At 64.2% G+C, this 56516-nt stretch carries 55 protein-coding genes (2 of these 55 only partly in view); 33 read left to right on the forward strand and 22 right to left on the reverse strand.

The window, feature by feature from the left end; translation table 11 throughout:
* The 3 genes from ASD12_RS12515 to ASD12_RS12525 form a co-directional block, all read left to right on the forward strand.
* Positions 1-224: the end of a heme biosynthesis protein HemY gene (locus ASD12_RS12515; protein ID WP_056585865.1), read on the forward strand. It extends 1378 nt beyond the left edge of the window; 224 of the gene's 1602 nt are visible here — the last part of the coding sequence; its start codon lies off the left edge, out of view; it ends in the stop codon at positions 222-224.
* A gap of 103 nt (positions 225-327) precedes the next feature.
* Positions 328-807, forward strand: coding sequence for a TerB family tellurite resistance protein (locus ASD12_RS12520; RefSeq protein WP_056585869.1), 480 nt, complete (start codon positions 328-330; stop codon positions 805-807).
* A 15-nt stretch (positions 808-822) separates the two neighbouring features.
* Entirely contained in the window at positions 823-1539 is a 717-nt protein-coding gene (locus ASD12_RS12525) for a glutamine amidotransferase (RefSeq protein WP_056585870.1), read from the forward strand.
* 47 nt (positions 1540-1586) lie between these two features.
* Here ASD12_RS12525 and ASD12_RS12530 read toward each other — a convergent pair whose 3' ends face one another.
* The 8 genes from ASD12_RS12530 to ASD12_RS12565 form a co-directional block, all read right to left on the reverse strand.
* On the reverse strand, positions 1587-1895 hold the full coding sequence (locus ASD12_RS12530; RefSeq protein ID WP_056585872.1) for an NIPSNAP family protein: 309 nt from the start codon (positions 1893-1895) through the stop codon (positions 1587-1589).
* Positions 1896-1947: 52 nt separating this feature from the next.
* On the reverse strand, positions 1948-3186 hold the full coding sequence (locus ASD12_RS12535) for an MFS transporter (protein WP_056585874.1): 1239 nt from the start codon (positions 3184-3186) through the stop codon (positions 1948-1950).
* Positions 3187-3347: 161 nt separating this feature from the next.
* Positions 3348-4448, reverse strand: coding sequence for an aminotransferase class I/II-fold pyridoxal phosphate-dependent enzyme (locus ASD12_RS12540; protein ID WP_056585879.1), 1101 nt, complete (start codon positions 4446-4448; stop codon positions 3348-3350).
* A 196-nt stretch (positions 4449-4644) separates the two neighbouring features.
* On the reverse strand, positions 4645-5106 hold the full coding sequence (locus ASD12_RS12545) for a MucR family transcriptional regulator (RefSeq protein WP_056585880.1): 462 nt from the start codon (positions 5104-5106) through the stop codon (positions 4645-4647).
* 215 nt (positions 5107-5321) lie between these two features.
* Positions 5322-6014: an ROK family protein gene (locus ASD12_RS12550; protein WP_056585881.1), complete on the reverse strand. Its 693-nt coding sequence runs from the start codon at positions 6012-6014 to the stop codon at positions 5322-5324.
* 12 nt (positions 6015-6026) lie between these two features.
* A complete protein-coding gene (zwf, locus tag ASD12_RS12555) occupies positions 6027-7403 on the reverse strand; it encodes a glucose-6-phosphate dehydrogenase (protein ID WP_056585882.1) in 1377 nt (458 codons plus the stop codon).
* Positions 7404-7425: 22 nt separating this feature from the next.
* Positions 7426-8439: a phosphogluconate dehydrogenase (NAD(+)-dependent, decarboxylating) gene (gene gnd, locus ASD12_RS12560; protein ID WP_056585884.1), complete on the reverse strand. Its 1014-nt coding sequence runs from the start codon at positions 8437-8439 to the stop codon at positions 7426-7428.
* Between the two features lie 57 nt (positions 8440-8496).
* Positions 8497-10908 carry a glucan 1,4-alpha-glucosidase gene (locus ASD12_RS12565; RefSeq protein ID WP_056585886.1) on the reverse strand — a complete coding sequence of 804 codons (2412 nt, stop codon included), beginning with the start codon at positions 10906-10908 and terminating at the stop codon, positions 8497-8499.
* Positions 10909-11063: 155 nt separating this feature from the next.
* Here ASD12_RS12565 and ASD12_RS12570 point away from each other — a divergent pair, with 155 nt between their 5' ends.
* From ASD12_RS12570 to ASD12_RS12605, 8 genes are all read left to right on the forward strand, one after another.
* Positions 11064-12350, forward strand: a complete 1287-nt coding sequence (locus ASD12_RS12570; protein ID WP_056585888.1) for a histidine kinase — start codon at positions 11064-11066, stop codon at positions 12348-12350.
* A complete protein-coding gene (locus tag ASD12_RS12575) occupies positions 12350-13084 on the forward strand; it encodes a response regulator transcription factor (protein WP_056585891.1) in 735 nt (244 codons plus the stop codon). Before ASD12_RS12570 ends, ASD12_RS12575 begins: the two co-directional genes overlap by 1 nt.
* 163 nt (positions 13085-13247) lie before the next feature.
* A complete protein-coding gene (locus tag ASD12_RS12580) occupies positions 13248-14138 on the forward strand; it encodes an SMP-30/gluconolactonase/LRE family protein (protein WP_056585892.1) in 891 nt (296 codons plus the stop codon).
* A gap of 94 nt (positions 14139-14232) precedes the next feature.
* Positions 14233-15246, forward strand: coding sequence for a substrate-binding domain-containing protein (locus ASD12_RS12585; protein WP_056585894.1), 1014 nt, complete (start codon positions 14233-14235; stop codon positions 15244-15246).
* A gap of 49 nt (positions 15247-15295) precedes the next feature.
* Positions 15296-16765, forward strand: coding sequence for a sugar ABC transporter ATP-binding protein (locus ASD12_RS12590; RefSeq protein WP_056585896.1), 1470 nt, complete (start codon positions 15296-15298; stop codon positions 16763-16765).
* Position 16766: 1 nt separating this feature from the next.
* Positions 16767-17747, forward strand: coding sequence for an ABC transporter permease (locus tag ASD12_RS12595; RefSeq protein WP_056585901.1), 981 nt, complete (start codon positions 16767-16769; stop codon positions 17745-17747).
* A gap of 3 nt (positions 17748-17750) precedes the next feature.
* Positions 17751-18698 carry an ABC transporter permease gene (locus ASD12_RS12600; RefSeq protein ID WP_056585902.1) on the forward strand — a complete coding sequence of 316 codons (948 nt, stop codon included), beginning with the start codon at positions 17751-17753 and terminating at the stop codon, positions 18696-18698.
* Between the two features lie 148 nt (positions 18699-18846).
* Positions 18847-20913, forward strand: a complete 2067-nt coding sequence (locus tag ASD12_RS12605; protein WP_056585903.1) for a 3-hydroxyacyl-CoA dehydrogenase NAD-binding domain-containing protein — start codon at positions 18847-18849, stop codon at positions 20911-20913.
* A 5-nt stretch (positions 20914-20918) separates the two neighbouring features.
* Here ASD12_RS12605 and ASD12_RS12610 read toward each other — a convergent pair whose 3' ends face one another.
* The gene (locus ASD12_RS12610; RefSeq protein ID WP_056585904.1) at positions 20919-21725 is read right to left on the reverse strand and encodes a LuxR C-terminal-related transcriptional regulator; all 807 of its coding nucleotides are present in this window, start codon (positions 21723-21725) and stop codon (positions 20919-20921) included.
* A 115-nt stretch (positions 21726-21840) separates the two neighbouring features.
* On the opposite strand from ASD12_RS12610, the gene ASD12_RS12615 reads away from it, so the two are divergent.
* The 6 genes from ASD12_RS12615 to ASD12_RS12640 all read left to right on the forward strand — a co-directional run bounded on the left by ASD12_RS12615 (position 21841) and on the right by ASD12_RS12640 (position 27716).
* Positions 21841-22977: an ABC transporter ATP-binding protein gene (locus ASD12_RS12615; RefSeq protein ID WP_056585905.1), complete on the forward strand. Its 1137-nt coding sequence runs from the start codon at positions 21841-21843 to the stop codon at positions 22975-22977.
* Entirely contained in the window at positions 22958-24121 is a 1164-nt protein-coding gene (locus tag ASD12_RS12620; protein ID WP_056585906.1) for a spermidine/putrescine ABC transporter substrate-binding protein, read from the forward strand. Before ASD12_RS12615 ends, ASD12_RS12620 begins: the two co-directional genes overlap by 20 nt.
* Positions 24122-24196: 75 nt before the next feature.
* A complete protein-coding gene (locus tag ASD12_RS12625; protein ID WP_056585907.1) occupies positions 24197-25060 on the forward strand; it encodes an ABC transporter permease in 864 nt (287 codons plus the stop codon).
* The gene (locus ASD12_RS12630; protein WP_056585908.1) at positions 25060-25872 is read left to right on the forward strand and encodes an ABC transporter permease; all 813 of its coding nucleotides are present in this window, start codon (positions 25060-25062) and stop codon (positions 25870-25872) included. Before ASD12_RS12625 ends, ASD12_RS12630 begins: the two co-directional genes overlap by 1 nt.
* 10 nt (positions 25873-25882) lie before the next feature.
* Positions 25883-26644 carry a glucose 1-dehydrogenase gene (locus tag ASD12_RS12635; RefSeq protein ID WP_056585910.1) on the forward strand — a complete coding sequence of 254 codons (762 nt, stop codon included), beginning with the start codon at positions 25883-25885 and terminating at the stop codon, positions 26642-26644.
* 283 nt (positions 26645-26927) lie between these two features.
* Positions 26928-27716 (forward strand): hypothetical protein, encoded by a 789-nt coding sequence (locus ASD12_RS12640; RefSeq protein ID WP_056585912.1) that lies wholly within the window; start codon positions 26928-26930, stop codon positions 27714-27716.
* An 83-nt stretch (positions 27717-27799) separates the two neighbouring features.
* Here ASD12_RS12640 and ASD12_RS12645 read toward each other — a convergent pair whose 3' ends face one another.
* A complete protein-coding gene (locus ASD12_RS12645; protein WP_056585916.1) occupies positions 27800-28684 on the reverse strand; it encodes a LysR family transcriptional regulator in 885 nt (294 codons plus the stop codon).
* Positions 28685-28788: 104 nt separating this feature from the next.
* On the opposite strand from ASD12_RS12645, the gene bla reads away from it, so the two are divergent.
* The gene (gene bla / locus ASD12_RS12650) at positions 28789-29682 is read left to right on the forward strand and encodes a class A beta-lactamase (protein ID WP_056585918.1); all 894 of its coding nucleotides are present in this window, start codon (positions 28789-28791) and stop codon (positions 29680-29682) included.
* Positions 29683-29718: 36 nt separating this feature from the next.
* On the opposite strand, the gene ASD12_RS12655 is transcribed toward bla, so the two are convergent.
* The 9 genes from ASD12_RS12655 to ASD12_RS12695 all read right to left on the reverse strand — a co-directional run bounded on the left by ASD12_RS12655 (position 29719) and on the right by ASD12_RS12695 (position 37548).
* A complete protein-coding gene (locus ASD12_RS12655) occupies positions 29719-31227 on the reverse strand; it encodes an aldehyde dehydrogenase family protein (RefSeq protein WP_056585920.1) in 1509 nt (502 codons plus the stop codon).
* A 20-nt stretch (positions 31228-31247) separates the two neighbouring features.
* Positions 31248-31592: a cupin domain-containing protein gene (locus ASD12_RS12660; RefSeq protein WP_056585922.1), complete on the reverse strand. Its 345-nt coding sequence runs from the start codon at positions 31590-31592 to the stop codon at positions 31248-31250.
* Between the two features lie 22 nt (positions 31593-31614).
* A complete protein-coding gene (locus ASD12_RS12665) occupies positions 31615-31956 on the reverse strand; it encodes a cupin domain-containing protein (protein ID WP_056586803.1) in 342 nt (113 codons plus the stop codon).
* A gap of 94 nt (positions 31957-32050) precedes the next feature.
* Positions 32051-32401, reverse strand: a complete 351-nt coding sequence (locus ASD12_RS12670) for a cupin domain-containing protein (protein WP_056585925.1) — start codon at positions 32399-32401, stop codon at positions 32051-32053.
* Positions 32398-33672, reverse strand: coding sequence for a glycosyltransferase (locus ASD12_RS12675; RefSeq protein WP_056585929.1), 1275 nt, complete (start codon positions 33670-33672; stop codon positions 32398-32400). Before ASD12_RS12675 ends, ASD12_RS12670 begins: the two co-directional genes overlap by 4 nt.
* 13 nt (positions 33673-33685) lie before the next feature.
* A complete protein-coding gene (locus ASD12_RS12680; protein WP_056585931.1) occupies positions 33686-34759 on the reverse strand; it encodes an ABC transporter ATP-binding protein in 1074 nt (357 codons plus the stop codon).
* On the reverse strand, positions 34756-35550 hold the full coding sequence (locus ASD12_RS12685; protein WP_056585932.1) for an ABC transporter permease: 795 nt from the start codon (positions 35548-35550) through the stop codon (positions 34756-34758). The genes ASD12_RS12680 and ASD12_RS12685 overlap by 4 nt, the downstream gene beginning before the upstream one ends.
* Positions 35543-36385 (reverse strand): ABC transporter permease, encoded by an 843-nt coding sequence (locus ASD12_RS12690; RefSeq protein WP_056585944.1) that lies wholly within the window; start codon positions 36383-36385, stop codon positions 35543-35545. Before ASD12_RS12690 ends, ASD12_RS12685 begins: the two co-directional genes overlap by 8 nt.
* Before the next feature lie 98 nt (positions 36386-36483).
* Positions 36484-37548, reverse strand: a complete 1065-nt coding sequence (locus tag ASD12_RS12695) for a spermidine/putrescine ABC transporter substrate-binding protein (protein ID WP_056586806.1) — start codon at positions 37546-37548, stop codon at positions 36484-36486.
* 240 nt (positions 37549-37788) lie between these two features.
* On the opposite strand from ASD12_RS12695, the gene ASD12_RS12700 reads away from it, so the two are divergent.
* Genes ASD12_RS12700 through ASD12_RS12715 form a run of 4 tightly spaced genes read left to right on the forward strand, consistent with a single transcriptional unit; the run spans position 37789 to position 42713 of the window.
* Positions 37789-38727 carry a GntR family transcriptional regulator gene (locus tag ASD12_RS12700; protein WP_056586809.1) on the forward strand — a complete coding sequence of 313 codons (939 nt, stop codon included), beginning with the start codon at positions 37789-37791 and terminating at the stop codon, positions 38725-38727.
* A gap of 10 nt (positions 38728-38737) precedes the next feature.
* Positions 38738-40021: a glycosyltransferase gene (locus ASD12_RS12705; RefSeq protein WP_056585950.1), complete on the forward strand. Its 1284-nt coding sequence runs from the start codon at positions 38738-38740 to the stop codon at positions 40019-40021.
* Positions 40022-40026: 5 nt separating this feature from the next.
* The gene (locus ASD12_RS12710; RefSeq protein ID WP_056586812.1) at positions 40027-41409 is read left to right on the forward strand and encodes a glutamine synthetase family protein; all 1383 of its coding nucleotides are present in this window, start codon (positions 40027-40029) and stop codon (positions 41407-41409) included.
* 2 nt (positions 41410-41411) lie between these two features.
* Positions 41412-42713, forward strand: a complete 1302-nt coding sequence (locus ASD12_RS12715) for an FAD-binding oxidoreductase (protein WP_056585953.1) — start codon at positions 41412-41414, stop codon at positions 42711-42713.
* A gap of 13 nt (positions 42714-42726) precedes the next feature.
* Here the strand turns inward: ASD12_RS12715 and ASD12_RS12720 are convergent, their stop codons facing one another.
* Entirely contained in the window at positions 42727-43497 is a 771-nt protein-coding gene (locus ASD12_RS12720) for an IclR family transcriptional regulator C-terminal domain-containing protein (RefSeq protein ID WP_056585956.1), read from the reverse strand.
* Positions 43498-43618: 121 nt separating this feature from the next.
* Here ASD12_RS12720 and ASD12_RS12725 point away from each other — a divergent pair, with 121 nt between their 5' ends.
* The 7 genes from ASD12_RS12725 (at position 43619) to ASD12_RS12755 (ending at position 51438) form a co-directional block, all read left to right on the forward strand.
* On the forward strand, positions 43619-44476 hold the full coding sequence (locus ASD12_RS12725; RefSeq protein WP_056585960.1) for a CoA transferase subunit A: 858 nt from the start codon (positions 43619-43621) through the stop codon (positions 44474-44476).
* The gene (locus tag ASD12_RS12730) at positions 44473-45270 is read left to right on the forward strand and encodes a CoA-transferase subunit beta (protein ID WP_056585962.1); all 798 of its coding nucleotides are present in this window, start codon (positions 44473-44475) and stop codon (positions 45268-45270) included. Before ASD12_RS12725 ends, ASD12_RS12730 begins: the two co-directional genes overlap by 4 nt.
* 1 nt (position 45271) lies before the next feature.
* Positions 45272-46477, forward strand: a complete 1206-nt coding sequence (gene pcaF / locus ASD12_RS12735) for a 3-oxoadipyl-CoA thiolase (protein WP_056585965.1) — start codon at positions 45272-45274, stop codon at positions 46475-46477.
* Positions 46478-46630: 153 nt separating this feature from the next.
* Entirely contained in the window at positions 46631-47662 is a 1032-nt protein-coding gene (locus tag ASD12_RS12740; RefSeq protein ID WP_056585968.1) for a BMP family protein, read from the forward strand.
* A gap of 268 nt (positions 47663-47930) precedes the next feature.
* Positions 47931-49442, forward strand: a complete 1512-nt coding sequence (locus ASD12_RS12745; protein ID WP_056586813.1) for an ABC transporter ATP-binding protein — start codon at positions 47931-47933, stop codon at positions 49440-49442.
* Positions 49442-50497, forward strand: a complete 1056-nt coding sequence (locus tag ASD12_RS12750) for an ABC transporter permease (RefSeq protein ID WP_056585971.1) — start codon at positions 49442-49444, stop codon at positions 50495-50497. Before ASD12_RS12745 ends, ASD12_RS12750 begins: the two co-directional genes overlap by 1 nt.
* Positions 50494-51438: an ABC transporter permease gene (locus ASD12_RS12755; RefSeq protein WP_056585974.1), complete on the forward strand. Its 945-nt coding sequence runs from the start codon at positions 50494-50496 to the stop codon at positions 51436-51438. The genes ASD12_RS12750 and ASD12_RS12755 overlap by 4 nt, the downstream gene beginning before the upstream one ends.
* A gap of 99 nt (positions 51439-51537) precedes the next feature.
* On the opposite strand, the gene ASD12_RS12760 is transcribed toward ASD12_RS12755, so the two are convergent.
* A complete protein-coding gene (locus ASD12_RS12760) occupies positions 51538-52305 on the reverse strand; it encodes an SDR family oxidoreductase (protein WP_056585975.1) in 768 nt (255 codons plus the stop codon).
* A 143-nt stretch (positions 52306-52448) separates the two neighbouring features.
* Between ASD12_RS12760 and ASD12_RS34595 the strand changes: the two genes are divergently transcribed.
* Positions 52449-52751, forward strand: coding sequence for a hypothetical protein (locus tag ASD12_RS34595; protein ID WP_162252244.1), 303 nt, complete (start codon positions 52449-52451; stop codon positions 52749-52751).
* A 110-nt stretch (positions 52752-52861) separates the two neighbouring features.
* Entirely contained in the window at positions 52862-53803 is a 942-nt protein-coding gene (locus ASD12_RS12765) for an LLM class flavin-dependent oxidoreductase (protein ID WP_056585978.1), read from the forward strand.
* A gap of 6 nt (positions 53804-53809) precedes the next feature.
* Here ASD12_RS12765 and ASD12_RS12770 read toward each other — a convergent pair whose 3' ends face one another.
* Positions 53810-54496, reverse strand: a complete 687-nt coding sequence (locus ASD12_RS12770) for an isochorismatase family cysteine hydrolase (protein WP_056585981.1) — start codon at positions 54494-54496, stop codon at positions 53810-53812.
* 316 nt (positions 54497-54812) lie between these two features.
* On the opposite strand from ASD12_RS12770, the gene ASD12_RS12775 reads away from it, so the two are divergent.
* Positions 54813-55604 carry an ATP-binding cassette domain-containing protein gene (locus ASD12_RS12775; RefSeq protein ID WP_056586816.1) on the forward strand — a complete coding sequence of 264 codons (792 nt, stop codon included), beginning with the start codon at positions 54813-54815 and terminating at the stop codon, positions 55602-55604.
* 65 nt (positions 55605-55669) lie between these two features.
* A protein-coding gene (gene exbB, locus ASD12_RS12780) for a tonB-system energizer ExbB (RefSeq protein WP_056585986.1) crosses the window boundary here: on the forward strand, positions 55670-56516 show its 5' portion. The gene runs 65 nt beyond the window's last position; only the first 847 of its 912 coding nucleotides appear in the window; it begins with the start codon at positions 55670-55672; its stop codon lies beyond the right edge, outside the window.

The raw sequence follows: 56516 nt of genomic DNA on the forward strand, positions 1-56516 counted from the left end.
CGGCCGAGGTGATCGATGACGCCGGTCAGGGCGAGGCGGCGGGCAAGGACGCCGAGAGCCATGAGAATCATGTCAGGCCGATCACAGCGGCGACCTTCGCCGCGGTGCCGACCGATGCCGAGGCCGTCGAGCCGGCCGAGGAGCTCGCGCGGCTGCCGGACGATCCCGGCGTCGATCCGGACGAGGAAGCGGAAAAATCGCCGCGCCGGTTCCGGCTGTTTTGAACCATGCCGGCCGTCAGGCCCCCTCTGACTCAAGGAAATAGAGCATGATGTCGTCCGAAAACCGCTTCACACTTTTCGCCATCATGCTCTGAGGTATGGACTTATGTTTGAACGCGTTCTGTCGTTTCTCAGGGATTTGCCGGCCGCCGCCGGCACGCATGCCAGCACGGACGATCCGCGCATCGCGGCCTCGGCGCTTCTCTACCATGTGATGAATGCCGATGGCGTCCGCCAGGATGTCGAGTGGGAGCGGTTCAAGGCGGTGCTGGGGGAGAGCTACTCGATCAGCGGCGCCGAACTCGAAGCGCTCGCCGCCGCAGGCGAGCGGGCCGACAATGAGGCGATCGATCTCTATGCCTTCACCAGTGTCTTGAAGCGCCATCTCGATGCCGATGCGCGCAAGGCCTTCATCGGCCTGATGTGGGAGATCGTCTATGCCGATGGCGAACTGCACGAGCTGGAGGACAACACCGTCTGGCGCGTCGCCGAACTGATCGGCGTCGAACGCCGCGACCGCGTCGAGGCGCGCCGCAAGGCGGCGGCGCGCGCGCCCGGCGCCACCGGAATATCGAGCGACGAATAGGATTTTCGCCTGCCCATGCCGCGCCAAACGAGTTCGAAGCCAAAAATCCTGATCGTGCTGCATCAGGAGAATTCGAGCCCCGGACGCGTCGGCCACATGCTGCTGGAAGAAGGTTTCGATCTCGACATCCGCCGGCCGCCGCTGGGCGACACCTTGCCGGAGACACTGGACGGCCACGCCGGCACGGTGGTGTTCGGCGGGCCGATGAGCGCCAATGACGAGGACGAGTTCGTCCGCCGCGAGACCAGCTGGCTGGAGATCCCGCTCAAGGAGAACCGGCCGTTACTCGGCATCTGCCTTGGCGCGCAGATGCTGGTCAACCATCTCGGCGGCAAGGTCGAGGGTCATGGCGAAGGGCTGGTCGAGATCGGCTGGTACAAGCTGAAGCCGACCGAAGCCGGCAGGCAACTGATGCACTGGCCTGAGATGGTCTATCAGTTCCACCGCGAGGGTTTTTCGCTGCCCAGGGACGCAACGCTGCTGGCGACGGCCGAGACCTATCCCAACCAGGCCTTCCGCTATGGCGACAATGCCTGGGGCATCCAGTTCCATGGCGAGCTGACCAGGGCGATGATGCAGCGCTGGGTGGTGCGCGGCGCGCATCGTTTCGAGTTGCCGGGCGCGCAACCCGGCCGCGATCATCTCGGCGGCCGGCTGATCTGGGACATGCATCTCAAGCGCTGGCTGGACGAGTTCCTGCGGATGATTTTCGGCAAGCCGGCGGCGCGATAACTCTATCTCTTTGTTTTTTCAGAATTCCGGACGGAAACGTTTCGCACTTAGGTTTCGAGCACCGGCCGCAGGAAGCTGCGCTCATAGCTGAGAATGCTCCGATTGCGCTTTTCCATTTCAAACACATCTTGGCATTCCGGGTCGGCAGCCATGCGCTTGCGATAGTCGTCGTAGTCGGCGAGGCTCGGGAAGCTGAACATGGCATAAGCGATATTGTTCGCTCCTTCACTCGGAAGGAAATAGCCATGATGGTTTCCGCCGAGGCGATTGACCAGACCGATCCAGCGACGGCCATATTCTTCGAACTCGGCAAGCTTGTACGGGTCAATGACATATTTCAGGTAACAAGTGATCATGGGAATTCCTGTGATAGGGGTGATGTAGCTTGCTGACCGCAGCGAAAAAACGTCAGTTTCGCCCGTTGAGATGCCGCACCCTGCGCAACTGCGGAAACAGGTAGGCCCATAGCCCAGCGACCGCGATGGCGCCAACGCCGCCAATCACCACCGCCGGCACGGTGCCGATCAGCGCCGCCATGGTGCCGGCGCGGAATTCGCCGACTTCATTGGAGGCGCCGACGAAAACCTGGTTGACGGCGTTGACACGGCCACGCACCTCGTCCGGCGTCCACAACTGGATCAGGGTCTCCCTGATGTAAACACTGAACATGTCGGTGGCGCCGAGGAGCGCCAATGCCACGATCGACAGCCAGGTGACGGTAGACAGGCCAAACAATACGGTGCAGGCGCCGAATGCCGCGACGAAGCCGAGCATAATCTTGCCGGCATTGTCGCGAAGCGGGTGCCCGGCCAGCCATACCGCAACGCAGATGGCGCCGATGCCGGGCGCCGAGCGCAGCAGGCCGAGGCCCCAGGGGCCGAGTTCCAGAATATCGCGCGCATAGACTGGCAGCAGCGCCGAGGCGCCGGACAGGAGCACGGCGAAGAGGTCGAGCGAGATGGCGCCCAGTACGATCTTCTCGCTCCAGATGTTGCGGAAGCCGGCAAACAGCGTTTCCATCGTCGGCTTGTCGGTTGCGCTCTGCTGGGCAGGCTTTGGAATGGTGAAGATCAGCAGGCCAGCCACCAGCATCAGCACAGAGGCGACGGCGTATGCAGCCTCCGGTGAAACGCCGTAGAGCAGGCCGCCGGCGACCGGGCCAACGATGGTCGCCGTCTGCCAGGCGGACGAGTTCCAGGCAATCGCATTGCCGAAATCCTCTGGCGGTACCAGATTGGCGAACAGCGATGACGAGGCCGGTCCGTAAAAGGCGCGCGCCATGCCGAACAGCGCCAGAACGACGAAGATCGGCAGCGGACTGACCAGGCCGCGCAGCGTGAAGTAGAGCAGAACGAGCGTGCAGCCTGCCTCGACCACCGTTGCCAGTGCCATGATCAGGCGGCGGCCGAATCGGTCGGCGACGACGCCGGTGACCAGGACCAAGAGCAGCGACGGCAGGAACTGGACGATACCGACAATGCCGAGATCGAAGGGATCGCGCGTCAGATCATAGATCTGCCAGCCGACGGCGACGGACACGATCATGGTGGCGAAGGTGGTGAGGAAACGCGCCGACCAGTAACTGAGGAAGGCTTTGTGCCGGAAGGCGGCGTAACGCTGCTCCGGCGAAGTTTGTACTGATGTCATGGAGAGAGGCCCCGTTGCGATGGCATTGGTCGGCGGGGCACTTCCCGGATGGGCGCTGGTCCGACCAATGGAACGTCTAACAAAGTTCGCGGCGGGATGTGCGTTAAAATCAGTGCTGGATCAAGGAATTTTCGGCCTGCTCCATCGACCGTACGGGGAAGTTACTGCCGCAGCGCGGCGGAGATAGCGTCGAGGCCGCCGCTCAACTCGGCTTCGGTCGGCCAGCCAAAGCCGACGCGGAAGAAGCGCTTTTCCATTTCGAACCAGTGGCCGGGCCCGACATAGGTGCCGTGGTTTTCCAGCAGGTTCACATAGAACCGGTTGAGGTCGAAGCCGGGATCGACGTTCAGGCGGGGGAAGCCGACGACGCCCCCTTCGGGCCGAACCCAGTCGACCAGTGGCTCGCGATCGATCCAGGACTGGACGATGTCGCGACGCCTCGCCATTTCGGGCAGCAACGTCGTCAGGAAGGCGTCCCGGCGCTCAAGCATGCCGCGCGCGATGCCTTCGTCGATGACGCTGCCGCAAATGCCGATCTGCTCCTTGGCGGCGAGGAATGTCTCCTGAAGCGCGGTATCCCTGGTGATTAGCCAGCCGATGCGGATGCCGGGAATGCCGAAGGCTTTCGATAGCGACGAGACACTGATGGCCTTCCTGCTCAGCGAGGCCGCCGACGGCAGCCGCCTGCCATAGGAAAGATCACGATAGGTCTCGTCGACCAGCAGATGGCAGTTCCTGCTTTCCGCGAGCGCCACCAGCGCATCGAGTTCGGCCCGGCTCATCATCGTGCCGGTCGGGTTGTGCGGGCAGGTGACGCTGATCAGCTTCGTGTTCGGCTGTATCGCCGCCTTGACGCGTTCGACATCGATGGCGAAGCCATCCTCGAAGGCTAGGTCGACGAAGCTGATGGCGCAGCCGATCGCCCTTGGGGTTTCGATGTTGGTGGCGTAGTTGGGCCTGATGACGACGAGATGGTCGTTCGCCGACAAGAGCGAGGTCGAGATGATGAACAGCGCGCCGGCGGCACCGGCCGTGACCAGGACATCTTCTGATGAAACGCCGGAGTCCTGCGCGGATATCAGCGCGCGCAAATCCTTGTCGCCGCGATGCTCGCCATAGAAAAGCGTGAGATCAGGCAGTGACAGGCCGATGTCGGAGAGCTTCTGGTCGGCGATCGAACTTTCGGAAAGATTGTAGCGGATACGGTCGTAGCCGTACTCTTCCGGCGCCTCTTTCTCGATCACCATCCTGGTGTAGTTCATGGCTTCCCCCCAAAGACCTTGTCCGACCCATCCAAGCCATAAAAACATGAAGCCTGCCAAGGCGGATTCGCCGGCAGGCTTCAATCAATCTATTGGCTCAAGGCCGAATTGGGTCTTCGCTTCAGGCAGGTCGTTGTCCCAAAACCGCTGCGCACCCTTGGGTCAAGCCCGAGGGCATGCTTTTGGGCGACATGCCTCAGGCTGAAACCTTGGCCTTCCTGCCCTTGACAGGTGCCTTCACGGGGGCGGCCTTGCGGCCGAGACCGATCGACTTCGCCAGCAGCGAGCGCGAGGCCGCGTAGTTGGGGGCGACCATCGGATAGTCCGACGGCAAGCCCCACTTGGCGCGATAGGCGTCCGGCGTCAGGCCGAAATGCACGCCGAGGTGACGCTTCAGCGATTTGAACTTCTTGCCGTCCTCGAGGCAGATGATGAAATCGGGCGTCACCGACTTCTTGGGATTGACTGCGGGGACCAGGGGGGCAGCTACCGGGACCACCGGCTTGCCGAGCCCGCTTATCGAGGTGCTGACGCTGGCGATGAGGTCGGCCAGGCCGGAGGCGGGCAAGCGGTTCTTTTCGACATAAGCGGACACGATGTGAGCGGTCAGCTCGAGCAGGTCGATGTCTTTACGGGCGCTGTTGCTATCGTCGGTCACTCTATTTCTCCGTCTAAAGCGAATGACCTGAAAATCGGATTCGATTCCCGGAAAGGATCATGCGCGAAATCAAAATGCTACGGCACCCTTTGTGCATCCAAGGGACGAGCGGCGTTGTTGTGGCGCGGAATTCCTAGTCGGCAAATCTGCGTAATGCAATGACTTGATGTCACTTCACACGTTATTTTGACCAACTATATTAAACAATAACAATATCAGACTATCAGCGCCTTGTCGCGCCACAAACGAAATCCGCCTTCGAAGGCGCGCGTGTTGTCGCCGCGCCTGGAGTCGGCGGGCAATTCATCGAGCTTGTCGACATTGCCGCCGCCAATGACGACATAGTCAGGCTGCAGTGCGGCGCGAAGCCGGTCGACGACGTCGAAGACATGTTTGCGCCATTTCTTCTTGCCGCGTTTTTCGAGGCCGCGCTCGCCGACATAGTCCTCGAAGCTCTTGCCCTTCTTGTAGGGCAGGTGCGCAAGTTCCATCGGCTGGGCGATGTTGTCGGCAATCATCGCCGCACCGAGACCGGTGCCGAGCCCTAGGAACAGCATGCGCCCGCCCTCATAGCTGCCGATGGCCTGCATCAGTGCATCGTTGACCACCTTTACCGGTTTGCCGAACGCACCAGCGAAATCAAATCCAGCCCAGCCCTTGCCGAGATTGGCGGGATCGGTCAGCGGCCTGTTGTGATTGACCGGGCCGGGGTAGCCCATCGAGACGACATCGTAGGACAGGCCCTCGGCGAGCTCCTTCACCGCATCGATCATCTGCTGCGGTGTCAGGCGAGGTCCGGAGTCGGCCCGGCGCTCCTCGCCGCCAGCGCTGGTGAGGATCTTGACGTGCGTGCCGCCGATGTCGATCGCCAGCACGATCTTCTCAGGTCCCGATGCGGGTTGTTTCACCGTGTCACCCTCTCATTTCACCGGATCAATCCAGCCGTTGGGCGGCCCGAACCCGGCCATGACGTCCGCCGGTCCCCATGTTCCCGGCTCGTAGAGGTGCGGCGGCGTGGTGTCGCCGAGTACCGGGCCGACGATGCGCCAGGCCAGTTCGCTGGCGTCCTGGCGGGTGAACAGCTGACCGTTACCGTTCATGGCATCACCGATCAGCCGCTCATAGGGCGGCATGTCGCCCTTGCTGTTGTCGAGCGCCGTCAGTTCAACCTGCTCGCCGATCATGTCATCGCCCGGCGCCTTGCGCTGGGCGCCGATGGCGATCACCACCTGTGGGTCGATACGGAAGCGGACGTAGTTCTGGTCGGCGGGCTTGATCGGGTCGAAAACGTCGAGCGGCGGCCGCTTCAGCCGCACCACCACCTCGGTGACATGCACCGGCATGTTCTTGCCGGCGCGAATGAAGAACGGCACGTCCTGCCAGCGCCAGGTGTCGACGAAGAAACGCACCGCCGCGAAGGTCTCGACCGGCGAGTTGGGCGCCACGCCCGGCTCGGCGAGATAGCCGGTGAACTGGCCGCGCACGACATCGTCCTTTGTCAGCGTCCTGATCGCGCGCAGCACCTGCACCTTCTCATCGATCAGATCGTCGGCGGAACGGCCGATAGGCGGCTCCATGGCAAGAAGCAACAGGATATTGAGCAGATGGTTCTCGATGACGTCCCTGATGCAGCCGACATCGTCATAGAAGCGGCCACGTCCCTCGACGCCGAAATCCTCGGCCATGGTGATCTGCACGCTCTCGACGAAGTTGCGGTTCCAGATCGGCTCGAGGAAGGAATTGGCGAAGCGGAAATAGAGCAGGTTCTGGATCGCTTCCTTGCCGAGATAGTGGTCGATGCGGAAGATCGACTGTTCGTCGAACACCAGGTGCAGAACCCGATTCAGCCAGCGCGCCGATTGCAGATCGTGACCGAAGGGCTTTTCCACCATCAATCGCGCGCCATGCGCCGTGCCCGATTGCTCCAGGCCCTGGACGACGGTCTCGAACATGGTCGGCGGCACCGCCATGTAGTGCAGCGGCCGCTGCGCCGTGCCGAGCGCGCTTTTCAGTTTCTCGAATGTCGCTCCATCGCGGTAGTCGCCGCTGACATAGCGCAGCAGCGATGCGAACTTGGCGAACACCTTTTCGTCGATCTTGCCGAGCGCATTGACGATGCCATCGTGTGCGCGCGCCTGCAATTGCTTGAGGTCCCAGGCGTCGAAAGCGACGCCGATCACCGGTTCGGTGAGCGTGCCCTTGGCGACCATCTGGTAAAGCGCTGGAAATATCTTCTTGTGGGCGAGGTCGCCGGTCGCTCCGAAGAGCACCAGCGTGTCGGACCGTTCCGGGCTCATCAGCGTGTCTCCCCTATCGCCGTCACTTGCTTGCCTTCGGCTTCTCGACATGGCCGCCGAAGGCATAGCGCATGGCGGACAACAGCTTGTCGGCGAATTCGGATTCGCCTTGCGAGGAGAAGCGGTCGAACAGCGCCGAGGACAAAACCGGTGCCGGCACGCCAGTGTCGATCGCCGCCTTCAGCGTCCAGCGGCCCTCGCCGGAATCCGAGACGCGGCCACCGAAATTCGCCAGGCCCGGGTCGCCTTTCAATGCGCCGGCCGTCAGGTCGAGCAGCCAGGAGCCGATGACGCTGCCATGCCGCCAGACCTCGGCCACCTGGGGAAGGTCGATATCGAACTGGTAGTATTGCGGGTTTTCCAGCGGGCTGGTCTCGGCGTCCGCCGTCCGTTGCCGCTTGCCGGCATTGGCCGATTTCAGGATGTTCATGCCTTCGGCATAGGCGGCCATGACGCCATATTCGATGCCGTTGTGCACCATCTTGACGAAGTGGCCGGCGCCGCTCGGTCCGCAATGCAGATAGCCAAAGGGCGCGGTCCCGGCATCCTTGGACGGATTGGAGCCGGCGTCGGCGCCCGGCGCAAGCATGGCGAAGACCGAATCGAGGTGTTGCACCGCCACATCGGGACCGCCGATCATCAGGCAGTAACCACGCTCGAGGCCCCAGACACCGCCGCTGGTGCCGACATCGACAAGATGGATACCCTTACCAGCCAGTTTCGCGGCCTGGTCGACGGCGTCGTGATAGTAGGAATTGCCTCCGTCGATGACGATGTCGCCGGGCTCCATCAGGGCCGCCACCTGATCGATGATCTTGCCGGTGATGGCCGCCGGCAGCATCAGCCACACACAACGTGGCTTGGCGAGCTTGCCGACGAATTCTTCCATTGAAGTCGCCCCTAGCGCGCCGTCAGTCACCAGAGCCGCGACACTGGCGGGATTGATGTCGTAGACAACGCATTCGTGGCCGTCGCGCATCAGGCGCCGGACCATGTTGGCGCCCATCCGGCCCAGTCCCATCATTCCGATCTGCATGGTTTCGTCCCTGTTTCCTGAAAGATTTACGGGGTTTGTCGAGAAAGGATGTGCTGGCTATCCTTGGTCGCCTGACATGACGGAGAAGTCGACATTCTCCCAATCGCCGGTTGCGGGCCAGAAAAAAGTGAATCTCAGCGTGCTTCCCCTGGGCAGGCCAGCGACGGGCAGGTCGGCAAGATGGATGCCGAAAGCGTTCTCTGCCGTCTCGCTGTCATGGGCGGTCGTCCAGTTGTCGGTGCTCCAATGGACTGTAGCCCGGTCCAACAATTCGATACGCAGCATCTTGCCCGCCAGCATCGTGCGGATCTTGTTGTTGAACCGCCATGTCCTGAACGGCGATACGGTCTTGTCCTCGATATAGCGCTTGACGCCCTGAGGCGGCATGTCGAAGACCGCGCCGTCGCGCAGCGAGCGCAACAGCTTGATATGCTCCGAATGCGCCCAGACCAGCGGCATGGCGCTGCCCGAGGGTCTGCCATGCAGCAATTCGCGCTCCGGCATATCAGCGCCGTCCCAGACTTGCTCCGGCAACAGGCCGCCTGGCCCAGCGGACCTTTCAAGCGTCGCCAGCAGGCTGGTCGCCTCGTCCTTGCGCCCTGCCGCCAGCTCATAATGGGCGCGTTCGCCGGCCAGCAATGGCCACGGACGGCCCTGGCCGGTTCCATCGAAGGGAGCGCCGTCTTCGTGCTCGCCATAGCCGTCGCCATTGTAGCGATACCAGAGCGGCCCTTGCGGCAGCTCGCAACGCAATTGCGCGTCGATGATCTTGACCGTGTCGACGATGCGCGGATCATCGGCCGCCCGCAGGCCGAAGCGCACCAGCGCCAGCGCATCCGGGCTGACGATTGCCTCGGCGGGCCGGTCGCTATCGCCGGGCGGCCGGTTCTTGATCGGAACATAGCCGTCCTTCGGCGAACCCGCCTCGGCGCTGTCGGGGGGCGCGATGCGCACGTAGTAGCCTTCAACGCCTACCTGCCTGCAGATCGCCGTGCCGGTGACGTAGGTCCAGCGCTCGGCCTGGTCGTTCCAGCCATCGGCGGTCTCGCGCAGATAGGTCGCAGCGTCTTGCCTGCCACAGGCGTCGAGCAGATCGGCCGCGGCAAGCAGTGCGGCGATCTCGACGGCGAGCGTGAACGGGCTGTAGCCGGCATCCTCTTCCCAGCGGTCTTCGCCGGTGACCGGGCCCTTGCGCACGACATAGCCGGCGGCGCGCTCGATCATCTGCAGGAAGGCCGCGAGTCTGGCGCGCGGCAAATGGCCGGCACGGTGCAAAGCATCGGCCAGCAGCAGCGGGAAGGCGCATTCATCCATCTGGATGCCAGGCCAATAGGCCGATCCGTCGAGCCAGGCGTTTTGCGGCCAATGGCCATCCGGCTGCTGGATGGAGCCGAGATAGTCGAGGATTTGCAGCGCCGAGGCGGCATCGCCGGCAGCGAGAAAGCCGCCAGCCGTTTCGACCAGATCGCGCGGCCAAACCAGATGGTAGCCGCCGAGGTCGTCGTCACCCTTGTCGAAGCCCCATGGGATGGACAGGCTGGCGACCGCCGCGCCCGGTATGGTGATCGACCGGTGCGTCGCCAGAACCGCGGTCGAGACACGATAGAAGTTGATCCCGGATACGCCATCCCGGTCCAGCGGCAGCAGGCCCTTTTGCCATCTGCGCCAGTTCTGGAGGTAGGATTTCGCGGCGGGTTCAAAACCTCGTTTCAGGCTGGCGAAGGCATTTTCAGCCGCCTCGTCGGGCGTTGCGCCAAACCCCAGCGCGAGCAAGGCCTTGGTCTTTGCGGCGGAAAGACCGATCTCGCCGGTCAGCGCGACATTGCCGTCCTCGGCCCGCTGGCAAGCGGGATCGAGCTGGCCGGTGTTGTGCAGTTGCTGCCAGCCGTCGGAGACGCCGACATAGCCGGCCGAGCCGCTCCGCCAGGGCAGCGACGAGGCCAGCGCCAGGCAGGTGCCGCGCCCCGAGGCAAACAGCACGGGCTTTCCCCTGTGGTCGCCGACCCAGGCGGTGTTGCCCATGCCGGCATTGACCAGATGCGGCGCCAGAAGCGCATGGACGCGGTAGTCGCCGGGCGCACCCTTGAGCGGCGTGAAGGTGATTTCCTGCAGCAGTGTGGGGCGGGCCGGGTCGGCAACGATGCGCTTTTCGATCCGCCAGGCGCCGTCGGCGGCGGTGTTGACCAGCCTGTAGGCGGGTACGCCGTCCTCGAATGGTTCGATGATGTGCGCGGCATCGCGCTTCTCTTCCGAGAAATAACCGCCGGGGCCGGTGACGATCAGGCCGAGGTCGCGCGTGCACGCGCTGTCGACGCGCGGGTAGTAGATTTCGTTGAGGATGCCGTGGCTGATCGTGAACCAGATCTGGCCGGCCGGCGAAAGCGACGTTCCGACGCCGCTCTTGGCGCTTGACGTCCAGCGCGCCGGAATTCCCGGGGCGCCCGGAGCAACGGTTGGCGTCACTGGCATTCTTTTTCGGTCTCCTGGCCCCCTCCCTAGACCAGGACGCGAACCCTTTACAATCATTGCACCGCAAGTTGATCGGCCACGCCAATAGCGCTGTCGTTGACAGCGGCGCCGGCATGCGTCCACTATTTCCAGGCACGGGAGGATCGTGAAAGCCAATGCCGGAAGTGTCCCTGGTCCTGATCGACCGGCTGCTTGCGATCTCGCGGGCGCTTGCCGGCCATATCGATCCCGGCACGGCGTTCCGCGCGACAGCCATCGAGATCGGCTCGCTCATTCCGCACGACCACATGGATCTGGCGGTGCTGTCGCATGATGGGCGCCGGCACGCCTGTTATGAAGCCGGCTTCCACACCAGCTGGAGCGAGCTTGCCGAGCATCCGCTGCCAACCGAAGTCAGCCCGATCCGCTCGGTGCTGTGGGGCGAAGTGCCCTATCTGCTCGCCGACGACGCGTTGAGCGACGAGCGCTTCCATTTCGCCACCGCCATCGATGGGCCGATCTTCGCCGCCCGACTGCGCAGCCGCATCGTCGTGCCGCTCAGGGCGCGCGGCGGCATCATCGGCGCGCTTAATATCAGCCGACACGAGGTTGACTGCTACACGCTTGCCGATGTCGCGGTCGCCCAGCAATGCGCCGATCTCATCGCGCCCTACATCTTCGCGCTGATCCAGACCGAGGAGGCACGGCGCGCCATGCTGGCCGAGAGCGAGGCGCGCAACCGCGTCGAACTGCTGCGGGTTGGCGCCTCGCAATTGACCGAAGGCATGGAGCGCGAACGCCGGCGCATGGCCATGGACCTGCACGACCAGACGCTTGCCGACCTCGCCCGCATCGCGCGCCAGCTTTCGGCCTTGCGCGGCCAGGGCGTGGCGCGGGCGGCGCAGCTTGCCGATCTCGAGCAGGAGGTCGCCGGCTGTCTCACGGAACTGCGCCACATCGTCGACGATATGCGGCCGAGCGTGCTCGAACTGTTCGGCCTGCGCGATGCGGTCGAGGCGCATCTCAACCGCAGCGTCGCCAGAGCCAAGCCGCCGATCGCCGTGCGCATCGCCGACACCAGCGACGGCGGCGCCGACAGCTTGGCCGAGCCCGTGCGCACCGCGCTCTATAGGATCGTGCAGGAGGCGATCAACAATGCCGTTCGCCACGCCACGCCGCGCCGCATCGACGTGCTGCTGGCGTCGACCGCGAGCGTGCTGCGGGTGGTCGTCACCGATGACGGCCAGGGCTGCGGCGCTGTCGATCCGGCCGCCCATGGCGGCATTGGCCATATGCACACGCGGGCCGCCCTCATCGGGGCGCGGCTGCGCATCGGGCAGGTCGGCCGCAAGAGCGGCGGCACCCGTGTCGTCGTCGAGATCGACCGCCAATCGTCGCCGGAACTGCCGGCTGCGGCGGCTGCAACAATGCCCGGCGAGCTCGCCGTGTCGGAGGCCATGTGATGCTAGTGATGATCGCCGAGAATGACGGACTGCACCGCACCTTCGCACGGCGGACGGTGGAGCAATTGTGGCCCGGCGACGTCGAGGTGATCGAAGCGAGTGACGGCGAGGACGCCATCAACCTGGCGGCCGAACGCGAGCCGCCGCATGTCGTGCTCGACCTGCAGATGCCGAAGGCGACCGGGATCGAGGTCGCCAGGGCAATCTGGAACCGCCGTGCCGGCACGCACATCCTGTTCTGGTCGAATTTCGCCGATGAGGCCTATGTGCGCGGCGTGGCGCGCATCGTGCCGCCCGGCTCGGTCTACGGCTATGTGCTCAAATCGGCGACAGAGGAAGGCATGCGGTCCGCCTTGCGCGGCGTTTTCCGCGAAGGCCATTGCATTATCGACCGCGAGATACGCGGCATCCAGCACCGCGTGCAGGACAAGTTCGAGGGCATCACCGACGGCGAGTATGAAAGCCTGATCGACATCGCGCTCGGCCTGACCGACCGGGCGATAGCGGCACGCCGCGGCCTGTCGATCCGGGGCGCGCAGAGCCGCATCAAGCATGTCTATGACAAGCTCGGCATCGTTCCGGCGGAGGAAGGTGCCGGCGATGCTTCGGTGTTCAACTCGCGGACGCGGGCGATCTATCTCGCCATGGCGCGCGGCCTGATCAACATCGACGCGCTGCGCCGAGAGCAGGACCGGCTCGATGCCTGGCTGGCCCAGGTGCCGCCGGGCCACTGATTGCAGCCGTTTGCGACTGTGCAAACGCACAGTCGGCCTTGCGCTTTGACCCGTATCGCCACGCCGGCGCCGCAACTACGCTCTACCCCAACAACAAGATCTATACCGGGGAAGCGTTCATGCCATTCGTCACCATGCGGATTCGCGCCGCCGGGAGCCTGTGATGTCGGTGCCGGCGCGCGCCCGCCATTCCGGCCTGGACGACGTCGTCGGCGATGCGACGATCGAAAGGCTGGCGAGCGGCTTCGGCTTCCTCGAAGGGCCGGTCTGGCACCCCTACGAGAAATGGCTGGTCTTCTCCGACATTCCGGAAAGCCGCATGTATCGCCGCAGTGCCGAGGGCGAGATCGAGCTGTTCCGCGAGCCGAGCCATAAGGCCAATGGCAACACACTGGACCGCCACGGGCGGCTGGTCACCTGCGAGCACGCGACGAGCCGGGTTACCCGCGCCGAGCCCAATGGCAGCGTGACGGTGCTTGCCACGCATCATCAGGGCAAGCAGCTCAACAGCCCGAACGATATCGTCGTTGCCACCGGCGGATCGATCTACTTCAGCGATCCCGGCTATGGCCGGGTGGAATTCTATGGCGTGCCACGCCCTCAGGAACTGCCGTTCCAGGGCGTCTACCGCATCGATGGCGACGGCACCCGGCTGACATTGCTGGCCGACGATTTCGTGCAGCCGAACGGACTCTGCTTTTCGCTGGACGAATCGCGGCTGTTCGTCAATGACACCGAACGCGGACACATCAGGGTGTTCGGCGTCGAAGCGAATGGCGACCTCAACGGTGGGGCGGTGTGGGCCGTGACCGAGGGCGATGGGCCGGGCGCACCCGACGGCATGAAGATCGACAGCCGCGGCAATGTCTATTGTACCGGCCCGGGCGGCATACACGTCTTCGACGCCTCGGGCGCCATTCTCGGCGTCATCCGGACGCCCGAAGATTGCGCGAATTTCACCTTCGGCGACGACGACCTGCAGAGCCTCTACATCACGGCGTCGACGTCATTGTACCGGCTCCGGGTGCGCGTGCCGGGATTGAGACTGTTTTGAGCCCACGACGATCCGTGCTCAAATCAGATTGGGAGTGAGGCCGGGGTCAAAGCCGGCGGGAAATGCAGCAGTCAACATCTGGGAGGATTACGACATGAAGAAACTGTTCGTCTTGGGCGCCCTGGCGGCGATGCTCGCCTCTGGCACGGCACTCGCCGACACCAGTGGCAAGAAGATAGCCTTCTCCAACAACTATGCCGGCAATTCCTGGCGGCAGGCGATGCTCGACAGCTATGGCGCCGTCACCAAGAAGGCAGTCGCCGACAAGGTGGTCGGCGCGGCCGATATCTTCACCACCGCCGACAAGGAAGTGCCGACGCAGGCAGCGCAGGTGCAGAACCTGATTCTGCAGGGTTATGACGCCATCGTCATCAACGCTGCCTCGCCCGATGCGCTCAACGGCGCCATCAAGCAGGCCTGCGATGCCGGCATCGTCGTCGTCTCTTTCGATGGCGTCGTCACCGAACCTTGCGCCTACCGCGTCGTGGTCGACTACAAGGACATGGGCAAGCAGGAAGTGGAACAGATGGCCAAGTTCCAGCCCAAGGGCGGCAATCTACTGGAAATCCGTGGCCTTGCCGGCACGTCGATCGACGATGCCATCCATGCCGGCATCCTCGAGGGCGTGGCCGCCCATCCCGAGTTCAAGATCGTCGGTTCGGTGACCGGCGACTGGGACCAGACGACGGCACAGAAGGCAGTGGCGACCATTCTGCCGTCGCTGCCGGATGTCGTCGGCATCGTCGACCAGGGCGGTGACGGCTATGGCGCCGCACAGGCTTTCGCCGCTGCCGGCAAGCCGCGCCCGACCATCATCATGGGCAACCGCCAGGACGAGTTGCAGTGGTGGAAGGAACAGAAGGAAAAGGACGGCTACCAGACATGGTCGGCCTCGATCGCGCCCGGCGTGTCGTCGCTCGCTTTCTGGGTGGCGCAGCAGGTGCTCGACGGCCGCACCGACATTCCGCACGACCTGCTGGTGCCGTATCTGGCCTTCACCCAGGACAATTTCGAGGCCGAGCTGCCTAAGATCGTCAAGGGCGGTGTCGCCAGCCACGAATACACGCAGGCAGATGCCATCGCGGCCATCAAAGCCAACATCAAGTGAGTGTCGCGACAGCGTTGCCATCCGTATCGCCGAGCGGATATCGTTGAGCATGCCTGAAGGGAACGCTGACATCATCAGACTGAACGGCGCCGAAAAGCATTTCGGCGCCGTTCGCGCACTGGGCGGCGTCGATTTTCACGTCGGGCCCGGCGAGTGCGTCGGCCTCGTCGGCCACAATGGCGCCGGCAAGTCGACGCTCATGCACATGGTGGCGGGCACCTCGACGCCCGACAGCGGGCAGATCGGTGTGCATGGCAAAGTCGAGGACAAGTACTCGGTGTCGCGGGCGCAGCAGCTCGGCATACGCTGCGTGTTCCAGGAACTGTCGCTGTGTCCCAATCTCAGTGTTGCCGAGAACACACGCATCAACCATGCTTCGCTGCGTGGGCTCGGCTGGCGGCGCAAGGCGGCCGAGCTGATCGCCGCCAAGCTCGACGAGATCTTTCCAGGCCACAGCATTTCGGCGTCCGACATTGTCGGTGACCTGTCCATCGGTCGGCGCCAGATGGTGGAAGTGGCGCGCGCCTTCACCGTCATCCAGGATCGGCTCGACCTCGTCATCCTCGACGAGCCGACATCGTCGCTCGACGCGCACACGGCCGGCCAGCTGCTGGCCTTCGTGCGCCGCTTCGTTGCCGGCGGCAAAAGCTGCATCCTGATCTCGCATGTGCTGGGCGAGGTGCTGCGGAACGCCGACCGCATCGTGGTGATGCGCGACGGCAAGGTGGTTGTCACCGACGCGGCTGATGCTTTCGATCGCGACCGGCTGGTGACGGCAATGGGAGGAGCGGAAGCGCGCCAGAAGATCGCCGCTGAAGTCGCTGCCGCCAAGCCCGGCGCCAGTCCGCTGCGGGTCCGGGCGCGGCCCACAGCGCAAAAGGACGGAACCGACCTCGTCGCCTGCGCCGGCGAGATCATCGGCCTTGCCGGGCTGGCGGGACATGGCCAGACTGATCTGCTGCTGGCGATCTTCGCTGCGGCGTCGCGCGCCCGGACCGGCATCGAGGTGACGGCACCGGTGGCGCTGGTGGCGGGCGACCGCCAGTCGGACGGCATCTTCCCGCAATGGTCGATCGCGCAGAATATCGGCATCCGCTCGCTGGCCCGCTTGCGCAACGGGCTGTTGATCTCGCCGCAGCGCGAGGCCGAGCTTGCCCAGTTCTGGCAAAAGAAGATCGGCATCCGCACGCCGGACATGAACAACAACATCTTTTCGCTATCGGGGGGCAACCAGCAGAAGGCACTGTTTGCCCGCGCACTCGGCTCGGACGCGCAGATCGTGCTGATGGACGACCCGATGCGCGGCGTCGATATCGGCACCAAGCTGGAGGTCTACGACCTCGTGCGCGAGGAGGCCGGCCGCGGCCGCACCTTCCTCTGGTACACCACGGAAACCGAAGAGCTCGACAATTGCGACCACATCTATGTCTTCAAGAATGGCCGCATCGTCGCCAATCTGCGCCGCGACGAGTTGACCGAAGAGAAGATCATCCAGTCCTCCTTCGGCGACGCGGCCTGATATGACAGCCGCCAGCCTCGACACTACCGCCAAGACTTCCGCCGAGCGCGGCGCACTGGCCCGCGCGCGGTTGCTGCGCGGGCTGCTGCCGGCGCTGTCGCTGGCGCTGGTGTTGCTCGCCATCGCCTGGCTCAATCCGCGCGCCATCAGCTATTTCGGCTTCAGCCTGATGCTCAACCTGGCGATCCCGATCGCACTGGCGACGATCGCGCAGATGTTTGTTATTGCCGGTAATGAGCTCGACCTCTCGATCGGCACTTTCGTCGGCTTCGTCGGCTGCGTCACCGCGACCTGGCTGAAGGATGCGCCGCTCATCGGTGTCGTCATCCTGCTCGGGTCGATCGGTGTCTATGCGCTGCTCGGGGCGCTGATCCATCTGCGCAACCTGCCTTCCATCGTGGTGACGCTGGGCATGAGCTTCGTCTGGCAGGGGCTGGCCATTCTCGTCCTGCCCAAACCCGGCGGCAAAGCGCCGGACTGGCTGCTTGGGCTGATGGCGTTCAAGCCGCCCTTCATTCCGTTCCCGATCATCGCGGCGCTGCTGATCGGCCTCATCGTTCATTTCGGGCTGATGCGCACCTCCTACGGCGTGATCCTGCGCGGCTCGGGCGGCAATCCGGCGGCACTCGGCCGCGCCGGCTGGTCGCTGCTCAAGACCAAGATCGTGCTGTTCGCGCTCGCCGGCCTGTTCGGCGTGCTGTCCGGCATGGCGCTGATCGGCATCACCACTTCGGCCGATGCCAATATCGGCAATGGCTACACGCTGCTGGCGATCGCCGGCGTCATCCTCGGCGGCGGTGAGTTCGTCGGTGGGCGGGTGTCGCCGATCGGGGCGGTGATCGGCGCCCTGACATTGGCGCTGGCCGCCTCGCCGCTGCTCACCTTCATGCACATCCCGCCCGACTGGCAGGTGGCCGCCAACGGAGCCATCCTCATCATCGTGCTGGCGGCGCGGGTGCTGATCAGCCGCAAGGAGAGGTGAGCGATGACATCGGTGAAGTCGCTGCTGACCAAACCCTGGATCTGGTCGTTCCTCGGCGCGCTGCTGGTGTGGTTGGCGACGATCGCCTTCACCGGCGGTTATGGCGCCGGCGGCATGGTGACCGCCGCGCTGTCGCTGGCGGTGTTCACGGTCATCGTCGGTGTCGGCCAGATGTTCGTCATTACGCTCGGCCCGGGCAATGTCGATCTGTCGCTGCCGGCCAATATCGGCCTTGCCAGCGCCGTCGCCATGAAGGTGATGGACGGCAACGATTCCATGATCGTGGTCGGGCTGCTGGCTGCGCTCGCCTGTGGCGCGGCGGTCGGCGCCGCCAACTACCTGCTGATCTGGGCGCTGCGCATTCCGCCGATCATCGCCACTTTGTCGGCCAGCTTCATCATCCAGTCGATCGACATCAGCTACGGCCGCGGGCTGCAGATCAAGCCGCCGCCCGGCTTCGCCGATTTCGCCAACTGGCAGATCCTGGGCATTCCGGTGCTGGCGATCCTCACGGTGCTGTTCACCATCGGAGCGGCCATCGCGCTGCAGCGCATGATCTATGGCCGCTCGGTGCTGGCGATCGGCCAGAACATTCGCGCGGCGTGGCTTGCCGGTGTCAATGTCGGCCGCATCCGCTTCCTCACCTATACGCTGTCCGGCGCGCTCGGCGGCATCGACGGCGCGCTGCTCGCCGGCTATTTCCGCGGCGCCAATGTCGATATCGGCAATGAATATCTGCTCGCCTCGATCGCCGTCGTCGTCATCGGCGGCACCTCGGTGGCCGGCGGCAAGGCCAACGTGCCCGGCGTCTGGGGCGCGGCGCTGTTCCTGGTGCTGCTTTTGACCATGCTCAACACATTCGGCGTCAGCGCCGGCGTGCGATTGCTGCTCACGGGGTTGATCATTGTCGGGGTGATCACGGCGGCGGGCGGACAGAAGGCGCTGCGCTAGCCTCCACCTTCGTTATACCGGCCAGCGCCAGGCACTTTTAGGGCCTGTAATCGTTGTGCCAGGCCGGCATCCGGTTCCCATCCGCGTCATGGCGCTGTAAATCCGGTTCCCGCGGCCACGGCCGTGCACCATCGCTGGGAGGTTTTGCGTGTCCGATTTTGTGAAGATCAGCCGCGACGGCGACGTCGCCATCGTCACCATCGACAATCCGCCCGTCAACGCGCTGAGCTTCCAAGTTCGCGAACCGCTGATGCAGGCGCTCACCTCCATGCGCGACGAACCATCGGTCGCGGCCATCGTCATTGCTTGCGCCGGCCGGACCTTTGTTGCCGGGGCCGACATCACCGAGTTCGGCAAGCCGATGCAGCAGCCGGAGCTGCGCGCCATCTTGGCGACGCTGGAAACCATCGCCAAGCCAACGGTGGCCGCCATCCACGGCACCGCGCTCGGTGGCGGCCTGGAATTGACGCTCGGTTGCCATTTCCGCGTCGCCGACCCCGGCGCCAAGCTCGGCCTGCCTGAAGTGAAGCTGGGCCTGCTGCCGGGCGGCGGTGGCACGGTGCGGCTGCCGCGCCTGGTCGGCGCGCTGAAGGCCTTGAAGATGATCGTCTCCGGTACGCCGATCGGTGCGGTTGAGGCGCATGAAGCGGGCCTCGTCGACGCTGTCTTCGAAGGCGATCTGACCACCCATGCGGTGAACTTTGCCAGGGAAATAGCCCGCAAGGGTGGGCCGTTCACGCCGGTGCGCGACCGCGACGACCGGCTTGGGGAAACCGACCTCGCGGCTTTAGACGCCGAGGCAGCGGACCTCGCCAGGAAGGCGCGCGGCCTCGAAGCGCCGATCGCTTGTGCGCAATCGGTGCGCAATGCCATCACGCTGCCCTTCGATGAGGCGCTGGCGGCGGAACGCGCGCTGTTCGTGAAGCTCGTTGCCAGCGACCAGTCGCGGGCGCAGCGGCATTTGTTCTTCGCCGAACGTGAGGCGGCAAAGATTCCCGGAAAAGACATCGTCAAGCGCAGGATCGCGCGTGTCGGCGTCATCGGCGCCGGCGCGATGGGCGGCGGCATCGCCATGGCTTTCGCCAATGGCGGCTATCCCGTGACCTTGCTGGAAACCAGCCATGAGGCATTGCAGCGCGGGCTGGCGACCATCGACAAGAACTATGCCGTTTCCGTCGCACGCGGCTCCTTGACCGAAGACGCAAGGCGGCAGCGCTTCGCACAATTCAAGGGCTCCACCGACTATGCCGATCTCACCGATTGCGACCTGATCGTCGAGGCGGTGTTCGAGGATATGGCGGTCAAGAAGGAGGTTTTTGGCAAGCTCGGAGCGGTGGCCAAGCCGGGTGCGATCCTGGCCACCAACACCTCCTATCTCGACATCAACGAAATCGCCGCCTCGACCTCGCGGCCGCAGGATGTGCTCGGCCTGCATTTCTTCTCGCCGGCCAATGTCATGAAGCTGCTGGAGATCGTGCGGGCCGACAAGACTGCGCCCGATGCGCTGGCGACTGTCGTCGATATGGCGCGACGGATCGGCAAGGTGGCCGTCGTCGTCGGCGTGTGCCATGGCTTCGTAGGCAACCGCATGCTGGCGGCGCGTGGCTCGGAATCCGAAGCGCTGTTGCTGGAGGGTGCGACACCCAGCCAGATCGACAAGGCATTCACTGATTTCGGCTGGCCGATGGGGCCGTTCCAGATGGGCGATCTCGCCGGCCTCGACATTGGCTGGCGCAACCGCAAGGCACGCGGCCTCACGGCCGTGATCGCCGACACGCTGTGCGAACAAGGACGTTTCGGTCAGAAGACCGGCAGAGGTTTCTATCTCTACGAGGCTGGCGCGCGCACACCAGTGCCGGATCCCGAGGTTGAAGTGCTGATCCGCGACAAGGCTGCCGAGAAGGGAATCGCGCCGCGCGCGATCAGCGCGGAAGAAATCATAGAGCGCACGCTCTATCCCCTGATCAACGAGGGCGCCAAGATTCTGGAGCAAGGGATCGCCGCCCGTGCCTCGGACATCGATGTCGTCTGGGTCAACGGCTACGGCTTTCCCATCGGCAAGGGCGGGCCGATGTTCTGGGCTGGCTTCGAAGGGGCGGCCAGGATCATCGAGCGGCTCGACCACTGGCATCAGCGGACGGGCAAGGATGTGTTCGAGCCGGCACCGTTGCTGAAGCGGATGGCCGAGACCGGGTCGTGGGGGGCCGGCGGTTAGGAGACTTACCGGATCCGCGCATCGATGATCTCGACGAAGCGCGCGAACAGACCGGCCTGCGACTTGATCTTGAGCTTGCGGTAGATGTTGCGGCGATGAACCTTCACGGTGCCCGGCACGATGCGCATGGCCCTGGCGATCGATTCGGTGGAGTGTCCCTGCAGCACCAGGTCGACGACATGCTTTTCGCGCGGCGTCAGCGACAGGCTCTGCCAGATATGGGCACGGTCGAATTCGTTGACCGGCGCTATCGTCTCGTCCTGCTTCAATTCTGCTGGTTCGTCGGCCGGAAGGGCAGGCCAACGCAATCTGGCGAAGTTGATCACCGTCGGAGCCATATCGCGCAGCAGCCTGGCATCGGCAGTGCCGAACGGGCCGGAAGCGCGCAGCCGCATCAGCGACAGCACCAGCGCATCCTTGCCCGGCAGCGGCACGAAGAAGCCAACCTCCTCGGCCAGTCTTGTCTGGCTGTAGTAGGAACGAAAATACTCGCTGGCGTAGAAGCGGTCCGGCGCCAGTTCGCGCATGCGCCAGAACCCTTCCTTGCGCTCGACCGCCGCGTGGTGAAACGGGTCGAGCAGATAAGGGCCCTCCTGGTAGAGCGCAACGAAGACGTGGCTTTCGGCCGGCGAGAAGGTCTCGAACAGCAACGGTGGGCGCGAGGCGCCGCGATAGCCGAAGACCACGCAGTGATCGAAACTGACATGGAGCCGCAGCCAATCGACCAGCGCCTTGCCGAAGAGGTCGCCGCTCGTCTCCCGCGTCGCCGCGACGAGCGTGGCGAGCTGGCTGTATTCGTCGCTGCGGGACAATCCATACCCCCTTAAATGAGAAAATAGGTCAGATATACCACCTGCGAGGTATATACCAGCCGGCATTGGCTCTGGTAGCATCCCGGAATTGCCTTGTTGCTGGAGCCCGCAGCCTTTGACCGCAGTGCCCGACATCGAGTTTCGCGGCGTCACCAAGCGCTATGGCAGCGTGACGGCTGTGAGCGGCATCGATCTTGCTGTCCCACCATCCGCCTTTGTTGCCCTGCTTGGACCATCCGGCTGCGGCAAGACGACCTGCCTGCGCATGATCGGTGGCTTCGAACAGCCGAGCGAAGGCCACGTGTTCATTCGCGGCCAGGACATGGCCGGCACGCCGCCCTACCGGCGGCCGGTCAACATGGTGTTCCAGCAATATGCGCTGTTCCCGCATCTCGATGTCGAGGACAACGTCGCCTACGGGCTGCGCCAGGCGCGGCCAAGGCTGTCGTCGCGCGAGATCGCCTCAAGGGCGGGCGAGGCGCTCGAAATGGTGCGGCTCGCCGGCTATGGCCGCCGCAAAATCCACGAACTGTCGGGCGGCCAGCAGCAGCGTGTCGCGCTCGCCCGCGCCCTGGTCAACAAGCCGGCGGTGCTGTTGCTCGACGAACCGCTGGCGGCGCTCGACAAGAAGCTGCGCACCGACATGCAGATCGAGCTGCAGAACCTGCAGCGCGAGATCGGCATCACTTTCGTGCTGGTCACCCACGACCAGGAGGAAGCGCTGTCGATGAGCGATTTCGTCTGCGTCATGAATGGCGGCCGTATCGTCCAGCTTGGACAGCCGAGCGAGATCTATGACGAGCCGGCCGACCTGTTTGTCGCCGATTTCGTCGGCAAGACCAATCTCTTGAGCGGCACCGTCGCCGGGCATTCGGGCGATCTGGTGGAGATAGCTCTAGCGGACGGCACCGTGATTGCGGCGCGCAAGCGGACCGCCTTGCAGCAAGGCGAGACCGTTTCGGTCAGCCTTCGCCCCGAATCGCTCAGTCTCGGCGCGCCGACGAGCGGTCCCTTCAAGGGCATCGTTCGCAACCGGATTTTCCTGGGCTCGACGGCGGAATATGCGATCGAGGTCCAGGGCATCGGAACATTGCTGGCCAAGGCCGATCATCTGATCGGCCAAGGCAATCTCTTCAAGCCGGGTGAACCCGTCGCCATCGGCTTCGCCACTGGGACGCCGCTGGCGTTTCCGGAAACCAAGAACAACGGGACCAACCAGAGGGTAGATAAACATGTCGAAATCATATCGTGACGGACTGCCGATAAGCCCCGAGAGTTTTGTCGACCAGCTGATGCGCCTCAAGCGCGGCTCGATCGGCCGCCGCGATTTCCTTGGCCTCACCGGCCTTGGCATTGCCACGGCGGTGATGGCGCGCGAGATCGGCATCATGCCGACGCCGGCCTTTGCCGCGGAAAGTCTTGGCGATCGGATGTCGATCGCCACCTGGCCGAACTATCATGATCCCCAGACCTTCGAGAACTTCAAGAAGGACACGGGCGTTGCCGTCGAGGTCAATGTGTTCGGCTCGAACGAGGAGATGCTGGCCAAGCTGCAGGCCGGTGCCTCGGGCTGGAGCCTTTTCGTGCCGACCAACTACACGATCTCGACCTACAAGAAGCTCGGCATCATCGAGCCGCTGGAGATGGCGAAGCTGCCGAACTTCGACGGCTCGCAGGAGGATCCACGCTTCACTGGGGAAGGCACGATCGACGGCACAATCTATGCGGTGCCGAAGAACTGGGGCACCACCGGCTTTGCCGTCAACACCAAGAAGCTGACCAAGCCGATGACCAGCTGGAAGGAGTTCTGGGACACCGCCATGGCGGAAGGCGACAGCCGCACCATGGTGCACGACTACCAGCTGACCACGATCGGCAATGCGCTGAAATATTTCGGCTACTCGTTCAACTCGCTCAAGCCGGACGAACTCGCCAAGGCGGAGGAACTACTGTTGAAGGTCAAGCCGCATCTGTTCGCGGTCTCATCCGACTATCAGCCGGGAATGCGCGCCGGCGACGCCTGGATGACCATGTGTTGGACAAACGATGGTGCGCAGCTGCATCGCGACATTCCCGAGATCGCCTATGTGCTGGGCAAGGAAGGCGGCGAGATCTGGACCGACTTCTACGCCATCCCGAAGGACGCGCCGAACAAGCCGGCCGGCTACGCCCTGCTCAACTATTTGATGAATCCGCAGGTCGCGGTGAAGGAGCATTTGGCGAATGGTGCGCCCTCGACCGACGCGCGGGTCAACAAGCTGCTGCCGAAGGAGGTGCTCGACAATCCGATCCTCTATCCGGCGGCGGACCTCTTGACGCCGCTGGAATTCGGCGCGGCGGCGACGCTGACAGACCCCGGCCGTGCCGAGTTGATGGCGCGCTTCAAGTCGGCCTGAGCCGCGCGGCCTCAAATTCGACGCAGACAACTTGACCGGCGGGTTCATACCCGCCGGCACCGGGGCAATCTCTCCATGCACGGCAGCCGTCTTCGCAAGACTCTTCTGACCGCCATGCTGCTCGGTCCGGCGACCGCGTGGCTGGTGGTGTTTCTGGTGCTGCCATTCATAGCCATCGCCGTGTTCAGCGTCGGCGAACGGGCGCCGGAAGGCGGCTATCAGGCCGCTTTCACGTTCGCGCAGTACGCTAACCTTCCGGCGCGGGCGACCGCCTTCTGGAACACGATGGTGCTGGCGCCGGTGGGAGCGCTTGCCTGTCTGCTCGTCGCTTATCCGGTCGCCTACTACCTCGCCTTGCAAGCGCCGCAGCGCTGGCGGCTGATCCTGCTTGCGCTGGTCGTCATCCCGTTCTGGACCAGCCTTCTGATGCGGACCTATGCCTGGATGTATGTGCTGGGCGGGCGCGGCATCCCGGCCCTGCTGGCCTATATCGGCTTCGAGGATGTCAGGCTGATCAACACGCCGGGCGCCGTCCTGCTCGGCATCGTCTACGGCTATCTGCCGCTGATGATCCTACCGATCTATGTCAGCCTCGAGCGGCTCGACCGCCGGCTGCTGGAGGCCTCGGCCGATCTCGGCGCGACGCCGATTTCGACTTTCCTCGGCGTGACCTTGAAACTGTCGCTGCCGGGCGTGATGACCGGCTTCTCGCTGGTGATGATCCTCCTGCTTGGCGAATATCTGATCCCGACGCTGCTCGGCGGCGGCAAGGTGTTCTTCATCGGCAACGCGCTGGTCGACCTGTTCCTGCAGTCGCGCAACTGGCCATTCGGATCGGCCATCGCGATCACGTTGGTGCTGGTCTCGGTGGTGGTGCTGATTGCCGCCAACCGCATCTCGACCCGGGTTTCGGGTGCGCGCCGGGTGGACCTGATCTGATGCGCGCCTTCGTCATTGCGGTATTCGCGTTCCTCTATCTGCCGATCGCGCTGGTGGTGCTGTTCTCCTTCAACGCCGGCCACCATGCGAGCGAGTTCACCGGCTTTTCGGTGCAATGGTACGGCAAGGCGCTGGCGAACCCATTCCTGGTCGAAGCGCTGAAGAACAGCCTGTTGATCGCCACCACCAGCGCTCTGCTGGCGGCACTGTGCGGCACGGCAGCCGCACTCGGCCTGGCGCGCGTCAGCGTCAGAACCCGCGCGGTTTTCGATGCCCTTCTGGGGGCTGCGATCGTCGTTCCGGGTGTCGTCATCGGCATTTCGACGCTGGTCGCGCTCGTCCAGCTCTTTGGCGTCGTCAATCCGTTTCTCGCCTCGATCTGGCCTGACGACCAGCCGCCGCGCCTTGCGCTCGGCTATGGTTCGATCATCGCGGCGCACGGGCTGTTTTCGATGGCGCTAGTGACGATGATCGTCGGGACGCGGCTCGGCAGTCTCGACCGCAATCTGGTCGAGGCGTCGAGCGATCTCTACGCCACGCCGCTGACGACGTTCCGCAGCATCGTCCTGCCGCAAATCCTGCCGGCGGTCGTTGCCGGCTTCCTGCTCGCCTTCACCTTCTCCTTCGACGATTTCATCATCGCCTTCTTCGTCGCCGGTGCGCAGACGACGCTGCCGATCTATGTCTTTGCGTCGATCCGGCGTGGTGTGACGCCGGAAATCAACGCCATCGCGACGATCGTCCTCGTCGCCTCCGTGCTGCTTGTGGTGCTCGCCCAATGGCAATTGCGCCAACGCAAACCGTCAAACTGAAAGTCGCATCATGATCCTCAAAGACCGCATCGCCGTGGTGACAGGCGCCGGCTCCGGCATCGGCCGCGCCGGCGCCATGATCATGGCCAGGGAAGGCGCGGTGGTCGTCATCGCCGACAGGGATCAGGCCACTGGCGAAGCAACGGCTTCGGACATCCGGGCAGTGGGCGGGCAGGCCGAGGCGATCGCCACCGATGTCGCTGATGACGCGGCCGTCGAGCAACTCATTGCCGGCACGCTCGACAGGCATGGGCGCATCGACATCCTGCACAATCACGCCGGTATCCAGGTCGGCGGCACGCTGACCGAAGTGGGGGTCGACGGCATGGATGCCTCGTGGCGGGTCAATGTGCGGGCGCAGTTCCTGGCGGCCAGGATAGTCATGCCATCGATGGTCGCACAAGGCGGCGGCGTCATCCTCAACACCGCCTCCAATTCGGGCGTGTTCTACGACCGCGAGATGATCGCCTACGCAACCTCCAAACATGCGGTGGTGGCGATGACGCGGCAGATGTCGCTCGACTATGCCGGGCACAATGTCCGCGTCAACGCACTCTGCCCAGGCTGGGTCGACACGCCGTTCAACGAACCGTTCATCGCCCAGATGGGTGGACGCGAGGCGATCGAAAACTATGTCCGCACCAAAATCCCGATGGGGCGCTGGGCCCGTGCCGAAGAGATCGCCGAAGCAATACTGTTCCTCGTCTCCGACCGCTCATCCTTCATGACCGGCCAGGCGCTGGTGATCGATGGGGGCGAAAGCATCGGCTGAGGCAGCGCCGGCCTTCGAGGCCTTTCCGATACACTATTCTACGGCCGTCAACATGCCGCCGGTCTGCAGGTAGGACCATGGTCTGGCCGGCATGGGACTTCAGTGCCATGGCCGTCCAAGGGCGTTGATTTGTATTTGATATCAGATGGTTATGGCCCTGCTGGTTGCCAGCTCGCGTATTGAGACGGCATTTGTCTAAAGTTTACTCTGTACAATTAGCGATTTCTCATACGACGGTCGCCTAGCGGTCGGGCGAGGGTGGCTGTTCACCGAGGAGGTTACCATGACGAACCGAAAAACTCTGTTCGCGGCGCTTGCCGCATTGGCGCTTCTGGCGTCTCCGGCGCTCGCCGGAGCCGGCGGCAACGGGCACGGTGGTGGCAACGGGCACGGCAACGGCGGTGGCAACGGGCACGGCAACGGCGGTGGCAATGCTGGCGGCAATGGCCATGGCGGCAATGGCAATGGCAAGAGCGGCGCTTCGCACGGCAAGTCGTCGTCGGCTCGGGGGCAGGTGGCAAAGGCCAAAGCGGACGACACCACGGTCGACACGACCACAAAGGTCTCGGCCGTGCCCAAGGAGAAGAACATCCACGCCAAGCTCGGCCGGCTGAACTCGCTGCAGCGCAACATCAACGCTTACATGAACTCGAAGAGCAAGAAGTTCGCTGCCATACAGGCATTCGTGACGCAGTCCGCCAAAGCCAAGGTTGCCCAGGCCGCCGCTGAGGCAGCCGCGGATAAGCTGGATGCGCTGAATTCTCAGTTGACCGCGCTGACGTCGCTGACGCCCGATCAGATTGCGGCCATGACGCCCGAAGATCAGGCGGCCTTGCCTGGGAAGATAACGGATCTGCAGGCCGAAATCACTGCCCAGGAGGCAGAGGTCGCCGCCGCCAACGAGGCGGCTGCCGCGGCAGCGGAGGGCACCGATGACGCATCGCTCGACGCGGCGCTGACGGACATGGCCAACAAGCCCGTCGACGCCGAGGTCACGGCCTGGGCCCAGGGCGTCCTTGCCGGCAAGATCGACCAGACGGCGGCCGCGATGGAAGCAGAAACGACGCCGTAGCGAATCGCTGTCGAAACGGCAGTAGCTAATCAAAGAAAGATGCCGCCGGGTCTTGCCCGGCGGCATCGCTTTACCAGCCGTGGTCAGGCTGGCTTCGTAGGAGCGGCCGTCTCAGCCTTCAGCCAATCGGCAAAGATCGTCATCGCGTGCGAGTTCTGCCGCCGGCGCCGCGCTGAGAGCCAGTACTTGCCGACATCGGCCGTGCAGCCGAAAGGCTGGACCAATTCAGCGGAGCGGAGCTCGCGGCTGAACATCGAAACCGGCAGCAGCGCCACGCCGGCACCCTGGACCGCGGCGTTGGCCATGGTGACGGACGAGTCGAAGACGATGCCCTTGATGGGTGGGCAATGGCGTCCCGCCGCCTCGAACCAGCGCAACCATTCGTCTTCCCGGTAAGAGCATAGCAGCGTTTCACGCGCGAGATCCGAGGGATCGCGCAGACGCGCCGCGATGTCGGCGGCGCAGGCCGGCGAGAAGGAGCCAGGCATCAGCGGCGTGTTGTCGGTTCCCTGCCAGGAACCGTCGCCGAAGCGGATGGCAAAGTCGAGGCCGTCGGCGGCGAGATTGACCCGGTTGTTGTTGGTCGAGATGCGCAGTTCGATATCCGGATAGGCCTGGTGGAACAGCCGCAATCTGGGGATCAGCCACCCCGAGGCGAAGGTGCCGACGACACCGACGGTGACGATGTCGTGGAAGCGGCCGCCCTCGAAGCGGTCGAGCGTGACGCCGATCCTGTTGAAGGCGTCGCTCAGCACCGGCAGCAAGGCCTCGCCTTCCTCGCTCAAGGCGAGCCCGTGCGGCAGCCGGCGAAAGAGCCGGACGCCAAGCAGCTCTTCAAGGCCCTTGACCTGATGGCTGACGGCCGCCTGGGTGACGCGCAGTTCGAGCCCGGCGCCGGTGAAGCTGAGGTGCCGCGCGGCGGCCTCGAAGGCGCGCAAGCCGTTCAGCGGGAGGTGCGATCGCTTCATTGGTCGAGCCCTAGTTTTTCTCGTGGCGGGGGCGATGTTTACTCGTTTGCGGCGGCGTCGGATCCGGTCCAGTTCTGCGGCGCGGGGCAACAGAGAGTGTGGACATGACAAGCAGACGCAGTTTCATCAGTGGTCTCGCGGTGGTTCTGACGGCCCCCGTCACCCTTGGCGCGATCGCGAAGGCGGCAACGAGCCCGACAAAATTTGATGGGGTCTTGCCGAAAATAAGGCGGATCGAGGCGAAAAGCGGCGGCCGGCTTGGCGTGGCCTGCCAGATCGCCGGAACGAGCGCGCAATTCGGCTATCGCGAAAACGAGCTGTTTCCAATGTGCAGCACCTTCAAGACGCTGGCGGCGGCGCTCATCCTGCATCGCGTCGACGGCGGCATCGAGCAGCTCGAGCGCAGCATCAAGATCCCGCACAACGCCGTCATCGCCAACTCGCCGACGACCAGGAAGTTTGCCGGCGGCGAGATGACGGTGGCGCAGCTTTGCGAGGCAGCCGTTACGGTCAGCGACAATGGCGCGGCCAATCTGCTGCTGGAGTCCTTTGGCGGACCGCCGCAGCTGACGGCCTATCTGCGTTCGATCGGCGACAGTGTGAGCAGGCTGGACAGGATCGAGCCGGAGCTGAACGAGTCTTTGCCGGGCGACGAGCGCGACACGACCTCGCCGCTGGCCATGGTTGAGGACTACGGGCGTCTCGCTCTAGGCAACAGCCTGTCGGACAAGAGCCGGGCGCAGCTCGTCGATTGGCTGGTGGCCAACAAGACCGGCGATGAGCGCATCCGGGCTGGACTGCCGAAGGGCTGGAGGTGCGGCGACAAGACTGGCACCGGTGACCGTGGCAGCACCAATGACGCGGCGGTCATCTGGCCGGCTTCCGGCAATCCGATCTTGATGTCGGTCTACCTGACCGGCACGAAACAGGGTCTGGCCAAACGCAACGCGGTGATTGCCTCCGTCTCGCGCGTTCTGGTCGAAGCGATCGAAGCGTAAGTTCATATCAAGCGGCGCGGCTCGCCGCGCTGCTTCTCATACGTGCTTGCGGCCGCCGGTCTCGCGGAACCAGCTGTCGGGGTAGGGGTACCACCATTCCTGGATCGCTGGTTTGTGGTCGATGATCACCATCTTCGAGCGGCGGAAGGCATCGAGTCCCTGGCGGCCAAGTTCGCGGCCGAGGCCTGATGCCTTCCAGCCGCCGAAGGGCAGCGCGTCATTGTCGATCAGCGGGTTGTTGACCCAGACCATGCCGGCCTCCAGCCGTTCCGCTGCCTCGTGCGCCTCGGCCAGATCGGTGGTGAAGACGGAGGCGCCGAGCCCGAACGGGCTGTCATTGGCAAGCCGGATCGCCTCGTCGAAATCCTTGACCCGGCCGATGGCGGCGACCGGTCCAAAGCATTCTTCGCGTACGATCGCCATGTCTGATGTGACGCCGGTCAGGATGGTCGGCTCGTAGAACCAGCCGGTGTTGTGTGCCGGCGGGATGCGGCCGCCGGTGACCGCCTTGGCGCCATGCGCAATGGCATCATCGACCAGCCGCATGACCTTGGCCCGTGCCGCCTCGCTGACCAGCGGCCCGATCTCGGTCTTGTCCATGCCGTTGCCGATGCGCAGCGCCCGCGTCCTTTCGGCGAACAGCTCGACGAAGCGGTCGTGCACGGCATCGACCACGAAGAAGCGCTCGGCCGAGGTGCAGACCTGGCCGGTAAGGTGGAAGGCGGCGGTGACGCTACCGGCCGCCGCGATCTCCAGCGGGGCGTGTTCGCTGATGATCAGCGGGTCGCTGCCGCCGGCCTCGATGACGCACGGTTTCATGCGTTCGGCGCAGGCCACGGCAACCGCCTTGCCGGCGGCGACCGAGCCGGTGAAGGCAACCGCGTGAGTGCGGTCGGACGCGATCAGCGCCTGCGCTGTCGCCGCGCCGCCGGGCAGGCAGGAAACCAGGCCCTCCGGCAGCGAGCGGAACACGGTCATGTAGTCCAGCGTCGACAGCGTCGTCGCCTCGGCCGGCTTGATGATGCAGGCATTGCCGGCGGCGAGCGAGGCGGCAACCGTCCAGCACATCAGCAGGATCGGGAAGTTGTAGGGCATGATGTGGACAGAGACGCCGTAGGGTTCGTAACGGGCGTACTGGAACGAACCGGCCTGCGTCGTGCCGGCGATCTTGCCGGCATCGTCGCGCGCCATCTCGGCATAGTAGCGGAAAATAGGCGCGCAATTGGCGATCTCGCCGATCGCTTCGGGATAGGGCTTGCCCATCTCGCGCACCATCAGCTCGGCGCAGCGGGTGAAGTCGGCTGCCTCGATGGCGTTGGCGACGGCATGCAGGTGTTTTGCCCGGCTCTTGGCGTCGAGTTTTTTCCAGGCGGCCTGCGCCTTGGTCGCGGCGGTGAGCACGGCGTCGATCTCGCCGTCGCTGGCTGCGGCGATGGCGCCGACCGTTTCCAGAGTCGCGGGATCGTTCACCGGTTTGTTCGCGCCAGTCATCGGCCGGTAATCCGGGTTGACGAAGAAAGCCGGCCGGTCGGGGGAGAAATCCATGGGCATCCTCTCGGATCCGCTCAGCGGATCATGTAGACCTTCTTGATGGTCTCATGGACGGTGCAGACACCCTTCCAGTCCTGCGGAAAGAAGGCTGCCGTGTCCGGCTCGATCTCGATGACCTCGCCGGATTCATGCACATAGGTGCAGCGCCCTTCGAGGAAGTGGCAGAACTCGTCGCGGGTGACATGGCAGTGCCATTTGCCGGGTGTGCACACCCACAGGCCACATTCGGAACGGCCCTCCGGCCCCTTGTGCAGCAGCTTCCCCGAGGTGTGGGATTCGCCCTCGATCATCGTCGGGATGACGCCCCAGTCGACGAGGTCGGTAATAGTGAGCGGAGATTGCATGATGGGTGTGGTCATATCGATTTCCTTGAAATGGGGCTCACCGGCGCATGAAGGCCTTGGTCAGCGTTTGCGTGATGATGGAGATGCCGGTCCAGCCGGCGGGGAAGAACACCAGCGTGCCGGCCTCGACCGGAATCTGCTCGCCGTCGTCATGGATATAGCTGCCGCGTCCCGACAGGAAGTGGCAGAACTCGTCGGCGGCGAAGGTGACCTTGCGCGTGCCCGGCGTGCACGACCACAGGCCGCATTCACCCGATCCGTCCAGATTTTGCGATAGGACCTTGCCCGAGGCGCGCGGCGAACCGGCGAGCGTGTTGGTGCCCGCGCCCCAATCCTCCAGTTCCACGCTCGAGGCCTTCGGCCAGTGCGGTGTCGGCATGTCGTCAAGCTCCATACCTTGCTTGAGCATGATCTCTGGACAAACGGAAACCGTTTGTCCGAGAAAACGGTTCCCACTTTTCGGGATCATGCTTTCAGGCCAGCATGTAGACGTTGCGCATGGTCTCATGCACCGTGCATTCGCCCGTCCAGCCGGCGGGGAACATGACTACCGTCCCAGCGGAGACTTCTATCACTTCGCCGACATCCGACCGGTAGGTCGCGCGGCCGGTGACGAAATGGCACAATTCATCGCGCGGGATGCTCAGGCGCCAGCGGCCTGGCGTGCAGACCCAGATGCCGGATTCCGGCTGGTTGTTTGGACCCTTATGCACGAGTTTGCCGGTGGAGTGCGAAGCACCCTCCAGCGCATCCGGCTGGGCACCCCAGTCGACGAGATCGGTGCGAGTGGTGGCCTGGTGGAGATGAGGTGCGGAGGAGGTCACAGCAGCGCCTCCAGCAACCCGGCCGCCTTCTCAGGCCCATTCTGCGCGTGCATCTGCGCCGATGTCTTCGCCAGCTTGGCCTTCATCTTCGGGTCGGTCAGGCAGGCTTCGATCTTTGCGATTAGCTCGGCATCGGTCCAGTCGTAGCGCGGCATGCCGAAGCCGTGGCCGGTTTCCTCGACGCGGGTGGCGTTGTCGTGGCCGTCCCAGACATAGGGCATGATGATGGCCGGCTTGCCGAAATAGAGGCACTCGGTGAACGAGTTGTTGCCGCCATGGTGGATCACCGCGTCGACCTGCGGGATGACCGAGGGCTGCGGGAACCAGCCATCGACGATCACGTTGCCGGGCACGTCCGTATACTGGTCCTTGTAGCCGCCGACATTGACCAGCGCCCGGTAGCGCGTCTTGCCGAGCGTCGCGATGATGCGCTTCAGCAGCTCGACATCGCCGGCGCCGAGGCTGCCGAAGGAGACATAGAGCAGCGGCCCGTCATTATTCCTGGCGAAGGTCGGCACCGTGTAGGGCCTTTCCTGCCGCACGCAGCCTTCAAGATACTGGAATTTCGCCGGATCGAGCGGATGGCGGCGCTTGAACTTTGCCGCTTCGGGGTAGAGCAGCAGGTTCAAATAGGGCGAGGCCTCGAAGAACTGACCGATCGGATAAGGCGCCTCGTCGTTGGCGGTCAGGAAGGCGTTGAAGTCGTCATGGATCGGCTTGATGACGGCGTTGAAGTGGTCTCGGTAGCGCTGGTGTCCGGCATGATCGTTCTCGCCGCAGCCCGACAGATGCGGCGGGATGTCCTCATCCTCGATCTCGTTTTCCGAGCAGGAAATGACGCGCACCCATGGCTTGCCGAACTGCTTGATGGCGGGGAACAGGATGACGTTGTCGACGCAGATGACATCCGGCTTGATGGCTGAGAGAACGCGCGGCAGATCCTTCTGCGCCCACTTTGCGCTATCGACGATCGCCGTCCAGCAATCCTTCACGTAATTGTCGACCTGATCGTAGGGCGATTTGCGGAAGTTCGGGATGTGGCCGTTGATGAAATCTTCCCAGAACTTAGCCATCTGCTCGGGTGGCATCGGCTCGGACAGGTTTACCGGATGAGCCTCGAAGCCGTAGCCCTTGTAGACATCGACGAAGCCTGGATCGGACAGGAAAACGGCCTTGTGGCCACGCGCCTCGACCGCCTGGGCGATGCCGACGGAATTGAGCGCCGGCCCGTAGGCCGCTTCGGGAAAAAACGCGATCGTCTTCTGCGCCATCAAGCTTCTCCTGTCATTCTGCGAAAATTCTGACATCGGCGGCATCCCAGCCGAGTTCGACCTGGTCGCCCGACGAAACCGGCCGGCGGTCGGCGGCGTCGGCGGTGACACGCACAAGGAACGGTTTTGGCGACAGGGGCGTGCGGACATGCAGTTGCAGGTCGAGCCCCTGATAGGCCAGCGCTTCGACCGTGCCGGCGGTGCGGTTCGTGGTTTCCACTGATGGAAACAGCCGGATGCGCTCAGGCCGAACCGAGGCGACAGCGGACGCACCGGTCGTGAGTGTGGCGGGGACCTTGCCCGATATCCGAGCGCCATTGGCGGCCACCACGCCATCGGCGCCGGCCTTGCCCGGTACAAAATTCATCACGCCGATGAAGTCGGCGACGAAGCGGTCGGCGGGGTGCTCGTAGATCGCGTGCGGGGTGTCGCATTGCAGCAGTCTGCCATCCTTGAGCACCGCCATGCGGTCGGCCATGACGAGCGATTCCTCCTGGTCATGGGTGACGATGACAAAGGTGATGCCGACCTCGTGCTGCAGGCGCTTCAATTCCAGCTGCATGGCACCGCGCAGCTTCTTGTCGAGCGCGCCAAGCGGCTCGTCGAGCAGCAGCAGCCGGGGCCGCTTGACCAGCGCCCGGGCGAGCGCGACGCGCTGCTTCTGGCCGCCCGACAATTGCTCCGGTTTGCGGTCGGCGAAGGCGACGAGTTCGGTGGTTGCCAGGATGGCGTCGACGCGGGAGCGGATTTCTGACGCCGGCAAACGTTCCATCTCAAGGCCGTAGGACACGTTGGCCCTGACGCTCATATGCGGGAACAGCGCGTAGGACTGGAACATCAGATTGACCGGCCGCTTGTTGGGCGGGATCCTGGCGATGTCGCGGCCGTCGAGCAGGATGCGCCCGTCATTGGGCGTCTCGAAGCCGGCCAGCATGCGCAGCAGCGTGGTCTTGCCGCAGCCCGATGGGCCGAGCAGCGCGAAGAACTCGTTCTCTCTGATATCGAGCGAGACGCCGTCGACAGCCCTCACCCAGCCGAAATTCTTAGACACCTTGTCGATGGCCAGCAGCGTGCGCGGTTCGCTCATTGGCCGATGATTCCCCTGTTAAGCCGCTGCGACAGGGTCAGCGCGGTGATCGAGACCGCCATGACGATGGTCGCCAGCGCGTTGATCTCCGGCGTGATGCCGAAGCGGATCATGGCGTAGATCTGCATCGGCAGCGTCGTCGAGGCGCGCCCGGCGCCGGCGGTGAAGAAAGCGATGATGAATTCGTCGACCGAGAGCGTGAAGGCAAGCAGTGCGCCGGCGATCACCGCAGGCGCGATGACCGGCAATGTCACCCGCCTGAAGGTGGTGATGGCCGACGCGCCGAGATCGGCCGATGCCTCGACAATCGACCAGTCGAAACTCTTCAACCGCGCGCGCACCACCGAGCAGACGAAGGCGAGGTTGAAGACGACATGGGCGAGGATGATGGTGTGCAGCCCCATGGTCAGGTTGAGCATGGAGAAGAAACTCAGCAGCGCGATGGCCAACACGATGTCGGGGATGATCATCGGCGCGAAGATCAGCGCTTCGAGGCCCTTGCCATATTGCCGGCGCATCTCGACGCCGATCGCCAGCAGCGTGCCGAGCAGCGTGGCGATTGCGGTCGAGACCAGCGCCACGATCAGCGTGTTGAGCGCGGCGGAGAGAATGGCGCTGTTCGAGGCCAGCGAGGCATACCATTTCAGCGAGAAGCCCGACCACGCCGTCGGCAGCCCGCCTTCGTTGAAGGAGAGCGCCACCAGAACGGCGATCGGGATGTAGAGGAAAGCGAAGACCAGGCTGAGCACGACCCAGAGCGTGTGGCGCGTCGCGGGGGAGCGCTCAGCCATCGGTGTCTCCGCCGGATTGCACGGTGTGGCCCGAGGCGCGATTGGCGGCCAGCGCCTGTGCCATCAGCACAAGAAGCATGATGGCGATCAGCGCCATGGCGAGTGCCGCCCCGAAAGGCCAGTCATTGGCGGTCAGGAACTGGTCGTAGACGAGGTTGCCGATCATCTGGAAGCGGCCGCCGCCAAGCAGCGCCGGCGTGACGAAATTGCCGATCGACAGCACGAAGACAAACACCGCGCCGGCGGCAATGCCCGGCACTGTCAGCGGCAGGATGACACGGCGGAATGTGGTGGTGGCCGAGGCGCCGAGGTCACGCGAGGCCTCGGCCAGTTCCGGGTTGAGGCGCGACAGTGGCGCGTAGCAGGCGAGGATGACGAAGGGCAGATAGTTGTAGACGAGGCCGGCGATGACGGCGCCTTCCGTGTAGAGCATCGATGGCGGTTCGCCGGTATAGCCGAACCAGCGCAAGAGCTGCGTGATCAGGCCCTCACGGTTGAGCAGCACGATCCAGGCATAAGTGCGGATCAGATAGTTGGACCAGAACGGCAGCACCGCGAAGAACAGGAACACCGGCTGCCACCGACGCGGTGCGGCCGCAATCGCATAGGCGGCCGCATAGCCGATCACCACAGCGATCAGCGTTGCCGTGCCGGCAATGCGCGCCGAGTTGAGGAAAATGCCGGCATAGAGCGGGTCGAAGACCAGCCCGAAATTCTCCAGCGTGAAACTGTAGTCGATGCCACCATAGATGCCGCGCCGGAAGAAGGCGAGCGCCAGCACCAGTGCGCACGGCACCACCATCAGCGCAGTCAGCCAGACCAGCGCCGGGGCCATCAGCAAGAGGGAACGAAGTCGGGTCTGGGACAATTTTCGGGTACCGCTCAGGGCCGGCGGCAGAAACGCCGCCGGCCGTGATCTCAGGTTGACGCCGCCTACTGCGCGGCCTTGATCTCGCTGACGATCTTCGAATAGTCGCGCTGGGCATCACCGACGTCGCGCAGCTGTTCGAACTTGACGAGATCGGCCACCGGCATCGCCATGTTGGGGAATTTTGCCAGGAAGTCGGCCGGCAGGCTTTCCATGGCCGGCTTGTTCGGCACCTTGTAGTCGATGTTCTGCGCTGCCCAGGCGTGGTTCTTGGCGTCGAGCATGAAGTTGATGAACTGGAAGGCGGCGTCCTTGTTGGCGGAGGCCTTCATCACAACCATCGTGTCGACCCACAGGTCGGAGCCTTCCTTGGGAATGACGTACTTGATCTCGGGCTTTTCGGCGATGCCGTAATTGCACCAGCCGTCCCATGCCTGCACCATCAGCGCCTCACCGGACACCAGCTTGGAATAGAAGGTGGTGTCGTCATAGGCGAGCAGGGTTTTCTTGGCCGAGATCAGCAGGTCCTTGACCTCGGCCATCTTGACCGGGTCGGTTTCGTTGACCGAATAGCCCTTGTCGAGCTGGCCGGCGGCCAGCAGCCAGCGGTCGGTCGCCAGCATGGTGGTCTTGCCCTTCAATTCGTCGGAAGGAGCAAGCAGGTCGCTCCAGCTGGTCGGCGCCACCTTGACCAGGTCCGAGCGGTAGCAAAGACCTGTCGTGCCCCAGGTGTAGGGCACGGAGAAGGCATTGCCGACATCGTGCGGCAGCTTGGTCGCCTCGGGATAGAGATTGGCGAGGTTCGGGATCTTGGCGTGGTCGATCGTCTCGGTCAGGCCGAGCTTGTTCAGCACCTCGGCGAAGGGCGAGGAAACAAAGACCACGTCATAGCCCTTGCCGCCGGCGGCGATGAGCTTGCCCATGATCTCTTCATTGGTGGCGTGCACCACCACTTCGCCCGAAACGCCGGTCGCGGTCTTGAAGGCGGCCATCGCGTCTGATGCCATGTAGCCGTCCCAGTTGGAAATGACGAGATCGGCAGCCAGCGCCGGCGCGGACAGTGCCAAGGCCAGGCCAAGTGCGATCGAAGATGTTTTCAGCGCACGGCGCCGCAGGCTGGTAGCGGTCATGACAGACTCCCATTCCGGTTGATCGTCGAATTTCATTCGCCGGACCAACGCTTGCGACCCGTGTCGCTGCCTCGATCCTGTTCCCTCGGTCTTTTTGTCGCCGATTGTCCTGACAGTACTATTGCAGAAAAAAGTACGTCAATCCATAATTTGTCAAGCGACCGTGGAATCTGGCCGATTGCGTCCGTGCTGGCGATCGGTCAAATCAATGCGGTCATGTCGTTTTCCACGAGACCAGTCATGCAAGCCGCACCCCGACGACCCCGCACCAACCATCTCGATCTGGCGCAGCGCATCCTGGACGTGGCGCGGCAGCGCGGTTTTGAGCCCGGTGCACGCTTGCCTGAGCAGCAGATCGCCTCGCTGTGCAATGTTTCTCGCACGCCGGTACGGGCGGCACTCGGCCTGCTCGCGGAGCGGGGCGTCGTGCGCTGGGAGGCGGATTCCGGGTATCACCTGGCGATCGACCTCACGGCGCAGGCTTCGATCGCCACTGAATTGCCCGCTACCGAGGAGGACGAGCTGGCCGAGGCGATCCTGCGTGATCGATCTGCCCGGCGGCTGGACCAGACGGTGACCGTCGCGGGGCTGATGCGGCGCTACAGTGCTGAGCGCAAGACGGTACTAAAAGCGCTCAATAAACTGACCGAGGAGAATCTGCTGGACCGTGCGCCTGGCCAGTCCTGGTTGTTTCGGCGCACGCCCGACGATCCGGAGGCGCAAGGCGACAGCTATGAGTTCCGCTTGCTGCTGGAGCCCGCGGCCATCCTGACGCCGGGCTTCCGGCTGGGCGGCGCACGGGCGGCGACGTTGCGCCAGGGTATGGAAGCGCTGGTGGCGCTGCCTGACGCCGCATTCGACACCCGCGAGTTCCAAAGGCTGGACATTGATTTTCACGGCATGCTCGCCGAGGGCTGCGCCAACCGCTTCGTAGCCGACGCGCTGGCCGATCACCTCAGGCTGCGCCGATTGCCCGGCATCTATGCCGGCGTCAACGTCTTCCGGTTGCGGCAATCGCTGCGCGAGCACCTGAATATACTCGACCATCTTGAAAGCCGGCAGTATGAGGTGGCGGCCGATCTGCTTCGCATCCACCTGCGGCTCTCCCGCAACCAGCGACCGCAAGCGGCCAGTCGGGGGGCTCCCGCCCTGTTCGGCATGATCAGCCGGCCGGATTGACGAGGATTAATTGACGCGTAAAGCCAGCCCGACCATCGCGCTGTTCCCCGAAGCCAGTTTCGGCGCGGCGTTGAATTGCGTCGGCATCGCGCAGGCATTGCGTGCCAAGGGAGCCCGGCCTGTCTTCATCTGTCATGCCGGCTTCTCCGGCGTCTTTGCCGACTATGGTTTCCAGGAATACCAGCTGCCGACCGACGAGCCGCTGAGCGACAGCGAACGGCAGAGCTATTGGCAGGCCTTCGTGCGCCGCCATCTACCGCATTTCAGGCTGAGCCCGATCGACCAGCTGGAAACCTATGTCGCGCCGACCTGGCAAGCGATTGTCGACACCGCGGTCAATGCCGAGGCGCCGCTGCGCCAATTGCTGGCTCGGCTGAAGCCGGACGCGGTGGTGCTCGACAATGTCATCATGTTCCCGGCGATCGCCGCCGCCGGCTGCCCTTGGGTGCGCGTCGTCTCCTGCGCCGAGACCGAGCTGCCGGACGCGCAGGTGCCGCCCTATCTGTCGGGCCTTGGCGTGGATGACCCGCAACGCGCCGCGTTCGAGGCCCGCTATCTCACGGCCTCGGCACCGGCGCATGACCGCTTCAACCGCTTTCGGATGGATGCCGGCCTGGCGCCGCTGCCGAAGGGCCTGTTCCTGGAGACGTCAGCCGACCTTAATCTGCTGCTGACGCCTTCGATCGTGCGCCGCAAGCGCGCCGAACCGCTCGACCCGGACCGCTTCGTCTATCTCGAAGGCTGCGTGCGTTCGGAAGGGCCGTTCGAGGTGCCTGTTTTTCCGCGCAATGGCGGGCCGCTGGTCTATGTCAGCTTCGGCAGCCTGGGCGCCATGGATGTCGGCCTGATCGAGCGGATGCTGGCGGTGTTCGACAGGCTTCCGGCGCGGTTCATCGTCAACGCCGGCGGCCTGCGCGACGCCTACCGCGCGGTGCCCGACAACGTCTACCTCGACGCATGGTTTCCGCAGCCTTCGGTGGTGGCGAAATCCGACCTGTTCATCCATCACGGCGGCAACAACAGCTTTTGTGAAGCGCTGCGCTTCGGCGTGCCGTCGCTGATCATGCCGTATTGCTGGGATGGACACGACAATGCGCGCCGCGCCGTGGAGACCGGCGTCGGTGACCATATCGGCCGTGACGCCTGGACCGAAGGAGTATTGGAGAAAGCCATTCTCGGCCTGCTGGCCGACGAAGCCATGCGCGCCCGCCTCAGGGACAATGCAATCCAAATGGCGCTGAAACCCGGAACGGATGTGGCCGCGCAAGCCATACTCTCTCTGATACGGACATGAACGAAATGCCTGACAAAATCACGACGAACACCTCGCTCTCCAGCAGCAACGATCCCAGGAGCTGGCTGGCCCAGCACGGCATCAACGAGGTCGAGTGCCTGGTGCCCGACATGAACGGCGTGCTGCGCGGCAAGGCCTTGCCGACGGCCAAGTTCATCAAGGCGCTGGAAGACCGCGCGCTCTATCTGCCGAGCAGCGCTTTCCTGGTCAGTATCGACGGCCGTTATTCCGGCTCGGTCGACGAGGGTTTTGCCTATTCGGACCCGGACATGCGCATGGTGCCCGACGTTTCGGCGCTCTGCCTGGCGCCTGGCGCTGCTGCTGACAAGGCCTATGTCTTTGCCGATGCCTTCCATACGGACGACCGGCCATGGATGGCCTCGCCGCGCCATGTCCTGCGCGCCGTGCTCGATCTCTACGCCAAGCGCGGCTGGCGAGCGGTGGTGGCGCCCGAGGTGGAGTTCTATCTGACCGCGCCCAATCCCGATCCGGACCAGCCGCTGACCGCGCCGGTCGGCGCCAATGGCCGAGCCGAGACCGTGCAGCATCCCTATGACATGGCCGCGCTCGAGGAGTTCGAGCCGGTGATCCGCCGCATCTATGACTACGCGGCGGCGGCCGGATTGCCGCTCGATACGCTGATCCACGAATCGGGCACGGCGCAGCTGGAGATCAATTTCCTGCATGGCGACGCGCTGCCGCTGGCCGACAAGGTGCTGCTGTTCAAGCGGCTGACGCGCCAGGCTGCGCAGCAAAGCGGCATGCATGCCACCTTCATGGCCAAACCGATCGCCGCCCAGGCGGGAAGCTCGATGCATCTGCACATGTCGGTCATCGACGAGGCGGGCAAGACGCTGTTTGCCGGCAGCGACGATGCCGACACCGAGATGTTCGGCCATTTCATCGGCGGCCTGCAAAAGTATGTCCCCGAAATAATGCCGCTGTTTGCGCCGAACGTGAACTCGTTCCGCCGCATAAGGCCGAACCACAGTGCGCCGGCCAACATCGAGTGGTCGCACGACAACCGTTCCTGCGGCCTGCGCGTGCCGGCCGGTGGCCGCGCCGCTCGGCGGGTGGAGAACCGGCTTCCGGGTGCGGATTCCAATCCTTACCTGGCGATCGCCGGCTCGCTTCTCGCCGGCTATCTCGGCGTCGAACAGAGGCTGGCTCGGTCGCCGGAAGCCTCGGGCAACGCCTACAAGATCAAGAGCACGCTGCCGAAAACCATGGAGGAGGCGCTCGATCGCTTCGAGGCTTGCGACCCGGTGCGGGAACTGCTCGGCGAGGATTTCTTCCAGACCTATCTGCGCGTCAAGAGCGTCGAGCTCGACCTGTTCCAGGGTGTGGTGACGAGCTGGGAACGCGACCACCTGCTGCTGAAGGTGTGATCATGGCTTCCAGTTCTACGGGTTTCAATTCGGGCCTCGACATCGGCAAATCCTATTATGTCGCCACCGCCAATCCGGCGCCGGACCATCCGTCGCTCGTCGGCGATGTCGAAGCCGATCTGGTGGTGGTCGGAGGCGGCTGCACGGGGTTGTCCGCCGCCCTTCACGCTGCAGAGCGTGGGTTGAAGGTGGTGCTGCTCGAAGGTGGCAAGATCGGCTGGGGTGCTTCGGGCCGCAATGGCGGCCAGATGATTCCCGGCCTGCGCAAGGGCGCCAAGGGCCTGGTCAAGCTCTACGGTCCCGAACGGGCAAAGGCGCTGTTCGATCTCGCCTTCGAGGCACGCGGGCTGGTGCTCGACATCATCGAGCGCCACGCCATCGATTGCGATCTCAGGCTGACCGGCCATCTGGTCGGCGCGGTCAACGGCTCCGACCTCAGAGACCTCGAGGAAGAGGCCGAGTGCCTGGCCGCGGTGATGAAGTTCCCGCATGCCGAAATCCTGTCGGCAGCGGAAGCCCGCGGCAAGGTCGACACGCCCTATCATGGGGCGATGTACGAGCCGCTCGGCGGCCACATGCACCCGCTCAACTACACGCTCGGCCTCGCCCGCGCCGCGGCTGCTGCCGGCGTCACCATCCATGAGAATTCGGTCGCCGTGCGGCTGGAACGCGAGCCTTCGATCCACGTCTCGACATCAAAGGGTTCGGTCCGGGCAAAACATGTCGTGCTGGCCGGCGATGCACTGCTCAATGGGCTGGAACCGCGCGTCAACAGCCGCATCATGCCGGTCGGCAACTACATCGTCGCCACCGAGCCGCTGGAGGGCAAACGCAACGTCATTCCGGCCAATGTCGCGGTGTCCGACACCCGCTTCGTCGTCAACTATTACCGCATGTCGGCGGATGGGCGGCTGCTGTTCGGCGGCGGCGAGCGCTACACGCCGTCACCGCCGGCCGACATTGCCGGCTTCGTGCGGCCGCACATGGAAGCCACCTTTCCGCAGCTGCAGGGCTGCCGTATCGATCATGCCTGGGGCGGGCTGGTGTCGGTGACGACGTCGCGGCTGCCGCATGTCGGGCACTATGGCGAGGTCTATTTCGCGCATGGCTATTCCGGCAAGGGCGTCATCCTGTCGACGCTGTCTGGCAAGCTCCTGGCCGAAGCGATCACGGGTGACGCCACGCGGCTCGACCTGTTCTCGACGCTGACTCCGATGCCGTTCCCGGGCGGCACGGCGCTGCGCGGCCCGCTCTATGTGCTCGGCATGCTTTGGTACGCGATGCGCGACCGCATCAAGCATTGATGACGAAGGGTGGTTAGACGACGAAGAAATCCTCGATGCGCTGCCTGGCGCCAAGCAGCGCGGGCAGGATTTCCCGCTCCATCTCCGCGACGGAGAAGCGGGCGGACTGGGTCGAGACGTTGATCGCCGCGACCGTGCGTTCTGCCCGGTCGCGGATCGGCACGGCGATCGAGCGCAGGCCGAGTTCCAGTTCCTCGTCGACGATGGCAAAGCCGTCGGCCTTCGCCTTGCCGATGGCACCGGCCAGCAGTCTGATGTCGGTGATCGTCTTCGGCGTCCGCCTCTCGAAGGTCGCCTGGCCGAGGAATGCGTCCAATTCCTGAGGCGCCAGGCCGGCAAGCAGGATACGCCCCATCGAGGTGCAATAGGCCGGCAGCCCGGTGCCGACATCGAGCGACACGCTGAGGATGCGGCGGCCGGGAATACGGGCGACATAGACGACATCCTCGCCAGACAGGATCGCTGCCGAGCAGGCCTCGTTCAGTTGCGTTGCCACCGCGCGCATGATGGGGGCGGCGAAGGTCCATAGCGAGGCGCCACCGAGCCAGGTGCGGGCGAGCGTCAGCAGGCGTGGCGACAGCGAAAACACGCGACCAGCCTGTGTCGCATAGCCGGTGGCGACAAGCGTCAGCAGAAAACGGCGGGCGCCGGCGCGGGTCAGGCCCGCCGCCTCGGCCATTTCGGTCAGCGTCATCCCCGAGGGGTGCCGGGCTAGGATCTCCATGACGGCAAGGCCGCGCTCCAGCGAGCCGACGTGATCACGGGAGGGGGCCTCTTCGTCCATCTTGTCTCCACGGAACGGCATCGGCGTCGGGATTGACTCCACGCTCTCGCTCAGCGTAGAAAGTATCGCATGCGAAACACATGTTCGCAATACGAACTTTATCGAATCCGGAGCCGATGCGATGGTCAAGTTCCTGCCGCTCAAACAGGCCGTTGCGGAGAATTTGAACGATGGTGACACGGTCGCCTTCGAGGGTTTTACCCATCTCATCCCGACGGCGGCGGCGCATGAGGCGATCCGCCAGGGGTTTCGCGACCTGACATTGATCCGCATGACTCCGGACCTGATCTACGACCAGATGATCGGCATGGGCATGGCGAAGAAGATCGTCTTCTCCTATGTCGGCAATCCCGGCGTCGGCCTGCTGCGGCGCGCCCGTGATGCCATCGAGAACGGCTTTCCCCGGTCGATCGAGATCGAGGAGCACAGCCATGCCGGCATGGCCAACGCCTATGAGGCAGGCGCGGCCGGTCTGCCCTGCGCGGTGTTTCGCGGCTATCGTGGGGCTGGGCTTGCGGTGGTCAATCCGAACATCAAGTCTGTCACCTGTCCGTTCACCGGCGAGGTGCTGGCGGCTGTTCCTTCGATCAGGCCTGATGTCACCTTCATCCATGCGCAGAAGGCCGACAGAAAAGGCAATGTGCTGGTCGAAGGCATCATCGGCATCCAGAAGGAAGCCGTGCTGGCGGCCAAACGCGCGGTGGTGACGATCGAGGAAGTGGTCGACAATTTCGACGATCTGCACCCCAATTTGACCGTGCTGCCGCGCTGGACGATCGCGGCGATATCCGTCGTGCCCGGCGGTTCGCATCCGTCCTATGCGCATGGCTACTACGCGCGTGACAATGCCGCCTATCTGGAATGGGACGACATCGCCGCCGACCGCGAGAAATTCCAGGCCTGGATGCAGGCCAACGTCATCGAGAAGAGCGCCGACGATTTCGAGGCCCGTGTAGAGCATCTGAGGAAAGCGGCATGAGCGACAATCAGGACTTTACTCCCAACGAGATGATGACCATCGCCGCCAGCCGCGCGCTGCGGAATGACGATGTCTGCTTTGTCGGCATCGGCGCGCCATCCGCGGCCTGCAATGTGGCGCGGCTGACGCATGCGCCTGACATCACCTTGATCTACGAGAGCGGCACGATCGGCACCGCGCCCGACGTGCTGCCGCTGTCGATCGGCGATGGCGAATTGTGCGAGACCGCTATCACCACCGTCGCGGTGCCGGAGATGTTCCGCTACTGGCTGCAGGGCGGTCGCATCTCGATCGGCTTCCTTGGTGCGGCGCAGCTCGACAAGTTCGGCAACATCAACACCACCGTCATTGGCGACTATTTCCATCCCAAGACCAGACTGCCTGGCGGCGGCGGCGCGCCGGAGATCGCGACTTCGTCGAAGGAGATCTACATCACCATGGCGCAGACCAAACGCGGCATGGTCGAAAAGATCGACTTCTTCACCTCCTTCGGCCATGGCGAGGGGGGCGACCATCGCAAGCGCCTTGGCATCGACACGGCAGGCCCGACGCTGCTGATCACCGACCTTGCCATCTGGAAGCCGGATCCGGTGAGCAAGGAATTCACCGTCGTGTCGCTGCATCCTGGCGTGACCCGCCAGCAGGTACAGGAGAGCTGTGGCTGGATCGTTAAGTTCGCCGAGGCGCTTGACGAAACGCCGGCGCCAAGCGAACTCGAACTCAAGACATTGCGCGACCTGCAGGCCCGCACCAAGGCGGCGCATGAGGGAACCGGAAAAGCAAAGGCTGCATGACATGGCCGAGGCCTTTATCTGCGATTACATCCGCACGCCGATCGGCCGCTTCGGCGGTTCGCTCTCTTCCGTGCGCGCCGACGATCTCGGCGCGATACCGCTGAGGGCATTGGTCGAACGCAATCCCGGCATCGACTGGCAGGCTGTCGACGATGTCGTCTATGGCTGCGCCAACCAGGCTGGCGAGGACAACCGCAACGTGGCACGCATGGCGCTGCTGCTGGCAGGGCTGCCCAAGGAGATCCCGGGCTCGACCGTCAATCGCCTGTGCGGCTCCGGCATGGATGCGCTGACCATCGCAGCTAGGGCCATCAGGGCCGGCGAAGCGGAGCTGTTGATCGCGGGCGGTGTGGAATCGATGAGCCGGGCGCCCTTCGTCATGCCCAAGGCCGACACGGCGTTCTCGCGCAACGCCGAGATTTACGACACCACCATCGGATGGCGTTTCGTCAACCCGCTGATGAAGAAGCAATATGGCGTCGATTCGATGCCGGAAACCGGCGAGAACGTGGCGAAAGAGTTCGCCATCTCCCGCGCGGACCAGGACGCCTTTGCCGTGCGCAGCCAGGACAAGGCTGTCGCGGCACAGGCCAATGGAAGGCTGGCGAAGGAGATCGTCCCGGTGACGATCCCGCAGCGCAAGGGCGATGCGGTTGTCGTCTCCAAGGACGAGCATCCGCGCGCTGGCACAACAGTCGAGGCGTTGGCCAAGCTGCCAACGCCGTTCCGGCAAGGCGGCACGGTGACGGCCGGCAATGCGTCCGGCGTCAATGATGGGGCGGCGGCGTTGATCGTTGCTTCCGAGGCGGCGGTCAAGAAATACGGTCTGACGCCGATCGCCCGCATCCTCGGCGGTGCCGCCGCCGGTGTCGCGCCGCGCATCATGGGCATCGGCCCGGCGCCAGCGACGCAAAAACTGTGCGCGCGGCTCGGCCTGACGCCAAAACAGTTCGATGTCATCGAGCTCAACGAAGCCTTTGCCTCGCAAGGCATCGCCGTGCTGCGCCAGCTCGGCATTGCCGAGGACGCGGAACACGTCAACCCGAATGGCGGCGCCATTGCACTCGGCCATCCGTTGGGCATGTCGGGCGCCCGCATATCCGGCACCGCGGCGTTGGAGCTGCGTGAACGCGGCGGCCGCTACGGCCTGGCAACCATGTGCATCGGTGTCGGCCAGGGCATCGCGCTCGCGCTCGAACGGGTATGATCGGCGGCCCTCGCCTGACCGGCTAAGATCAAGAATCCGGTGCGCGGTTAAATTTGACCATGTGGACAAAAGTCTATCGTCGTTCCATAGTTCCCCGTCTGAAATTTTCACGAACAGCCGGCTCGACACGGCTGTCGAACAGAGGGGAATGCAATGGAAAATCGCAAGAACGGATTCCAGATAAAGCGCGAAGGCCTTTCGCGACGCAATGTGCTGGAGCTGGGCGCACTTGGCCTTGCCGCAGCCATGCTGCCGGGCGCCGCCTTCGGCAAGGACAAGAAGCTGAAGGTGGCGGCGATCTTCGCCACGCCGATCGAGGAGCCGTGGGACAACCAGATCCACGTCGCCTTGCAAAAGGCCGAGAAGGAACTCGGCATCGAGTACAAATGGTCCGAGAAGGTGCAGACGGCCGATTTCAGCCGCGTCATGCGCGAATATGCGCAAGGCGGCTACCAGCTGGTGTTGGGCGATGCCTTCGCCGCCGAACGTGAATCGCGCCGCACGGCCAAGCAATTCCCGAAGACCGCCTTCCTGTTCGGCTCCGGCGCCGGCCCGGCGGAACCGAATTTCGGCGTCTTCGACAACTGGATCCACGAGCCGGCCTATCTCTCGGGCATGATCGCCGGCAAGATGTCGAAGTCGGGCACGATTGGTGCCGTCGCGGCGATGGGCATCCCGGAGGTCAACCGGCTGGTCAACGCCTTCTTCGCCGGCGCCAAGGAGGTCAATCCCAACATCAAGAAGAAGGTCGCCTTCATCGGTTCCTTCTTCGATCCGCCAAAGGCCAAGGAAGCGGCGGTCGCGCAGATCGACGCCGGTGTCGACGTCATCTACGCCGAGCGCTTCGGCGTCATCGAAGCGGCGGTGGACAAGAAGATCCTCGCCATCTCCAACATGTCCGACCAGTCGAGCCTCGGCCCCGACACGGTGATCACCGGCCCGGTCTGGGACATGTATCCGACGGTCGAGCAGGCGATCAAGCTGGTCAAGGCCGGCGTCTTCACCGCGCAGGACTATGGCGACTTCTCGCGCATGGCCAAGGGCGGCTCGCATCTGGCGCCCTACCACAAGTTCGACAAGACGCTGCCCGCGGACGTCAAGGAGCTGGTCGAAAAGAAGAAGGCCGAGATTCTGGAAGGCAATTTCCGCGTCGACGTGGACGAGAACACGCCGGTTTCGGATTGAGTTCTTCACCCTCCCTCGTGTGGGGGTGAGCAGCCGGTTCGCGAAGCCTCTCATCGTGCTAGTGGCACGATGAAAGGCCGGTGAACGCTGGGACGTTGCGCGGCAGCGGGAGCCCGGCCATTTGCCGCCCAACCCTTCGCAGGCTCAGGGCGTTCGAAACTCGAAAAGCCAAGCAATTGGCTTTTTGTCCGCTGCGCGGACCGCTTCTCACCCCCACAAGGGGGAGTGTGAAGAGCCGCGCCAACGCCATCAGGATACCGCCTTGTCCTTGCCCGCCCCACTCATCGAAATGCGCGGCATCACCAAACACTTCGGCGCTGTCAAGGCGAACGAGGCCGTCGATCTCAGTGTTGCGCCCGGTGAGATCCTCGGGCTGCTGGGCGAGAACGGCGCCGGTAAGACGACGCTGATGAACGTGCTGTTCGGCGCCTATGCGCCCGACGCCGGCGAGATCCTCATCCAGGGTCAGAAGGTGCGGATCACCAGTTCGGCGGATGCGCTTGCCGCCGGGATCGGCATGGTGCACCAGCATTTTCACCTCGCGCCGCGGCTGACTGTGCTGGAAAACCTTTTGATAGGCATTCCCGGCAAGACGGGCCGGATCGACCGCGCCGGCGGGCTGGCGCGGCTCGCCGAGATCGGCCGCCAGCATGGGCTCACACTTGATCCCGATCTTCCGGTCTCGGCACTGTCGGTCGGCGAGCAGCAGCGGCTGGAGATCGTCAAGGCGCTGTTTCGCGGCGCCAGGCTGCTCATCCTCGACGAGCCGACGGCGGTGCTGGCGCCAAGCGAGGTCGATGGGCTGTTTTCGGCTTTGCGATCGATGGCCGCGCAGGGTCTCGGCATCATCTTCATCTCGCACAAGCTCAACGAGGTGCGAGCGCTGACGCATCGCTGCACGGTGCTGCGGCATGGCCGCGTTGCCGGCCGCGTCGATGACCCGGCCAACACGACATCCTCGGAGATGGCAACACTGATGTGCGGCCATGAGATCGTGCCGCCGGCGCGGGGCCCATCGACACCTGGTGCTGATGTGCTCACCCTAGACGGCATTTCCACGTCGAAGCATTCGGGCACGCCGCTGCGTGATGTATCGCTTGCCGTGCGCACCGGCGAGATCCTAGGCATTGCCGGAGTGTCGGGCAATGGCCAGCGGGCGCTGGCCGAGGTGATCTCCGGGACACGCGTGCCCGATGCCGGCCAGATGACGATTGCCGGCCAGAAAGTGTCGCGGTTTTCGCCGCGCGAAGTGCAGGCGCTCGGTCTTGGCCGCATCCCGGAAGACCGCATGACGACGGGGCTGGTGACCAACCTGCCGCTCGCCGATTCGATGGTGCTGCCGCGCATCGGTACCACCGCGTTCAGCAGCAAGGGCCTGCTCAAGCCGGATGCGATCCGCGCCTTTGCCGAAGCGCAGATCAAGGCCTATGATATCAGGTGCCCCGGGCCGATGACCCGCGCCGGCGCGCTGTCCGGCGGCAATCTGCAGAAGGCACTTCTGGCGCGCGAACTCGCCTTCGATCCGAAGGTGCTGATCGTGTCTCAGCCGACGCGCGGCCTCGACATCGGCGCCGCCCGTTTCATCCATGAAAAGTTCCTCGCCATGCGGGCCAAGGGTTGCGGCATCGTCGTCATTGGCGAAGATCTCGAAGAACTGCTGGTGCTCTGCGACCGCATCGCGGTGATGTATGAGGGCCGCATCGTCGGCACGCTCGACAGCGCCGATGCGACGATCGCGCGGCTTGGGCTGATGATGACCGGGGCGGAGGGGCACAGCTGATGTTTCGCCTGGAAGTCCGCACGTCGACGCCCGCCTGGTTCAATCTGGCTTTGCCGCTGCTGGCAATCGGCGCCACGCTCGTCCTGTGCAGCGGCCTCATCGCGCTGGCCGGCGCCGGCGTGCTCGAGGCCTATGGCGTGATGTTCACCGCCTCGCTCGGCGACAGCTATGCGATCACCGAAACCATGGTGCGCGCCGCACCGATGATTTTTACCGGACTGGCGGTCGCGGTCGCCTTCCGTGCGAAATTCTGGAACATCGGCGCGGAGGGGCAATTGCTGGCCGGCGCGGTGGCCAGCTGCTTTGTCGGCGCCATTCCGATGCCGGGGCCGCTCGCCATGGTGTTGATGGCGATGGCCGGAGCTGCGGCCGGAGCCGCGGTCGCGCTGGTGCCGGCCACGCTCAGAGTAAAATTCAAGGTCGACGATGTCGTCAGTTCGCTGCTGCTCAACTCGGTCATCTACTACGCGCTGATGGCGCTGATCGAAGGACCGTGGAAGGACAGTTTCAGCGGTTATCCGATCTCGCCGCCGATCGAGGATTCGGCCAATTTCCCGGTGCTGCTCGAAGGCACAAGGCTGCATCTCGGCGTCGTCGTGGCGCTGCTGACGGCACCGCTGATCTGGTTCCTGATCGTGCGCACGACGCTGGGCTTCCGAATCAGGGTCACCGGCGAAAACCCGGAAGCGGCGCGCTATGGCGGCATCAACGTCGAACGGGTGCTGATCTCGACGGCGCTGCTGTCCGGTACGCTGGCCGGGCTGGCCGGCGTCGGCGAGGTCGGCGGCGTGCATTTTCAGGTGATGAGCGACATCTCGCCGGGCTACGGCTATTCCGGCATCGTCGTTGCCATGCTGGCGCGGCTCAACCCGCTTGGCGTCGTGCCGGCAGCGATCTTCCTGGCCGCCGTGATGACCGGCGCCGAGGCTATGTCGCGGGCGACCGGCGTGCCGGCCTTCCTCAGCGATGTGATCCAGGGCACCGCATTGCTTGCCATGCTGGTGGCGCTGCTGTTCACCGCCTATCGCATCCGTCGCGTCGGAGCCGCCCGATGAGCGCGGTGTTCGAACAGATCTTTCAGGTCGGCTTCCTAGCCGCGATCATCCGCATCGCGACACCGCTGGCTTTCGCGACGCTCGGCGAAATGTTCTCCGAGCGCGCAGGCGTGCTCAATCTTGGCATCGAAGGCACCATGCTTTTGTCGGCGATGACCGGCTTCACCGCCGCCAGCCTCAGCGGCAGCCTGTGGCTCGGCGTGCTGGCGGCTGTGCTGACCGGCATGCTGATGGGCGCGCTGCATGCGCTGTTCACGGTGGTGCTCGGCCTCAGCCAGCATGTCTGCGGCATCGGCGTGACGCTGTTCTCGTCGGGCCTCGCCTATTTCCTCTACCGGCTGATCTTCGGCCAGCAGTCGGTGCCGCCCAACATCAAGGGTTTTCAGACACTGCCGATCCCGGTCCTCTCCGACATTCCGGTGCTCGGGCCGGCGGTGTTCAACCAGTTTGCGCTGGTCTACATGGCGATTCTCGCCATTCCGCTGGCCGCGTTCGTGCTCTACCGCACGCCATGGGGCCTGTCGGTGCGCATGGTCGGCGAAAACCCGCGCGCCGCCGATTCGGCCGGCGTCAGCGTCATCGCCACGCGCTTCCAGGCGGTTGTCCTCGGCGGCGCGCTGATGGGGTTGGCCGGCGCCTTCCTGTCGATGGCGCAGTTCAACGCCTTCACCTTCGGCGTCGTCTCCGGGCGCGGCTGGGTGGCGATCGCGCTGGTCGTGTTCGGCCGCTGGGATCCATGGCGCTCGGCGGGGGCAGCGCTGCTGTTCGCCTTCGTCGATGCCTTGCAGCTGCGCATGCAGGCCAGCGGGCTCGGACATATCCCCTATGAGGCGTTCCTGATGCTGCCGTTCATCTTCACCATCGTCGCCATGGCGGTGATGTCGCGCAACGCGGTGGCGCCCTCGGCGCTGCTGAAGCCATTCAGGCGCGAGGAGCGGTAGGCGAGTAGGACTTGGTGTCCTTTCCTCTCCCCCGATCGACGGGGTAGAGGAAGGGCCCCAAGCTGTCCCTGGGACTAAACACCTAGATCCTGGAAAGCATCACATCGCGGTAAAACCGTTGTCGACGAACAGATGCGTGCCGTTGACGAAGCTCGACTCGTCGCTGGCGAGGTAGAGCGCTGCCCTCGCCACCTCTTCCGGCTCGCCGATGCGGCCCTGCTGCGCGGCCAGCGCCGCGTCCGAGACATCGACGCCGAGCCTGCCGAGGTCGGCGACCTCGCGCAGGCCATGCGGCGTGCGGATGAAGCCTGGGCAGACCGCGTTGCAGCGAATGTTGCGATCGCGAAACTCGACGGCGATGGCGCGCGCGAACATGTGGCAGGCGCCCTTGGTGGTGTCGTAGAGCACCTCCATCGGCGTCGCTGCCACCGCCGAGATAGACGAGGTACAGACGATCGAGCCGCCGCCCGCCGCAATCATGCCGGGCAGCACGGCGCGCGTCATCAGGAACATCGAGCGCACATTGACGGCATGCAGCCAGTCCCATTCCTGGACCGTCGTCTCCAGGAAAGGTTTGATCACGATGGTGCCGGCGTGGTTGAACAGCACGGTGACCGGGCCGAGCTTTTCCGTCGCCCCTTTCACCGCCGCTTCGACCTGGGCTTCGTCGGAGACGTCGGCGACGAAATGCTCGGCGACATGGCCGCGTGCCCTGATTGTCGCTGCGGTTGCGGCGGCCGCCTCGCCGTTGCGGTCGATGATCGCCACCTTGGCGCCTTCAGCGGCGAACAGCTCCGAGGCCGCCCCACCCATTCCCGTCGCGCCGCCCGAAATGATGGCGACCTTGCCGGCCAGTCTCGTGCCCATTTTTCTGCTCCCCAGTTAGACTATTTCGTGTTTGCTGATTGGGCGATGCTATCTCGCGCGCTCCGGGCGGCCAATCCATGAATTGGGTGCAGCGGGGACAGGACCATAGGTCCATTCAGACGCAGAGGCGAAACGGGCGTGTCATGCGATCGATCGCGCGGACGGGCTCCCTCAGCAAGCAGCTACCAATTTGTAGCTATCCAGGAGAAAATTATTCTGCCCAAGGCCAGAAAATAGCAATCGACAAAGTCTACAAGTTTTATAGATTAAAAGGCGAGACGGAGGCCGATATGTCCTATATTCAGAACGCCCAGACGGATCGCGACGGCCAGAAGCTGGCAAATGCCCAGGCCTTTCGCCCGGCCTATGCCGGTGCCTTCGCATATCTCGTCTTTTCCCTTGCGTTTGTGTTCACCGGGGCAGTCGTTCTGGGCCTTATTCCCTGAGTCGTCAGATCGACCGGGGTTAGCTGCCCCACCGTTTCCAGGCAATCGGAGTTGAATGAACCGAATCCTCGGTGCGCTTTCGCGCGCCCGACACAACGGAGGAGATGGCAATGCCGATCGAGTTCACGCATATTCCCGGCAAGACCGCCGACGCCGCAGTTCCCTTTTTCTACGACTTTGCCGAGACCGCGACCAAGCTCGGGCTGATCGAGGATGGCGGCTTCCGCAAGATCGTCGTCGACGATTCGGCCGGACTGCTGACCAACATGGATCTTGCCACCCAGGTGCTGGATCGCACCTCGTCGCTGGGAGTCGTCCTCACCCACTGGGCAGGCGTGGTCGAACCGACCGTGGCGGCCCGCCAGCTGGCGTCGATCGACAGGAAAAGCGGCGGGCGTCTGGCGTTGAGGATGATCGGCGAGCCGCTGCGCGACGCCGATGCCGAAACGCGCCCGGTCGGGCATACCGTCATCTGGCAGCGCATCGATGAATATCTGGTGCTGCTCAAGCGACTGTGGTCGAACGACCGGCCCTTCGACCATGAGGGCGCATTCTACAGCATCAAAGGCGGCTACGTGCCGCGCAAGGGTCCGCACGGCGCCGACCTGATCATCCGTATGGGCGGGCAATCCGGAACGGCGCTCAAGGTGGCCGGCCGGCATGCCGATGTCTTCGAACTGGCGCCGGGCTCGATCGACGAGGTTCGGCGGCTGATGGAGCGTGTGCGCGGTGCCGCCGCCGAGCACGGCCGCGCCGGCAAGCTGCGCTTTGCGCTTCCGGTCAGGATTCACCAGGGTGCTTCCGCCTCCGGCCCCAAGGCGGTCCACGTTGCCGGGCCGCCGGCCCAGGCCACCCTGTCGTTGCTTGCCTATGCGGCTCTCGGGATCGATGAATTCATGATTGTCGGCGTCGACACGCCGCGCGAGATCGCCACGACCGGCCGGGAAACGATCGCGCTGTTGCGCAATTCGCTGGCACGCCGCGAAAGCGATGCATTCCAGCCCGGGGCGCATGCGCCTCGAGCGGGACTGGAGACGCGTGCAGCAGGCTGAGGTCCTTCAGCCTTTTGTTGCTTCAGGCCTGTTGCCAAGCCGTGACAGGCCTTCGATGACGGCTGCTGAATCCGTCAGCGCGCCGAAGACGCCGTCTTCGACCGTCACCATGTGAAGCGCGGCTTCGTGGGCTTGTCTGTCACCGCTGGCACAGGCATCGGAAATCGTCAGGCATTGAAAGTTGCGGTCGCAGGCTTCCCGCAGCGTGGTGTGGACGCAGACATCCGTCGTGCATCCGGAAAACATGAGATGGGCGATGCCTTGCGCACGCAGGACGAGCTCGAAGTCCGTATAGGTGAAGGCGCTGTTGCAGGTTTTATCGACGATGATGTCGTGCTGCGCGACGTCGATTTCCGGAACGATCTGGAACCCCGGACCCGAGCGTAGCAGGATTTCGGTGCCGTCGAGCCCGGCGCGCTTGCGGCGCCATTTTTCGTAGGGCGTCATGTCGGCCATGTCGGCCCGATATCCCTGCCTTGTGTGGATGATCCTGACGCCAGCCTTGCGGGCGGCTGATATTAGCTGGCTCACGGTCGGCAGGATCGCCCTGAGCGGCGAAGGGTCATATCCCTGCCTAGCGAAGTAGCCCGTCGTCGACAGGAAATCCTGCTGCAGGTCGATGACGATCAGCGCGGTGGTTTCGGCCACCAGCCTGCCGTCATAGGGGAAGTCGAATGGTGTTGCCTTGATCATCCGCGGTTCTCTCCTCGCCGATTGTGAGGTCCATCCTGACCGGCGAAGTTGCAGCCGTCCACCCGGGTAGCAGCCCGCCGGCGACGACAGTTCTCCGTGCAAACCCTATTCGACGACGTTTGCCCTCCGACACGACGACGATGAGGTCGCCACCGTTGTCCGACCTGTCACGGTTACGTCCGACGATTTGTTGAGTGTTGCAGTCATCTTCAATGTTGACTAATAAGGTCATGTTTCATAGTCAACCGGGCATCGCCTGCCGAAAGCCGGAATCTCGAAATGCGGGCGGCGGCCGCACTGGAGAAAAGCCATGACCATGTCTGGAATTGATGCCCAGACTGCCTTCCATATCGACGCGGCGCACTTCGCCGTCGGCGAGCGGACGCTGCTCGGTGCGGTTTCGCTCGAACTGCAGCGCTCGCGCGTCTACGGGCTGATCGGCCACAATGGTTCGGGCAAGTCGACGCTGATCAAGCTGATGGCGGGCCAGCAGCCGGCAAGCTCAGGCGCCATCACCTTCGCCAGGCGCCAGCTGCCGCAGTGGGGCGCCCGCGAACTTGCCCGCGCGCTTGCCTATCTGCCGCAGACGACGCCGGCGGCGACCGGTCTCACCGTGCGCGAACTGGCGACGCTTGGGTCCTATCCCTGGCATGGCGCGCTTGGCCGCTTTCGCGCCGAGGACAGGCAGCATGTCGACGAGGCGCTGGCCCTGACCGACATGGACGGTTTTGCGGATCGGCTGGTGGACGAATTGTCCGGCGGTGAACGTCAGCGCGCCTGGCTGGCCATGCCGGTGGCGCAGAACGCCGGCGTCATGCTGCTCGACGAGCCGATCTCGGCGCTCGACATCGCCCATCGGGTCGAGGTGCTCGGGCTGGTCAGGGACCTCAGCCGCAAGCGCGATCTCTGCGTCGTCGTCGTGCTGCACGATCCCAATATGGCGGCGCGCTACTGCGACGAGCTGATCGCACTCAAGGATGGCAAGCTGCTGACGCGCGGCACGCCCGGCGAAATCATGCGCGGCGATGTGCTGAAGGGCATTTTCGGCGTGGAGATGGGCGTGTTCGCGCACCCCGTCACCGGCCAGCCTGTTGGCTATGTGCAGTGACGAGATTTGATGCGGCGGTGGAAAATAGAAAGCGGCCGACCGCTCTGAGAACAAGGAAGAAGCTGTTGTCGAGAAGTGGTTTGTTGGCGGCGTTGGTCGCATCAGTCATCCTGTCGGTAGGTAGCGCGACCGCCCAGGAGCAACCGGCTGGTGCCGCCCCCGCGATCGAGGCGCCCGCGGCACCGGGAGTCGTCCCCCCGGCCACGATGGCGCCTGCCCAGCCGGCCAGCCAGCCGAGAGCATCAGCCGAGGCGGGGACTTCGACGGCGATGGAGCTGACCTTGCCGCATGATCTGTCGCCATGGGGCATGTTCATGGCCGCCGATATCATCGTCAAGGCGGTGATGATCGGGCTGGCCTTTGCCTCCCTCGTCACCTGGACGATATGGCTGGCCAAATCGCTGGAGATTTTTGGCGGCAAGCTGCGCATCCGTCGCGCCGTGCGGGCGATCGGTGATGCCGCCACATTGAAGCAAGCCAGCCGTGCGCTTGACCGCAGCGGCGGCCCCGGCGCGCTGCTGGTGCGGGCGGCCGAGGAGGAGACCGCGCTTTCGGCCGGCGCGCTCGATCATGTCTCCGGTGACGGCCTCAAGGAACGGGTCACGTCGCGCCTGTCTCGCATCGAGGCGGCGGCATCGCGGCGCATGTCGCGCGGCACCGGCGTGCTGGCGACGATCGGCTCGACCGCGCCCTTTGTCGGCCTGTTCGGCACCGTCTGGGGCATCATGAACGCTTTCATCGGCATCTCGCAGGCGCAGACCACCAATCTCGCCGTGGTCGCGCCCGGCATCGCCGAAGCGCTGTTGGCCACGGCGATGGGCCTTGTCGCGGCGATACCGGCCGTCGTCATCTACAACGTCTTTGCCCGCTCGATAGTCGGCTACCGGCAGATCCTCGCCGATGCCTCGGCGG

Origin of the sequence: Mesorhizobium sp. Root102 (assembly GCF_001425625.1) — a bacterium.
In the GTDB taxonomy this organism is placed as follows: domain Bacteria; phylum Pseudomonadota; class Alphaproteobacteria; order Rhizobiales; family Rhizobiaceae; genus Mesorhizobium.

Bases quoted from the DNA above. Each gene is read 5' to 3' on its own strand.
- ASD12_RS12635 (WP_056585910.1), top strand. From the start codon at position 25,883: ATGATCCTCAAAGACCGCATCGCCGTGGTGACAGGCGCCGGCTCCGGC.
- zwf (WP_056585882.1), bottom strand. From the start codon at position 7,403: ATGAGCCCGGAACGGTCCGACACGCTGGTGCTCTTCGGAGCGACCGGC.
- ASD12_RS12640 (WP_056585912.1), top strand. From the start codon at position 26,928: ATGACGAACCGAAAAACTCTGTTCGCGGCGCTTGCCGCATTGGCGCTT.
- ASD12_RS12680 (WP_056585931.1), bottom strand. From the start codon at position 34,759: ATGAGCGAACCGCGCACGCTGCTGGCCATCGACAAGGTGTCTAAGAAT.
- gnd (WP_056585884.1), bottom strand. From the start codon at position 8,439: ATGCAGATCGGAATGATGGGACTGGGCCGGATGGGCGCCAACATGGTC.
- ASD12_RS12600 (WP_056585902.1), top strand. From the start codon at position 17,751: ATGACATCGGTGAAGTCGCTGCTGACCAAACCCTGGATCTGGTCGTTC.
- ASD12_RS12760 (WP_056585975.1), bottom strand. From the start codon at position 52,305: ATGGGCACGAGACTGGCCGGCAAGGTCGCCATCATTTCGGGCGGCGCG.
- ASD12_RS12565 (WP_056585886.1), bottom strand. From the start codon at position 10,908: ATGCCAGTGACGCCAACCGTTGCTCCGGGCGCCCCGGGAATTCCGGCG.
- ASD12_RS12720 (WP_056585956.1), bottom strand. From the start codon at position 43,497: ATGGACGAAGAGGCCCCCTCCCGTGATCACGTCGGCTCGCTGGAGCGC.
- ASD12_RS12655 (WP_056585920.1), bottom strand. From the start codon at position 31,227: ATGGATTTCTCCCCCGACCGGCCGGCTTTCTTCGTCAACCCGGATTAC.
- pcaF (WP_056585965.1), top strand. From the start codon at position 45,272: ATGGCCGAGGCCTTTATCTGCGATTACATCCGCACGCCGATCGGCCGC.
- ASD12_RS34595 (WP_162252244.1), top strand. From the start codon at position 52,449: ATGCGATCGATCGCGCGGACGGGCTCCCTCAGCAAGCAGCTACCAATT.
- ASD12_RS12725 (WP_056585960.1), top strand. From the start codon at position 43,619: ATGGTCAAGTTCCTGCCGCTCAAACAGGCCGTTGCGGAGAATTTGAAC.
- ASD12_RS12770 (WP_056585981.1), bottom strand. From the start codon at position 54,496: ATGATCAAGGCAACACCATTCGACTTCCCCTATGACGGCAGGCTGGTG.
- ASD12_RS12595 (WP_056585901.1), top strand. From the start codon at position 16,767: ATGACAGCCGCCAGCCTCGACACTACCGCCAAGACTTCCGCCGAGCGC.
- ASD12_RS12750 (WP_056585971.1), top strand. From the start codon at position 49,442: ATGTTTCGCCTGGAAGTCCGCACGTCGACGCCCGCCTGGTTCAATCTG.
- ASD12_RS12645 (WP_056585916.1), bottom strand. From the start codon at position 28,684: ATGAAGCGATCGCACCTCCCGCTGAACGGCTTGCGCGCCTTCGAGGCC.
- ASD12_RS12575 (WP_056585891.1), top strand. From the start codon at position 12,350: ATGCTAGTGATGATCGCCGAGAATGACGGACTGCACCGCACCTTCGCA.
- ASD12_RS12755 (WP_056585974.1), top strand. From the start codon at position 50,494: ATGAGCGCGGTGTTCGAACAGATCTTTCAGGTCGGCTTCCTAGCCGCG.
- ASD12_RS12530 (WP_056585872.1), bottom strand. From the start codon at position 1,895: ATGATCACTTGTTACCTGAAATATGTCATTGACCCGTACAAGCTTGCC.
- ASD12_RS12700 (WP_056586809.1), top strand. From the start codon at position 37,789: ATGCAAGCCGCACCCCGACGACCCCGCACCAACCATCTCGATCTGGCG.
- ASD12_RS12590 (WP_056585896.1), top strand. From the start codon at position 15,296: ATGCCTGAAGGGAACGCTGACATCATCAGACTGAACGGCGCCGAAAAG.
- ASD12_RS12730 (WP_056585962.1), top strand. From the start codon at position 44,473: ATGAGCGACAATCAGGACTTTACTCCCAACGAGATGATGACCATCGCC.
- ASD12_RS12585 (WP_056585894.1), top strand. From the start codon at position 14,233: ATGAAGAAACTGTTCGTCTTGGGCGCCCTGGCGGCGATGCTCGCCTCT.
- ASD12_RS12690 (WP_056585944.1), bottom strand. From the start codon at position 36,385: ATGGCCCCGGCGCTGGTCTGGCTGACTGCGCTGATGGTGGTGCCGTGC.
- ASD12_RS12580 (WP_056585892.1), top strand. From the start codon at position 13,248: ATGTCGGTGCCGGCGCGCGCCCGCCATTCCGGCCTGGACGACGTCGTC.
- ASD12_RS12535 (WP_056585874.1), bottom strand. From the start codon at position 3,186: ATGACATCAGTACAAACTTCGCCGGAGCAGCGTTACGCCGCCTTCCGG.
- ASD12_RS12660 (WP_056585922.1), bottom strand. From the start codon at position 31,592: ATGACCACACCCATCATGCAATCTCCGCTCACTATTACCGACCTCGTC.
- ASD12_RS12715 (WP_056585953.1), top strand. From the start codon at position 41,412: ATGGCTTCCAGTTCTACGGGTTTCAATTCGGGCCTCGACATCGGCAAA.
- ASD12_RS12695 (WP_056586806.1), bottom strand. From the start codon at position 37,548: ATGACCGCTACCAGCCTGCGGCGCCGTGCGCTGAAAACATCTTCGATC.
- ASD12_RS12570 (WP_056585888.1), top strand. From the start codon at position 11,064: ATGCCGGAAGTGTCCCTGGTCCTGATCGACCGGCTGCTTGCGATCTCG.
- ASD12_RS12710 (WP_056586812.1), top strand. From the start codon at position 40,027: ATGCCTGACAAAATCACGACGAACACCTCGCTCTCCAGCAGCAACGAT.
- bla (WP_056585918.1), top strand. From the start codon at position 28,789: ATGACAAGCAGACGCAGTTTCATCAGTGGTCTCGCGGTGGTTCTGACG.
- ASD12_RS12620 (WP_056585906.1), top strand. From the start codon at position 22,958: ATGTCGAAATCATATCGTGACGGACTGCCGATAAGCCCCGAGAGTTTT.
- ASD12_RS12775 (WP_056586816.1), top strand. From the start codon at position 54,813: ATGTCTGGAATTGATGCCCAGACTGCCTTCCATATCGACGCGGCGCAC.
- ASD12_RS12665 (WP_056586803.1), bottom strand. From the start codon at position 31,956: ATGCCGACACCGCACTGGCCGAAGGCCTCGAGCGTGGAACTGGAGGAT.
- ASD12_RS12740 (WP_056585968.1), top strand. From the start codon at position 46,631: ATGGAAAATCGCAAGAACGGATTCCAGATAAAGCGCGAAGGCCTTTCG.
- ASD12_RS12685 (WP_056585932.1), bottom strand. From the start codon at position 35,550: ATGGCTGAGCGCTCCCCCGCGACGCGCCACACGCTCTGGGTCGTGCTC.
- ASD12_RS12525 (WP_056585870.1), top strand. From the start codon at position 823: ATGCCGCGCCAAACGAGTTCGAAGCCAAAAATCCTGATCGTGCTGCAT.
- ASD12_RS12625 (WP_056585907.1), top strand. From the start codon at position 24,197: ATGCACGGCAGCCGTCTTCGCAAGACTCTTCTGACCGCCATGCTGCTC.
- ASD12_RS12675 (WP_056585929.1), bottom strand. From the start codon at position 33,672: ATGGCGCAGAAGACGATCGCGTTTTTTCCCGAAGCGGCCTACGGGCCG.
- ASD12_RS12520 (WP_056585869.1), top strand. From the start codon at position 328: ATGTTTGAACGCGTTCTGTCGTTTCTCAGGGATTTGCCGGCCGCCGCC.
- ASD12_RS12765 (WP_056585978.1), top strand. From the start codon at position 52,862: ATGCCGATCGAGTTCACGCATATTCCCGGCAAGACCGCCGACGCCGCA.
- ASD12_RS12540 (WP_056585879.1), bottom strand. From the start codon at position 4,448: ATGAACTACACCAGGATGGTGATCGAGAAAGAGGCGCCGGAAGAGTAC.
- ASD12_RS12630 (WP_056585908.1), top strand. From the start codon at position 25,060: ATGCGCGCCTTCGTCATTGCGGTATTCGCGTTCCTCTATCTGCCGATC.